38 protein-coding genes and 5 pseudogenes are annotated in these 43,259 nt (G+C 71.0%); 12 read left to right on the top strand and 31 right to left on the bottom strand.

What is annotated here, in order from left to right; genetic code table 11:
* Positions 1 to 85 precede the first annotated feature (85 nt).
* Together ABZ656_RS27890 and ABZ656_RS27885 are read right to left on the bottom strand one after the other, a co-directional pair.
* A complete protein-coding gene (locus ABZ656_RS27890) occupies positions 86 to 778 on the bottom strand; it encodes an alpha/beta fold hydrolase (RefSeq protein WP_360271185.1) in 693 nt (230 codons plus the stop codon).
* A 62-nt stretch (positions 779 to 840) separates the two neighbouring features.
* Entirely contained in the window at positions 841 to 1,179 is a 339-nt protein-coding gene (locus tag ABZ656_RS27885) for a hypothetical protein (protein WP_360271188.1), read from the bottom strand.
* Between the two features lie 12 nt (positions 1,180 to 1,191).
* Here ABZ656_RS27885 and ABZ656_RS27880 point away from each other — a divergent pair.
* Positions 1,192 to 1,652: pseudogene (locus ABZ656_RS27880) on the top strand (SDR family oxidoreductase); the annotation flags it as partial.
* 35 nt (positions 1,653 to 1,687) lie between these two features.
* Here the strand turns inward: ABZ656_RS27880 and ABZ656_RS27875 are convergent.
* From ABZ656_RS27875 to ABZ656_RS27845, 7 genes and pseudogenes are all read right to left on the bottom strand, one after another.
* The gene (locus tag ABZ656_RS27875) at positions 1,688 to 2,947 is read right to left on the bottom strand and encodes an RNA polymerase sigma factor (RefSeq protein ID WP_360271183.1); all 1,260 of its coding nucleotides are present in this window, start codon (positions 2,945 to 2,947) and stop codon (positions 1,688 to 1,690) included.
* Positions 2,944 to 3,285, bottom strand: a complete 342-nt coding sequence (locus tag ABZ656_RS27870; RefSeq protein WP_168506197.1) for a YciI family protein — start codon at positions 3,283 to 3,285, stop codon at positions 2,944 to 2,946. Before ABZ656_RS27870 ends, ABZ656_RS27875 begins: the two co-directional genes overlap by 4 nt.
* Positions 3,282 to 4,019 (bottom strand): nuclear transport factor 2 family protein, encoded by a 738-nt coding sequence (locus tag ABZ656_RS27865; RefSeq protein ID WP_101407444.1) that lies wholly within the window; start codon positions 4,017 to 4,019, stop codon positions 3,282 to 3,284. Before ABZ656_RS27865 ends, ABZ656_RS27870 begins: the two co-directional genes overlap by 4 nt.
* Positions 4,020 to 4,141: 122 nt before the next feature.
* Complete coding sequence (locus ABZ656_RS27860; protein WP_360271181.1) at positions 4,142 to 4,399, bottom strand: hypothetical protein; 258 nt, start codon at positions 4,397 to 4,399, stop codon at positions 4,142 to 4,144.
* Positions 4,400 to 4,439: 40 nt separating this feature from the next.
* Positions 4,440 to 4,778: pseudogene (locus tag ABZ656_RS27855) on the bottom strand (VOC family protein); the annotation flags it as partial.
* 97 nt (positions 4,779 to 4,875) lie between these two features.
* Positions 4,876 to 5,720 (bottom strand): annotated as a pseudogene (locus tag ABZ656_RS27850) (SDR family NAD(P)-dependent oxidoreductase).
* Between the two features lie 78 nt (positions 5,721 to 5,798).
* Positions 5,799 to 7,058: a cytochrome P450 gene (locus ABZ656_RS27845; RefSeq protein ID WP_101407446.1), complete on the bottom strand. Its 1,260-nt coding sequence runs from the start codon at positions 7,056 to 7,058 to the stop codon at positions 5,799 to 5,801.
* Positions 7,059 to 7,217: 159 nt separating this feature from the next.
* On the opposite strand from ABZ656_RS27845, the gene ABZ656_RS27840 reads away from it, so the two are divergent.
* The 3 genes and pseudogenes from ABZ656_RS27840 to ABZ656_RS27830 form a co-directional block, all read left to right on the top strand.
* Positions 7,218 to 8,048 carry a class I SAM-dependent methyltransferase gene (locus ABZ656_RS27840; protein ID WP_360271179.1) on the top strand — a complete coding sequence of 277 codons (831 nt, stop codon included), beginning with the start codon at positions 7,218 to 7,220 and terminating at the stop codon, positions 8,046 to 8,048.
* A 285-nt stretch (positions 8,049 to 8,333) separates the two neighbouring features.
* Entirely contained in the window at positions 8,334 to 9,476 is a 1,143-nt protein-coding gene (gene rho / locus ABZ656_RS27835) for a transcription termination factor Rho (RefSeq protein ID WP_360271177.1), read from the top strand.
* Between the two features lie 124 nt (positions 9,477 to 9,600).
* Positions 9,601 to 10,482, top strand: a pseudogene (locus ABZ656_RS27830) (serine hydrolase); the annotation flags it as partial.
* An 11-nt stretch (positions 10,483 to 10,493) separates the two neighbouring features.
* Here the strand turns inward: ABZ656_RS27830 and ABZ656_RS27825 are convergent.
* The 14 genes from ABZ656_RS27825 to ABZ656_RS27760 all read right to left on the bottom strand — a co-directional run bounded on the left by ABZ656_RS27825 (position 10,494) and on the right by ABZ656_RS27760 (position 26,038).
* Positions 10,494 to 11,879: a glycosyltransferase 87 family protein gene (locus ABZ656_RS27825; protein ID WP_360271175.1), complete on the bottom strand. Its 1,386-nt coding sequence runs from the start codon at positions 11,877 to 11,879 to the stop codon at positions 10,494 to 10,496.
* Positions 11,876 to 13,288 (bottom strand): polyprenol phosphomannose-dependent alpha 1,6 mannosyltransferase MptB, encoded by a 1,413-nt coding sequence (gene mptB / locus ABZ656_RS27820; protein WP_101407450.1) that lies wholly within the window; start codon positions 13,286 to 13,288, stop codon positions 11,876 to 11,878. Before mptB ends, ABZ656_RS27825 begins: the two co-directional genes overlap by 4 nt.
* Positions 13,289 to 13,502: 214 nt before the next feature.
* A complete protein-coding gene (locus ABZ656_RS27815) occupies positions 13,503 to 14,450 on the bottom strand; it encodes a glutaminase (RefSeq protein WP_101407451.1) in 948 nt (315 codons plus the stop codon).
* 33 nt (positions 14,451 to 14,483) lie between these two features.
* The gene (gene aspA / locus ABZ656_RS27810) at positions 14,484 to 15,902 is read right to left on the bottom strand and encodes an aspartate ammonia-lyase (protein ID WP_101407452.1); all 1,419 of its coding nucleotides are present in this window, start codon (positions 15,900 to 15,902) and stop codon (positions 14,484 to 14,486) included.
* Positions 15,903 to 16,159: 257 nt separating this feature from the next.
* Positions 16,160 to 17,167, bottom strand: coding sequence for an asparaginase (locus ABZ656_RS27805; protein WP_101408432.1), 1,008 nt, complete (start codon positions 17,165 to 17,167; stop codon positions 16,160 to 16,162).
* 8 nt (positions 17,168 to 17,175) lie between these two features.
* Positions 17,176 to 18,624 carry an amino acid permease gene (locus ABZ656_RS27800; RefSeq protein WP_101407453.1) on the bottom strand — a complete coding sequence of 483 codons (1,449 nt, stop codon included), beginning with the start codon at positions 18,622 to 18,624 and terminating at the stop codon, positions 17,176 to 17,178.
* On the bottom strand, positions 18,621 to 19,298 hold the full coding sequence (locus ABZ656_RS27795; protein ID WP_101407454.1) for a FadR/GntR family transcriptional regulator: 678 nt from the start codon (positions 19,296 to 19,298) through the stop codon (positions 18,621 to 18,623). The genes ABZ656_RS27800 and ABZ656_RS27795 overlap by 4 nt, the downstream gene beginning before the upstream one ends.
* 170 nt (positions 19,299 to 19,468) lie before the next feature.
* A complete protein-coding gene (locus ABZ656_RS27790; protein WP_101407455.1) occupies positions 19,469 to 20,305 on the bottom strand; it encodes an undecaprenyl-diphosphate phosphatase in 837 nt (278 codons plus the stop codon).
* Positions 20,306 to 20,398: 93 nt separating this feature from the next.
* The gene (gene crcB / locus ABZ656_RS27785) at positions 20,399 to 20,773 is read right to left on the bottom strand and encodes a fluoride efflux transporter CrcB (protein ID WP_101407456.1); all 375 of its coding nucleotides are present in this window, start codon (positions 20,771 to 20,773) and stop codon (positions 20,399 to 20,401) included.
* Positions 20,774 to 20,775: 2 nt separating this feature from the next.
* Positions 20,776 to 21,150 (bottom strand): DUF190 domain-containing protein, encoded by a 375-nt coding sequence (locus ABZ656_RS27780; protein ID WP_101407457.1) that lies wholly within the window; start codon positions 21,148 to 21,150, stop codon positions 20,776 to 20,778.
* On the bottom strand, positions 21,147 to 21,623 hold the full coding sequence (crcB, locus tag ABZ656_RS27775) for a fluoride efflux transporter CrcB (RefSeq protein ID WP_360271171.1): 477 nt from the start codon (positions 21,621 to 21,623) through the stop codon (positions 21,147 to 21,149). Before crcB (ABZ656_RS27775) ends, ABZ656_RS27780 begins: the two co-directional genes overlap by 4 nt.
* Positions 21,624 to 21,879: 256 nt before the next feature.
* A complete protein-coding gene (locus tag ABZ656_RS27770) occupies positions 21,880 to 22,134 on the bottom strand; it encodes an ArsR family transcriptional regulator (RefSeq protein ID WP_101407459.1) in 255 nt (84 codons plus the stop codon).
* 166 nt (positions 22,135 to 22,300) lie between these two features.
* Positions 22,301 to 23,863, bottom strand: a complete 1,563-nt coding sequence (locus ABZ656_RS27765) for a glycosyl hydrolase 53 family protein (RefSeq protein WP_360271168.1) — start codon at positions 23,861 to 23,863, stop codon at positions 22,301 to 22,303.
* A gap of 153 nt (positions 23,864 to 24,016) precedes the next feature.
* Positions 24,017 to 26,038 carry a beta-galactosidase gene (locus tag ABZ656_RS27760; RefSeq protein ID WP_101407461.1) on the bottom strand — a complete coding sequence of 674 codons (2,022 nt, stop codon included), beginning with the start codon at positions 26,036 to 26,038 and terminating at the stop codon, positions 24,017 to 24,019.
* Positions 26,039 to 26,224: 186 nt separating this feature from the next.
* On the opposite strand from ABZ656_RS27760, the gene ABZ656_RS27755 reads away from it, so the two are divergent.
* The 6 genes from ABZ656_RS27755 to ABZ656_RS27730 all read left to right on the top strand — a co-directional run bounded on the left by ABZ656_RS27755 (position 26,225) and on the right by ABZ656_RS27730 (position 31,322).
* Positions 26,225 to 27,544 (top strand): extracellular solute-binding protein, encoded by a 1,320-nt coding sequence (locus ABZ656_RS27755; RefSeq protein ID WP_101407462.1) that lies wholly within the window; start codon positions 26,225 to 26,227, stop codon positions 27,542 to 27,544.
* Positions 27,541 to 28,464, top strand: a complete 924-nt coding sequence (locus tag ABZ656_RS27750; RefSeq protein ID WP_101407463.1) for a sugar ABC transporter permease — start codon at positions 27,541 to 27,543, stop codon at positions 28,462 to 28,464. Before ABZ656_RS27755 ends, ABZ656_RS27750 begins: the two co-directional genes overlap by 4 nt.
* Positions 28,461 to 29,366, top strand: coding sequence for a carbohydrate ABC transporter permease (locus ABZ656_RS27745; protein ID WP_360271165.1), 906 nt, complete (start codon positions 28,461 to 28,463; stop codon positions 29,364 to 29,366). Before ABZ656_RS27750 ends, ABZ656_RS27745 begins: the two co-directional genes overlap by 4 nt.
* Positions 29,363 to 30,394, top strand: coding sequence for a LacI family DNA-binding transcriptional regulator (locus ABZ656_RS27740; protein WP_101407465.1), 1,032 nt, complete (start codon positions 29,363 to 29,365; stop codon positions 30,392 to 30,394). The genes ABZ656_RS27745 and ABZ656_RS27740 overlap by 4 nt, the downstream gene beginning before the upstream one ends.
* A 107-nt stretch (positions 30,395 to 30,501) precedes the next feature.
* A complete protein-coding gene (locus ABZ656_RS27735) occupies positions 30,502 to 30,855 on the top strand; it encodes a VOC family protein (RefSeq protein WP_360271162.1) in 354 nt (117 codons plus the stop codon).
* Positions 30,856 to 30,926: 71 nt separating this feature from the next.
* The gene (locus tag ABZ656_RS27730; RefSeq protein WP_101407467.1) at positions 30,927 to 31,322 is read left to right on the top strand and encodes a MarR family transcriptional regulator; all 396 of its coding nucleotides are present in this window, start codon (positions 30,927 to 30,929) and stop codon (positions 31,320 to 31,322) included.
* A 3-nt stretch (positions 31,323 to 31,325) separates the two neighbouring features.
* On the opposite strand, the gene pqqB is transcribed toward ABZ656_RS27730, so the two are convergent.
* The 4 genes and pseudogenes from pqqB to ABZ656_RS27710 all read right to left on the bottom strand — a co-directional run bounded on the left by pqqB (position 31,326) and on the right by ABZ656_RS27710 (position 35,302).
* Entirely contained in the window at positions 31,326 to 32,213 is an 888-nt protein-coding gene (pqqB, locus tag ABZ656_RS27725) for a pyrroloquinoline quinone biosynthesis protein PqqB (protein ID WP_101408433.1), read from the bottom strand.
* 63 nt (positions 32,214 to 32,276) lie between these two features.
* A complete protein-coding gene (locus ABZ656_RS27720) occupies positions 32,277 to 33,389 on the bottom strand; it encodes a hypothetical protein (RefSeq protein WP_180362703.1) in 1,113 nt (370 codons plus the stop codon).
* 88 nt (positions 33,390 to 33,477) lie between these two features.
* A pseudogene (locus tag ABZ656_RS27715) lies at positions 33,478 to 33,900 on the bottom strand (SseB family protein).
* A gap of 160 nt (positions 33,901 to 34,060) precedes the next feature.
* On the bottom strand, positions 34,061 to 35,302 hold the full coding sequence (locus tag ABZ656_RS27710; RefSeq protein ID WP_101407469.1) for an acyl-CoA dehydrogenase family protein: 1,242 nt from the start codon (positions 35,300 to 35,302) through the stop codon (positions 34,061 to 34,063).
* 266 nt (positions 35,303 to 35,568) lie between these two features.
* On the opposite strand from ABZ656_RS27710, the gene ABZ656_RS27705 reads away from it, so the two are divergent.
* Positions 35,569 to 36,831: an alpha-L-fucosidase gene (locus ABZ656_RS27705; RefSeq protein WP_360271159.1), complete on the top strand. Its 1,263-nt coding sequence runs from the start codon at positions 35,569 to 35,571 to the stop codon at positions 36,829 to 36,831.
* Positions 36,832 to 36,844: 13 nt separating this feature from the next.
* On the opposite strand, the gene ABZ656_RS27700 is transcribed toward ABZ656_RS27705, so the two are convergent.
* Together ABZ656_RS27700 and ABZ656_RS27695 are read right to left on the bottom strand one after the other, a co-directional pair.
* Positions 36,845 to 38,842 (bottom strand): glycosyltransferase family 39 protein, encoded by a 1,998-nt coding sequence (locus ABZ656_RS27700; RefSeq protein ID WP_101407471.1) that lies wholly within the window; start codon positions 38,840 to 38,842, stop codon positions 36,845 to 36,847.
* Positions 38,843 to 39,007: 165 nt separating this feature from the next.
* Complete coding sequence (locus tag ABZ656_RS27695; protein WP_054228718.1) at positions 39,008 to 39,205, bottom strand: DUF2180 family protein; 198 nt, start codon at positions 39,203 to 39,205, stop codon at positions 39,008 to 39,010.
* A 173-nt stretch (positions 39,206 to 39,378) separates the two neighbouring features.
* Here ABZ656_RS27695 and ABZ656_RS27690 point away from each other — a divergent pair, with 173 nt between their 5' ends.
* Positions 39,379 to 40,662 carry a SpoIIE family protein phosphatase gene (locus ABZ656_RS27690; protein ID WP_101407473.1) on the top strand — a complete coding sequence of 428 codons (1,284 nt, stop codon included), beginning with the start codon at positions 39,379 to 39,381 and terminating at the stop codon, positions 40,660 to 40,662.
* A 27-nt stretch (positions 40,663 to 40,689) separates the two neighbouring features.
* Here ABZ656_RS27690 and ABZ656_RS27685 read toward each other — a convergent pair whose 3' ends face one another.
* Together ABZ656_RS27685 and lnt are read right to left on the bottom strand one after the other, a co-directional pair.
* Positions 40,690 to 41,163 carry an NUDIX domain-containing protein gene (locus ABZ656_RS27685; RefSeq protein WP_101407474.1) on the bottom strand — a complete coding sequence of 158 codons (474 nt, stop codon included), beginning with the start codon at positions 41,161 to 41,163 and terminating at the stop codon, positions 40,690 to 40,692.
* 40 nt (positions 41,164 to 41,203) lie between these two features.
* Complete coding sequence (lnt, locus tag ABZ656_RS27680) at positions 41,204 to 42,832, bottom strand: apolipoprotein N-acyltransferase (protein WP_101407475.1); 1,629 nt, start codon at positions 42,830 to 42,832, stop codon at positions 41,204 to 41,206.
* Between the last annotated feature and the right edge of the window lie 427 nt (positions 42,833 to 43,259).

The following is a 43,259-nucleotide window of genomic DNA, read 5'->3' as shown; positions in this document are numbered from 1 at the left end:
GGCCTGTGCCCGGCACGCCGAGAGCACGCACCTGACGCCGCAGGGCCCGCCCTCCGGGCGGACGACGGGAATTTGACGACAGGACCTAGGGCCTGCCCTCGTCCAGGAACGCGCACACCGCCTCCGTGAACGCCTCAGGCGCCGCGCTGTGGATGAGGTGTCCGACGGGGATCGTGACCACGCGCCCGCCGGGGACGCGGCGGACGAGCTCGGCGATGCCGCCCTGGGGCACATGGCTGCCCGGTCCGCCGGCCAGCACCAGTGTGTCGGCGGTGATCCTGCTCAGTCCCTCGAGCCACGCCGGGTCGGGCGTGTCGATCTGCCTTCTGATGGCCAACACCATGTCCCAGTCGAAGGTGAGCTCTCCGTCCGGCCTGGTCGGAGTGGCCTTTTCGCGAGGCCGCGGAACCGGCACGTCCTCCAGGACGAGCCGGCTCACCCGCTCCGGTCGCTCCTGCGCGAGCAGGTGGGCCACGACCCCGCCCATGGAGTGTCCGATCAGGTCCACCGTGCCGAGTCCCAGCACGTCGAGGAACCGGAGCACATCGGCGCGCATGAGTTCGAGCGAGTACTCCCCCGGCCAGTCGCTCCGTCCGTGGCCGCGCAGATCGAGGGCGTACACCCGTCGCCCGCGGGCGAGGGCGGGCATCACCTCGGCCCAGTCGGTGCTGTCCTCGCCGAGCGCGTGCAACAGGACGAGCGGCGGAGCGGACTCCTCACCCCGCACCTGGCAGACGAGCCGGACCCCTCCCACATCAACCGTACGACGATCAACCATGCGGGAGAGGATATGCGTCGGTCATCGCCCGCCAGGCCTCGGCCTCGGACGCCCCCGGCTGCTCAGCCGACCGTGAGGACGATCGCGCCGGAGTAGTCGCCGCCTGCCTCGATGGCCGTCGGCGTGCCGTCGACCGTCATGGTCAGGGACTCGCCGCTCGCCGTCCGCACCGCCGCATCGCCGGCGACGGTCAGCATGGTCAGGTACGAGGTGCCGGTCACGGTCCAGGCCGAGCCGCTGTTCAGCTGGACGATCACGCCGTTGTTGACGGCGGGTTGGACGGTGTTGGTGACCTGGCCCAGCTCGTAGAAGTTCGAGGAGTCGATCGTGCTTACGCGGTGCTCGGCCCTCGTGGCCGAGATGACGCCCTGCACGGTCGAGTCCTCGAAGGTGAGGACCATGTTCTTGCCGTCGACTGGAACCGGGCGTTCGCGGTGAAGACCACCGGCCCGATGCTCGGCGTCCAGGCCCTCGCCCCGCTGACGCCCCCCGGGTCCTCGATCGTGAACATCGGCTCGGTGGCCGCTCTCACCGCCCATCACGCGGTCGCGTACACGGCGAGCAAGTGGGCGCTGCGGGGCCTGTCGAAGGTGGCCGCGCTGGAACTGGCGCCGCGCGGCATCCGTACGAACGTCATCCACCCCGGATACATCGAGACCCCCTGATGGCGACGGCCAACCCGGTCTTCACACGGGCGCACCTCTCGATGACTCCGCAGGGCCGCCCGGGCAGCTGCGAGGAGGTCGCTCCGCTGGTCGTGTACCTGCTCTCCGACGAGTCGTCCTACGTGAACGGTGCCGAGATCACCGTGGACGGCGGCTACTCGGCGCACGGCGGCGTGAAGGCGATCGCCAACGCGCTCGACTCGGTGTGACCGCCCGGTCCGGGGACGGTCGCCGCGGACGGGTCCTAGGCCGATCGGCACTCCGCGAGCCGCTTCTCCAGAAAGCGCCGCTCGGCCGCGTTCTCCACGAGCTCCAGCGCCCGGTCGTACGCCTCGGCCGCCTCCGCCGGGCGTCCCATCCGTCGCAGCAGGTCCGCGCGGGTGGCGGCCAGCAGGTGGTAGCCGTCCAGCTCGCCCTCCCGCTCCAGCTCCGCGACGAGCGCCAGCCCCGCTTCCGGGCCCTCGGACATTCCCACCGCCACCGCACGGTTGAGCCGTACCACGGCGGAGGGCACGGAACGCGCCAGTTCCCCGTACAGCGCGGCGATGTCGGCCCAGTCCGTGTCCTCGGCCGTCGCGGCGGTGGTGTGGCAGGCGGCGATGGCGGCCTGGATCTGGTAGGGCCCCGGGCGTCCGCGGCGCAGGGCGGTCTCCAGGAGGGCGGCGCCCTCGTCGACGGCGGCCCTGTCCCAGGCCGTACGGTCCTGGTCCTCCAGCGTCACCAGCTCGCCGGCCGTGTCCACCCGGGTGGCGCGCCGGGCGTCGTGCAGCAGCAGGAGGGCGAGCAGACCGAGGACCTCGGGTTCGTCGGGCATCAGGCGGGCCAGGACACGGGCGAGCCGGATGGCCTCCGCGCAGAGGTTCGTACGCACCAGATCGGCGCCGGACGTGGCGGCGTATCCCTCGTTGAAGAGCAGGTAGACCACGCCGAGGACGCCGGTGGTGCGTTCGGGCAGCAGATGCGCGGGCGGTACGCGGTAGGGGATGCCGGCGTTGCGGATCTTCCGTTTGGCGCGTACCAGGCGCTGCGCCATGGTTGCCTCGGGCACCAGGAAGGCGCGCGCGATCTCGGGGGTGGTGAGCCCGGCGAGGGTGCGCAGGGTCAGTGCCACCCGGGCCTCGATGGGGAGTGCCGGGTGGCAGCAGGCGAAGATCAGACGCAGACGGTCGTCGCGGACGCCGCTGTCGTCGCCGTCGTATTCCGGGTCGCAGGGCCCGTCGTCCCGCGCCAGCACGGCCACCTCCCGCAGTTTCTGGGCCCCCACCGCCTCGCGGCGCAGCACGTCCAGGGCCCGGTGGCGCGCGGTCGTGGTCAGCCAGGCGCCGGGGCGGCTCGGCACTCCGTCGCGCCGCCACCGGTCCAGGGCCTGCGCGAAGGCGTCCTGCGCGCACTCCTCGGCGAGGTCCCAGTCGCCGGTCACCCGGATCAGGGTGGCGACGACCTGGCCCCATTCCTCGCGGAAGGCGGCGGCGACCGCCGCCTCCACGTCACCGATGTCGCTCACTCCCAGACCGGCCGCACCTCGACCGAGCCGCCGCCCAGCGCCGCCGGATGCCGGGACGCGAGCGCGATGGCCTCGTCGAGGTCGGCGACCTCGATGAGGTCGAAGCCGGCCACGTACTCCTTGGACTCCACGAACGGCCCGTCGCTGAGCAGGACTTCGTCGCCCTGGACGCGGACGGTGGTGGCGTCGGTGGACGGCCGCAGCCGCGCGCCGCCCTTGACGATGTCGCGGCTTCGGACCTCGTCGATGTACGAGGTGAAGCGGGGGTCGTCGGCGATCTCGGCGGGGCTCAGCTCCTCGCCGCCGACGGGGGTGCAGATGAACAGGACGTACTTCATGACCGGACCTCCTCGATGCCCGCGTCGAACGGGACCGACGCGTGCTCGTGGGCGATCAGCCAACGGTCTCCCACGGCACGGTAGCCGGTCGTCACGCGCATTGTGCTGTCCAGCGGCTCGCCCGTGGTGAACGTGCCCCGGATCCGGACGAGCCCGTGGCTGAAGGCGACGCTCTCGTCGACGCGGAGACGGAAGGCGAGCACCTCGCGGCGCACGGGCCCGGTCACCGTGGAGTAGAACCACTCCTGGGCTTTGCGGAGGGCGTCGGTTCCGCTTTCCTCCAGGCCGCTCATCGGGTGGAACACCTCCGTGTCCGGCGTGTAGCAGGCCAGCCACCGGTCGACGTCCCGCTCACGGAAGGCCGCCGTCAGCTCGTCGTCGAGTCGGCGGATCTCCCCCTCGGCGTCCTCGTCCTCCCAGAACGCGCGCACCTCCATGGCCCCCACGGATGCCACGGGGTGCTCGGCGGCCGCCTCGACGGCCTCTTCCATACTGTCGCACTCGAGGATGTCGTATCCGGCGACGTACTCCTTCGTCTCCGCGAACGGCCCGTCGGTGCGCAGCACCTCGCCGCCGCGAACCCGTACGGTGACGGCGTCGGCGGGATCGCTGAGGCGGTGGCCGTGCAGCCGCACGCCCCGTTCGGCGCCGAGCTCCTCGACCCAGGGTTCGACGGGTGCCATGCCGGAGGCGTCGGCCGTGTCGTCGCCGCAGACCAGCAGCATGTACTTCATGGTTCCTCCCGGTGCTCATGAACTTCCTACACCCCACCGACGAACGGGACCGCGCCGAATCGACACCCCGGGCACACGAAGAGGCCGGGGCCCGGGTCCCGGCCCCTTCGTGAAGATCCGCGCTACGCGGTAGCCGTCCGCGCCGACGGCTCACCGCTGGCGCCGACCGCCGCTCGGGCGGTGTTCTTGCGCACCACCAGCAGCAGGGTGACCAGCGCACCGAGCAGGGAGGCGCAGCCGCAGATCACCACGCCGAGGGCCATGCCGTGGCCGAGCGCGGTCTGCGCGGCGGCCCTGGCGCTGTCGCTGCCCGCGTTGACGACGGCGAGCGGGCCCGCGGCGGCCTCCATGCCGGCGTCCGCGCCGTTGAGCTTGCCCACCAGGGGCGCAGGACGCGGCGCTCATCGCGATTTCGATGAGATTTCCCTCGGGGTCGGTGACCCATGCCATGCGAATACCGGATTCAGGGGAAGGACCCGGTTTCATGGCCTCGCCCGCTCCGTGCGCCACCAAGGCCGCGTAGACGGGGTCGAGTTCGGGGGTGGTGACCGCGAAGTGTCTGTATCCCTCGGTGAGGGCGGCGGTCAGCGGGTCCGGGGCCCGCAGCCCCGGCGCGGATCCGGGCCTGGCGAGGAGTTCGACGCGCCAGCCGTGCGGATGCTCCAGGACGACGGCGCTCAGACCGGGTCCTCCGAGGGTGAACCCGAAGACGGTCCTGAGCCCGAACGCCCCCTGGTACCAGATGGTTTGGGCGGGCAGATCGCGTACGCCCGAACGCCCCCTGGTACCAGATGGTTTGGGCGGGCAGATCGCGTACGTTGACGCCCACGTGGTCGAGTCGGACGCTCACCGGCGCTCAGCCCGCCATCGCGCTGTCGCCGCCGTCGACCATCAGGTTGGCGCCGTTGACGAACGCCGCCTCGTCGGAGCAGAGGAAGGCGGCGGCGCGCGCGATGTCCTCGGGCTCGCCCACCCGGCCCACCGGGATCCGCGCCTCCAGTTGCGCCTTCGGTCCGGCGGGGTCGTCGAGGAAGGGCGCGGTCGCGGCCGTGCGGGTCATGCCGGGGCGAGGGTGTTGACCCGGACGTGGTGCGGGGCGCCGGCCGCGCACAGGTGCTTGCTCATCGCCAGCGCCCCGCCCTTGGCGGCGCCGTGCGGGACCATCGGCATGAAGGGGGCGCCCCGGACTGCGGCCACCGAGGCGACGTTGAGGACGGCTCCGCCGCCGCGGGCGATCAGGTGCGGCCAGACCGCCTGCGTGCAGAAGTAGGGGATGTCGAGCTCGTTCTTGATGGTGAAGTGCCAGTCCTCGGCCGGCATGGTCGCGAACGGCCCGTTCCGCAGTGCGGAGGCGTTGTTGTGGAGGATGGCGATCCCGCCGAGGGCCTCAATGCCCGCGTCGATCCACTCGCGGGCGCCCTCCTCGGTGGAGAGGTCCACCGGGGCGAGGGACCGCATGACGCCGCCGGCCTTCTCGACGAGTTCCACCGTTTCCGCGGCGGCGTCGGCATCGAGGTCGCAGCCGAATACGTTGGCGCCTTCCGCGGCGAATACCTGGGCCGCGGCCCGCCCCGTTTCCGGCCCCCGTTCCGCTGATGAAAGCGATTTTTCCGGCCAGTCGACCCATGATTGCCATGCCCCTTGTCCACTAACGCCGGTGTGCGGTGCCGGCAGCGTAGGGACGGCCGTTGCCCAGAACAAGAAAAGGGCCGGCGCAGGGGCATCGCGGTGTCGTATGGCTGGTATGCGGCGCGATGTCGTACGGCGGTATGCGCGCGGTCAGCCGTGAGAGGTGCCGAGCCGCACCGGAAGTGCCCGCACGCTGTTGCCGACGAAACTGGAGTGCCGGGAGAGTTCCGCCTCCGTCACGGCGAGGTCGAGGTCGGGGAAGCGGGTGAACAGCCGCTCCAGGGCGATGGTCGCCTCCATGCGCGCCAGCGGGGCACCGAGGCAGTAGTGGGCGCCGTGGCCGAGGGAGAGGTGCCGGGCGGCGCCGGGCCTGCCGGGCCGGGTGACGTCGAAGCGGTCGGCGTCCGGACCGTGCACGGCCGGGTCGCGCCCCGCCGCCGAGTAACCGGCCAGCACGGGCGTCCCCTTGGGGATCACCGTGCCGTCGACCGTCAGGTCCCGCACCGGATAGCGGAAGGGGAAGTAGCTGACGGGCGCGTCCCAGCGCAGGGTCTCCTCGACCACATCCGCCCAGCCCACCCCGCCCTCGCCCTTCATGACCAGCTCCAGCTGGTCCCGATGGCCGCACAGCGCCCGCACCGCGTTGGTGAGGAGGTTGAGCGTGGTCTCGTGCCCCGCGATGATCATCAGTACCAGGGTGCCGATGAGCTCCTCCTGGCTGAGCCGGTCGCCCTCCTCGTCCCGGGCGGCGATCAGCGCGCTGGTGAGGTCGTCGCCTGGCCGCTCGCCCCGCGCGACGGCCACGGCGGCGAGCACGGCGACGAGTTCACGGTTGGCCGCCAGGGCCTTCTCGGGGCCGATGTCGGTGGCGACCACCTGGTTCGACAGGTGGTGCAGCCGGTCGCGGTGCTCCGCGTCCACTCCGAGCAGTTCCCCGATGACCCCCATGGGCAGCGGCATCGCGAAGTGCCGCCGCAGATCGGCGACTCCGCCGTCCCGCTCGGCCGCGGCCCGGAGGTCGTCGAGCAGTCCCGCCGTCAACTCCTCGATCCGGGGCCGCAGTTCCTCGACCCGGCGCGCGGTGAACGCCTTGCTCACCAGCGACCGCAGCCGACGGTGGTCCTCACCGTCCGCCGTCGTCATCCCGCGTACGGTCGCGAAGGTCGCGAGCGGCCACCCCGGCGCTATCCGCCCCTCCCGCAACTCGGTGAAGTGCTCGGCGCCCTTGGCGACTTCGGGATGCGCGAGGAACTCCTTCAAGGCCTCGTGCCCGAGCACCGCCATCCCCTCCACCTCGCCGGGCAGCACCACCGCCGTGACGGCGCCGCGCTCGAGCAGCCGCGCGTTGTCGGCGTGCGGGCAGCCGCCGGCCGGGTCCATGCGGTGCGGCGTGCCGGGAGAGGTGTCCACCGGAGGTCTCCTTGCGGGGGTGGGGAGTCGGGCGCAGGCGCCGCGAGCCGTTACGACGAAGGATTCTGCCCGCTCGACCGCGTGACCGACAGCGATGGCGTACGCGCCGGTCCGCGGTTCTTGCCCCGGATCCACCTCCGCCCACGGTTGGATGGTTCCATGACCGACGAGCACGAGCGGATGATGCGGGCCAACCAGGCCAACTGGGACGCGCGGACCCCCGTCCATCTCGCCAGCCGGTTCTACGGGCTGGGCGAGAAGCCCGACCCGGCGCGCTGGTTCGCCGCCTTCGAGTGGGAGGACCTCGGAGACCTGGCCGGCCTCGACGTGCTCCATCTCCAGTGCCATCTCGGCACCGAGACGATCGCCTTCGCCGAGCGGGGCGCGCGCACCGTCGGCCTGGACATCTCCGAGGCGTCCGTGACGGCCGCGGCCGACATCGCGGCACGGGCGGGCGCCGACGTGACGTACGTACGAGCCAATGTGTACGACGCCGTCGAGGCCCTGGACGGGCGGCGGTTCGACGTGATCTACACCGGCAAGGGCGCCCTGTGCTATCTGCCCGACCTGGACGGCTGGGCCGCTGTCGTCGCTCGACTGCTGCGCCCGGGAGGGCGGTTGTACATCGCCGAGTTCCATCCGCTGCTCAACGCGCTGGGCCCCAAGCCCGCCGAGGGCGAGGGCACCGAACTGCTGCTGCGCCACGACTACCTGGGCGGCCGGGGCGCCGTGCACAGGAACGCGACCCACACGTACACCGACGGACCGGCCGTCGAGGGCGCGACCGACAGTTACGAGTGGATGCACGGAATGGACGAGGTCGTCAACGCGTTGACGGGAGCGGGACTGGGTATTCGCCGCCTCCGGGAGAGCGCGGAGCTTCCCTGGCCGCGCTGGCCGCAGATGGTCCGTACACCGTCCGGCTGGTGGCGCCTGCCGGAGGACGAGCCGCGCATTCCGCTGCTGTACGGCCTCCTGGCGAGCCGCTGAGAGACGGATCACAACCACTGCGCCACAAGCCGTGGTAGTCTGCGGTGAGCACTTGTGTACGCCCCGTCTCGGGCGCCGGTGCCGAGTCTCTTTCTTTCGCTGAAACGCCCGTAGCTTTTCGGACCGGGCGACCAGCTTCTTCGCATCACCTTCCGAGCACGGTCACCCGTAGCTCCTTCAGGTGATCTTCCCCGCCGCACGGAGGCGTGAGCACGCCGTCTCCCCCGGCACATCCCCTCCCTTCCTCATGGCCTCATGAATCCGTCCTCGAAAGGACCCTCTCTCATGACCACCACACTCGAACACCCTCCCGTACAGAAGCAGCTCCCGGCCCACGCCACCGGTGTCCTCGACATCGCGCACAACGGGCAGGGGTACCTGCGCGCCGCCGAGAGCTGCCTGCCCACGCCGACCGACGTCCAGGTCTCCGCCGCGCTGATCCGCCGTCACGGCCTGCGCAAGGGCGACACCGTCGAAGGCGTACGCGGCGGACCCCGCGCACTCGCCGAGGTCGAGCGGATCAACGGCCGCACCCCCGAAGAGCTACGCCGCCGCCCGCACTTCCGCGACCTCACCCCGCTGCACCCACGCGACCGGCTCCGCCTGGAGCACCCGGCGAGCGGCATGGCCGGGCGCGTCGTCGACCTGGCCTCCCCCGTCGGAAAGGGTCAGCGCGGTCTGATCGTCGCTCCGCCAAAGACCGGCAAGACGGTACTGCTCCAGCAGCTCGCCGCCGCCGTCGCGGGCAACCACCCCGAATGCCATCTGATCGTGCTGCTCCTCGACGAGCGGCCCGAAGAGGTCACCGACATGCGGCGCTCCGTCCGCGGCGAGGTCTACGCCTCGACCTTCGACAAGACGCCGAAGCAGCACATCGCCCTCGCCGAGCTCGTCGTCGAGCGCGCCAAGCGGCTCGTCGAACAGGGCGAGGACGTCGTCATCCTGATGGACTCGCTCACCCGGCTGTGCCGCGCGCACAACAACGCGGCCGCCTCCGGTGGCCGCACCCTCAGCGGCGGCGTCGACGCCGCCGCGGTGCACGGCCCCAAGCGGTTCTTCGGCGCCGCGCGCCTCGCCGAGGAGGGCGGCTCGCTCACCATCCTCGCCACCGCCCTGGTCGAGACCGGCTCCCGCGCCGACGACTACTTCTTCGAGGAGCTCAAGAGCACCGGCAACATGGAGCTCCGCCTCGACCGGACCCTCGCCTCACGGCGTGTGTTCCCGGCCGTGGACATCACCCCGTCCGGCACCCGCCGCGAGGAACTGCTGCTGCCCGGGGCCGAGTTGACAGCCGTCCGTGGCCTGCGACGCGCCCTGCAGACCCGGGACGCCCAGGCCGCGCTGGAAACCCTCCTGGAGCGGCTGCGCGCCACGCCGGACAACGCGACCTTCCTGCGTCAGGTCCAGCCGACCCTGCCCACCGCCTGATCCGACCCCGAATCCACCGCGCGGGACCTCCCGGACCTCTCCCGCGTGTGGCATCCGGGTACTGCATCCCCTCGCTCGGGCCTGGCACCATGGCGCAACGCGACTCCGTTCCTACGTTTGCGGTATGACAATCGGATTCCCATCCCGCATGGTCGTCTCGCTGACCGCCTTCTCCTGCTCCGCCCTCTGTGTGGCCGGAGCACTGGCCCTCGCGCCGAGTCCGGCTCTCGCCCGCCTCGGTACGGGCCTGCCGAGACCCATGGCCTCCCAGACGCCCTACCTCCAGCGGGCCGGGACACAGGTACGCACACGGTCCGACGCTCCCGCGCTGCCGGACATCTCGGCGCTGTCGTGGGTGGTGGCCGACTCAGGTAGCGGCGAGGTGCTCGCCGCGCACGACGCGCACCTCAAGCTGCCGCCCGCCAGCACCCTCAAGACCCTCTTCGCGCTCACCGTGCTCCCGTCGCTGCCCGCCGGCACCCAGCACACCGTCAGGGAGGAGGAACTGGAGGGCATCGGCGACGGCAGCAGCCTGGTGGGCGTGGCCGCGGGCCACACCTACCGCGTGTCCGACCTGTGGCGCGGGGTCTTCCTCAACTCCGGCAACGACGCCGTGCACGTACTGGCCGCGATGAACGGCGGCTGGCACCGGACGGCGGCCCGGATGCAGGCCAAGGCCCGCTCGCTGGGCGCCCTCGACACCCATGTCGAGTCACCCGACGGCTACGACACCCCCGGCCAGGTCTCGTCGGCGTACGACCTCGCTGTCTTCGGACGGGCCGGCCTGCGCAACCCGGAGTTCGCGCGCTACTGCTCCACCGCCGAGGCCACCTTCCCCGGCGACGGATACCCGTACGAGATCCAGAACACCAACCGGCTGCTGACCGGCGCCGACGGGGTGGCGCCCTATCCGGGCCTCATCGGCGTCAAGAACGGCTACACCACCAACGCGGGCAACACGCTCGTCGCCGCCGCGCACCGGGGCGGTCGCACCCTCGTCGTCACGGTGATGAACCCTCAGGCGGGAGGCGGCACCACGGTGTACGAGGAGGCCCGCTCGCTGCTCGACTGGGGCTTCGCGGCCGCCGGACACGTCGAACCCGTCGGATCGCTCCCCGACACCCGGTCCGTCCCGGCGGCGGGCGCCTCGCCCGTACAGGCGAGGACCGGGTCCGCGGACGGCCCCGACGGCGGCTGGCCGGAGACGGCCGGGATCCTGGGCGCCGCGGGTCTGGGCGCGGGCGGCGTGGCCCACGCCCTGCGTCTCAAGGGCGTGCGGGCCACCCGCGACTGACCGGCCGGCAGCCACAGCAGCAGCCCCAGCGTGATCCACGTGTACGTGTTGCTGCCGAGGAATCCGTCGAGGCCGGAGGAGTCGTCGAACCAGAGCCACACCACGCTGCTGCACAGCACCGCGTACAGGGCCGCCGCGACCCGAGCACGGTGCCGGTGCAGCAGTACGGCGAAGGACGGCAGCAGCCAGACGAGGTGGTGCACCCAGGTGATCGGGCTGAGGAGACAGGCGGCGAGACCGGTGAGGGCGAACGCGGCCGTCCAGTCCTCGTCGGCCAGCGCCCACGAGGTCCGCCACGCCCACACGCACAGGATCAGCAGGGCGGCCGCCGCCCACACGGCCCGACTCGGTTCGCCCGGTGCGGCGAGCCGGGCCAGAACGCCCTGCAACGACTGGTTGGAGACATAGGCGAGACGTCCGATGCGGTTGGTGTCCCACAGCGCCTCGGACCAGTAGAAACGCGAGGCGTCCGGCGCAGCCCAGGACGCAAGACCGGTGGCCGCCGCGGCGACGGCCGTCGCGACCCCGGCGGCGCGCCAGCGGCGGCCGAGCAGCAGCAGGCCGATGAAGAGCGCGGGGGTGAGCTTGATCGCGGCGGCCAGCCCGATGCCGACGCCCGCCCGGCGTCCCCGGCCGGTGGACAGCAGCCAGGCGTCGCTCAGGACGAGGGCCAGCAGCAGGAGGTTGACCTGCCCGAAGCTGAAGGTGTCGCGGACCGGTTCGAGCAGGGCCAGCAGACAGGCCGCGAGGGCGCAGCCGTACCAGCCGTAGCGGCGCAGCGCGGGCCCGACCAGGATCCACACCACGACCGCCAGCGCCGCGAGATTGAGCACCACGGAGACGGCGATCGCCGTGCGCAGCCCGATCAGCGCCATCGGCAGCATGGTCAGGGCCGCGAACGGCGGATAGGTGAATCCGTACGTGGTTCCCGGCACCCAGTAGTCGTAGATCCGGCCGCCGTGGTGGACCCAGGCGTCGACGGTGCCGTAGTACACGCGCAGATCGAACCAGTCGCGCAGCAGCGGCACGGTCGCGGTGAACACGCCCACCGCGACGACGAGTGAGAGCAGGCCGAGCAGCCGTCGGCCGTCGGTGTCCAGATGTCTCATGCCGTCCGCCCCAGCACCGGCGGTCGCGCCGGCTCCTCGGCCCGGGCGGTCTGATGGGCCTGCCAGAGCACGACGAGGGCGAGCGCACCGCCGGAGACGGCCAGCACCACCTGATCGACGTCCGGCGGGCCACCGCTCGGCAGTACGGCGAGCGCGAGTACCGCACTGGCCGCCGCGACCCGGTGGCGCACCGAGCCGTTGGGCGCCGCGGCGGCGATGAGGAACAGGCCCCACAGCGCGTACCAGGGCCGGATCGCGGGGCCGAACACGGCGACCGCGCCCAGGCTCAGGCCCAGCGCGTAGATGGGGCCCGGCCGCAGACGCAGCCATATGAACAGGACGACCAGGACGGTCACCACCAGCCCGGTCGCGTGCCAGACGGGCATCGCCAGCGGGGCGAGGCCGCTGCCGAGATCCTTCAGCAACGCGCCGGTGGCGCCGCCGAGCACGCTGGTGGGCGACCAGTTGTGCGGGGAGACGGGGGTCTTCAGGGCCGCGATCCAGCCGTACCCCGTGCCCGCCACGGCGGTCACCACGGCCGTGGTGGCGAGCGCGACCCCGGTCGTGGTCAAGGCCGTGCGCAGTACTCCGCGACGCCCGCGCAGCGCCACCACCGCCAGCAGGCCGAGCACGGCCGGCGCCTTGACCAGTGCGGCGAGGGTGATGAGGACGACGCCCAGGAGGTGCCATCTGCCGCGCGCGGCGACCAGGCCGACGCCGAGCAGCCCCAGCATGATGGCGTCGTTGTGCGCACCGGCCACCAGGTGCAGCAGCACGAGCGGGTTGAGCGCGCCGAGCCACAGCGCGGCGGCCGGATCGGCACCGCTGTGCCGGGCGAGGCGGGGCAGCGCCGCCGCCATCAGGCCGACGCCGAGCAGCGCGACCAGCCGCATGCCGAGGAGCCCCGCCGGTATCTCGCCGCGGGTGAGGCCGGACAGCGCGGAGGCGACGGCGAGGAAGACAGGACCGTACGGTGTCGCGGTCTGCTGCCACACCGGTGCCACCTCGTCGGCGAGCGGTCCGCCGAGCTGCGCGGGCCCGTTGGAGTACACGTCGATGTGCGCGTCGACCATGGCGCCCTGCGCGAGGTAGCTGTACACGTCCCTGCTGAACAGCGGCGGCGCGAGCAGCAGCGGCGCCGCCCACGCGGCGAGCACCAGCAGCAGTGCGCGCGGCGTCGGCGGCTGCGGACCGCGTACGACCTTGCCGAGCAGTACCCATGCGGCGATCAGCAGGACGACGCCGAAGTAGACCCCGACCACGCCGAGTACGGCACGCGCGGAGCCGGGGTCGAGGAAGTCCCGCGTGGGCAGGGCGCCGGCCGTCTCACCGCCGAGCGCGAGGAAGGCGGTACCGGTCAGGCCCAGGGCCTGACAGCGGTGGAGATCGAGGGGAGCCTTGGCCAACACTTGGCAAGCGTGTCAAGGGTGGGTGGCCGGATGGCGACGTCGTGCCTTCCCGGCGGGGTCCGTAGCGTTACCTCCGTGTGGTGGGTCGCCGGGTGCGGGTGCGTTGTGGCTGATCGCGCCCACGCGGCGGAGCCGCATATCGTCACAGCCCCGCGCCCCTGACGGGGCGCCCCCGTACCGCCCCTGGCAAAGCACCGCAGACGACGTGGCCCTCCTAGAACACCGAAACCCCTGTCAGCGTGGTGAAGCGGTCCAGGGCCGCCACGCCCGCCACCGAGTTGCCCCGCTCGTCCAGACCTGGGCTCCACACGCACAGGGTGCAGCGGCCGGGGACCACCGCGATGATGCCGCCGCCGACGCCACTCTTGCCGGGGAGGCCGACGCGGTAGGCGAAGTCGCCCGCCGCGTCGTACGTGCCGCACGTCAGCATGACCGCGTTGACCTGCTTGGCCTGGCTCTGGGTGAGCAGTCGGGAACCGTCGGCGCGGATGCCGTGCCGGGCCAGGAAACTCGTGGCGAGGGCGAGGTCGGCGCAGGACGCCTCGATCGAGCACTGGCGGAAGTACTGGTCGAGCAGGGCCGGCACCGGGTTGTCGATGTTGCCGTACGAGGCCATGAAGTGGGCGAGGGCCGCGTTGCGGTCGCCGTGGGTGGCCTCGGAGGCGGCCACCTCCTTGTCGAAGGTGAGGTCGGCGTTGCCGCTCTCCGCACGCAGGAAGGCCAGCAGGGTGCCGGCCGCGTCGCCGGTACGGGTCTGGAGCCGGTCGGTCACGACCAGGGCGCCCGCGTTGATGAAGGGATTGCGCGGGATGCCGTTCTCGTACTCCAGCTGCACCAGCGAGTTGAAGGGGTTGCCGGAGGGCTCGCGGCCGACGTGCTCCCACAGTTCGTCGCCCTCACGGGCCAGGTCGAGGGCGAGCGTGAAGACCTTGGTGATGGACTGCGTGGAGAACGGCTGTCGCCAGTCCCCCACGCCGTACACCGTGCCGTCGAGCTCGGCCACGGCCATGCCGAAGCGCCGGGGGTCGCAGGCGGCCAGCGCCGGAATGTAGTCGGCGGGCCGCCCGCGGCCGGGTGTCTGCCCGATCTCGGTGGCGATGCGCTCCAGGACCGGCTGGAAGGTCGGGGAGGACGGATACGACGAAGCAGCCATGATCACCATTGTGCCGCCGGGCCGGTCCGGGTGCGCACCGGGTCACACCGCCTGCGGGGTGCCGCTGCCCGCGATCACCTCGGGCCGCAGCAGCGCCGCCAGCCGCTCGGCGGGCAACAGGCCCTTCTCCAGGACGAGTTCGGCGACGCCGCGGCCGGTGGCGAGGGCCTCCTTGGCGATGTCCGTGGCCGCCGTGTACCCGATGTGCGGGTTCAGGGCGGTCACCAGGCCGATGGAGTTCTCGACCGCGGCGCGCAGCACCTCCGTGTTGGCGGTGATCCCAATGACGCAGCGCTCGGCGAGGGTCAGGCAGGCGGTGCGCAGGTGGGTGATGCTCTCGGACAGGGAGTGCAGGATGATCGGCTCGAAGGCGTTGAGCTGGAGCTGCCCCGCTTCCGCGGCCATCGTGATGGTGACGTCGTTGCCGATCACCTCGAAGGCGACCTGGTTGACGACCTCGGGGATCACCGGGTTGACCTTGCCGGGCATGATGCTCGAACCCGCCTGCACCGGCGGCAGGTTGATCTCGTTGAGGCCCGCCCGCGGCCCGGAGGACAGCAGCCGCAGGTCGTTGCAGCTCTTCGAGAGCTTCACGGCGATCCGCTTGAGTACGCCGGACATCTGGACGAAGGCGCCGCAGTCCTGGGTGGCCTCGACCAGGTTGGCCGCGGTGACCAGGGGCAGCCCGGTGATCGCGGAGAGGTGGCGGCGGGCGGATTCGGCGTATCCGGCGGGCGCGTTGAGGCCGGTGCCGATGGCCGTGGCGCCGAGGTTGATCTCGTGGATCAACTCGACGGCCTCGGCGAGCCTGCTGCGGTCCTCGTCGAGCATCACCGCATAAGCCGAGAACTCCTGCCCGAGGGTCATCGGCACCGCGTCCTGAAGCTGGGTACGCCCCATCTTCAGCACGTCACGGAACTCGAATGCCTTGGCGGCGAACGCGTCCTGGAGCACGGTCATCGCCTTGAGCAGCTCGCGCACCGCGAAGACGGTGGCGACCTTGACGGCGGTGGGGTAGACGTCGTTGGTCGACTGGCCGAGGTTGACGTCCTCGTTGGGGTGCAGGTACTGGTATTCGCCCTTGGCACGGCCGAGGAGCTCCAACGCCCGGTTGGCGACGACCTCGTTGGCGTTCATGTTCGTCGAGGTGCCGGCGCCGCCCTGGATGACGTCGACCACGAACTGGTCGTGCAGCTTGCCGGCGCGGATCTCCCGGCAGGCCGCGACGATGGCCATGGCCTTCTCCGGTTCGAGCAGGCCGAGTTCCTCGTTGGCACGGGCGGCGGCCTCCTTGACTGCGGCCAGGGCCTCGATCAGATGCGGGTAGGCGGAGATCGACGTTCCCGTGATGGGGAAGTTCTCGGTGGCGCGCAGGGAGTGGATGCCCCAGTACGCCTCGGCCGGGACGTCACGGTCCCCGAGCAGATCGTGTTCACTGCGGTGCGCTGCGGCGACGGTCATGACTGAACGGTCCTCTTTCGGAGGGGTGAGGGTGGATTGGGTGAGACGTAGAGGCGGGCCGGTCGGGGGTGAGCCACTGATCCGGCTCTGAGGCGCACGGACGCAAGGGGCGCGGGGAACTGCGCGACCAGCCGCAACCGCCCCGCACCCGCTGCAAGAGGCCGGTCCCCACGAATCCGAGGGGCGCGAGGAACTGCGCGACCAGCAACGACAGACCCGCACCCGGCGACGCACACCCACGACTGGTCGCAGGCCGCTCAGCCCGTGAGCGGATCAAGCACCCGGGCGGGGCGAAGCCCGCCCACAACGGCGCCGCCCCCGAGCAGCGGCACGGATCCGAACTCCGCGAGCAACGCCGGGGCAACCCCCGCGCGCGCCAGCGCCGCCGCGGCCACCGGCCCCCGCGCCCGGTCCGCACCGTCGGCGATCTTCACGGCGACGGCCCGGCCGTCCGGCAGCGCGGCCATCTGGACGCCTTCGAAGCCGTCCTTCGTGAGCAGCCCCGGCACGGCCCGCATCAGCGCCGCGACATCGCGGCCGGAGCCGGACGCCATCTCGGCGTGCTCACGCATCGCGTCGGCGACCCGCGCCTCCGGGGTGCCGGCCGGTGCGGTGGTGATCCGGGCGGCGGCGCGGGCGAGCCCGTGCAGCGAGACGGAGAAGAGGGGCGCGCCGCAACCGTCGACGGTGACCTGGGCGATCGCCTGCCCGGTGAGATCCTCGACGATCTCCGCGACGGCCTGCTGGAGGGGGTGGCCCGGGTCGAGGTAGTCGTCGAGGGACCAGCCGTTGAGCCGGGCGGTCATCAGCATGGCGGCGTGCTTGCCGGAGCAGTTCTGCGCGAGCCGGGACGGCAGCCGCCCCTCGCGGATCCAGGCGTCCCGCACGACCGGGTCGTACGGCAGGTCGGGCACGTTGCGCAGGTCGTCCTCGGTGACGCCGGCCAGTTCCAGGATCCGCCGGGTCCCGGCGAGGTGCCGTTCCTCGCCGGAGTGACTGGCCGCGGCCAGCGAGAGCAGCTCGCCGTCCAGCGGCAGTCCCGCCCGCAGCATCGCCACCGCCTGGACGGGCTTGAGCGCCGAGCGCGGGTGGAACGCGGCCTCGATGTCCCCGATCTGGAGATCGACGCCGCCGTCGGCGGCCAGCACGACCACCGAGCCGTAGTGGACGCCTTCGACGACTCCGCCGCGGACGAGCTGGGCGACGGGAGCGTGCAGGGGTTCGCGGATCACCGGGGCGGCGGCGATCGAAGCGGCGTACGTCATGCTCGTGCTCACGCGTCCACTCCGTCACGGATGCCGGAGACCCGGCGGCGCACCCCGTACCACCCGGCGACGAGCGCCACGGCGATCAGCGGCAGACACAGCACGGTGGTGCGCCCCGCTCCCCCGTCGGCGTACATCAGGACGAGGACGGAGACGAGGAAGCCGATCGTCACGATCTCGGTCCACGGGGAGCCGGGCAGGCGGTAGCTCGGCCTGGTCAGCTCGCCGCGCTGGGTCTTCCGCCAGAACAGCACATGGCAGAGCATGATCATGCCCCAGGTGGCGAGGATGCCGATGGCGGCGAAGTTCAGGACGATCTCGAAGGCGTCGGCGGGAACCACGAAGTTGAGGCCGACACCGAGGACGCAGATCCCGCTGGTGAGCAGGATGCCGCCGTACGGGACCTGGCTGCGGCTCATCACGCCGGTGAACCTGGGCGCGGAACCCGACATCGCCATGGAGCGCAGGATGCGGCCGGTGGAGTAGAGGCCGGAGTTGAGGGACGACATGGCCGCGGTGAGCACGACCAGGTTCATCACGCCGCCCGCCGCCGGGATGCCGATGTTCGACAGGACGGTCACGAAGGGGCTCTGGCCCGCGCTGTACTTGTTCCAGGGCAGCAGCATCGAGAGCAGGACGACCGATCCGACGTAGAACAGACCGACGCGCCACATGATCGAGTTGATCGCCTTCGGCATGATCTTCTCGGGGTTCTCCGTCTCGCCCGCCGCGACACCGACCAGCTCGACGGAGGCGTAGGCGAAGACGACGCCCTGGATGATCAGCAGCATCGGCAGCAGGCCGTTGGGGAAGATTCCGCCGTTGTCGGTGATCAGGGACGGGCCGGGGGTGGTGCCGTCGACCGGGTGCTGGGTGACCAGCAGGAAGATGCCGATGAGCATGAAGACGACGAGCGCGCTCACCTTGATGATCGCGAACCAGAACTCCAGTTCGCCGAACATGCGTACGGATATCAGGTTCACCGTGAGGACGACGGCGAGCGCGATGAGCGCGATCACCCACTGCGGGATGTCGGAGAACATGCCCCAGTAGTGGGTGTAGACGGCCACGGCGGTGATGTCGGCGATCCCGGTGGTGGCCCAGTTCAGGAAGTACATCCAGCCGGCGACGTACGCGCCCTTCTCCCCCAGGAACTCCCGGGCGTACGACACGAAGGCGCCGGAGGACGGCCGGTACAGGACGAGTTCGCCGAGCGCGCGCACGACGAGGAAGGCGAAGACGCCGCACACCGCGTACGCGACGAAGAGGGAGGGGCCGGCGTCGGCGAGCCGGCCGCCCGCGCCGAGGAAGAGTCCGGTGCCGATGGCACCGCCGATGGCGATCATGTTGACATGCCGGGACTTCAGCGACTTGCTGTAACCCGCGTCTCCGGCGTCGACGTGCGCGGCCGGTTCGCCGGCCGATGTGGCCTCGTCTTTGAGGGACTGCTCGCTCACGCCTCGGGTCCGCCTTCCGTGGGGATGTCCGTACGCGCGGGGCGCACGATGTCGGTGAGGGTGGTCTCCACGCGGTCGAGGTGATGGGACATCGCCTCCACCGCGTCGTGTTCACTGCCGTCGATCAGCGCTTCGACGATCGCCCGGTGCTCGCGGTTGGACTGTTCGCGCCGCCCGCCGAGCTCGTTGAGGAAGGCGGACTGGCGGGCCAGCGCGTCCCGGATCTCTTCGATCACCCTGCGGAAGACCGGGTTCTGCGAGGCCTCGGCGACCGCGATGTGGAAGATCGTGTCCATCGCGACCCACGCCGTGGTGTCGGTCTCCCGCTCCATCCGGTCCAGCAGATGGGCCAGGTGGTCGAGGTTCTCAGGGGTGCGGCGCACCGCCGCGTAACCGGCGACCGGGATCTCGACGTGGCGGCGCACCTCGAGCAGGTCACTCGCCGCGTAGTCGCCGAAAGTGGGGTCCTCGACCGTGTTGGCGACCACGAAGGTGCCCTTGCCCGTACGGGACACGGTCAGGCCCATCACCTGCAGGGCCCGCAGCGCCTCCCGGAGCACCGGCCGGCTGACCTCCAGGCGGCGGCACAGCTCGGCTTCGGAGGGGAGTTTGTCACCGATGGCGTATTCGCCGCGCTCGATGGCGCCGCGAAGGTGGGTGAGCACCGCTTCCATGGCGCTGACGCGCCGCGGTACCGATCCACCTGTCTGGCTGTCTGACAGGTTCACGGGGGTGATCCTGCGGGTGACAAGAGGGGGCTGTCAAGGGGAGTGAAAAGAAACATTCAGGGGGTGGGAAGCCTGTAAACCGGCTTCGCACCCCCTGTGAGCTGCCGTTTCCGCGATCAGCCGGCGAGGGTCCCGCTCGCCAGCAGCCCGAACAGTGCCAGACCGATCACGATCCGGTAGATCACGAAGGCATTGAAGGAGTGCTTGGCGACGAACTTCAGCAGCCAGGCGATCGACCCGTAGGCGACGACGAAGGAGACGATCGTGCCGACGGCGAGCGGCGCGGCGCCCACCCCCGTACCCAGGGCGTCCTTCAGCTCGTACAGACCGGCGCCGGTGAGGGCGGGGATGCCGAGGAAGAAGGAGAGCCGGGTGGCGGCGACCCGGTCCAGGTCCAGGATCAGCGCGGTGGACATCGTGGCGCCGGAGCGCGAGAAGCCCGGGAAGAGCAGCGCGAGGATCTGCGAACAACCGACCAGCATCGCGTCCTTGAAGGACGTGTCGTCCTCACCGCGCTTGTGCCGGCCCATCTGGTCCGCCGCCCACATCACACCACTGCCGACGATCAGCGAGCCCGCGACCACCCACAGGGAGGCGAGCGGTCCGTCGATGAGCGGCTTGGCGGCGAGGCCCACGATCACGATCGGGATGGTGGCGTAGATGACCCACCAGGCGAACTTGTAGTCGTGGTGCTGCCGCTCCTCGCGGTCGCGCAGCCCCCGGCCCCACGCGGAGACGATCCGCACGATGTCCTTGAAGAAGTACACCAGTACGGCGGCGATCGCGCCGACCTGGATGACCGCTGAGAACCCGACGACGGCCTTGTCGTCGACCGGGATGTTCATCAGCCCCTCGGTGATCTTGAGGTGGCCGGTGGAGGAGACGGGGAGGAACTCGGTCACTCCCTCGACGACTCCGAGGACGACGGCCTGACCGACGTTGATGACGCTCATGGGATCCAGTTCTAGGTCTGAGGGGCTGGTGGTGAGGAGGATTGGTCGACAGTGCTGTAGACAGTCTTACTATGCGCGGGTGACGTCCGGTGCCTACGCCCACAACGCCTGGGCGAACGAGACACCCGCGAACGCCGCGCCGAGCCCGGCCGTCACGCTCACGAGCACGCTGGCCGCAGCGTAGAACCCCGCGCCGGTCTCGGTCAGCCGTAGTGTCTCGTACGAGAACGTCGAGTACGTGGTCAGCGCCCCGCACAGGCCGGTCCCGAGGAACAGCTGAAGATGGGATCCCGCGGCCCCCGCGGCGACCGCGCCGGTCAGCAGACCGAGGATCAGACAGCCGACGACGTTGACCGCGAAGGTGCCCCAGGGGAAGACGGTGTCATGTCTGGTCTGCACCGCACGGTCGGTCAGATAGCGCAGCGGTGCGCCGACCATTCCGCCGACGATCACCAGCAGCCAGTTCACAACTATCTCTTACCTTTCTTGCCCGTTTTGCCGGATTCGGCGTCTCGGCCTGCGTATCTGATGACCTCGCAGTCGTCGAGGATCACCAGCCCCTCCCCGACGAGTTCGTCGAGCTGGGGCAGGAAGGCACGGACGCGGTCCTCGGTGTCCACGATGACGATCGCCACCGGCAGGTCTTCGCTCAGTGACAACAGCCGTGAGGTGTGGATCAGGGAGGAGGCGCCGAAGCCCTCGATACCGCGGAAGACGCTCGCGCCTGCCAGGCCCGCCGCGTGGGCGCGGTGCACGATCTCCGTGTAGAGCGGCTTGTGGTGCCAGATGTCGTTCTCGCCGATGAAGATCGTCACCCGTAGTGCGCTGCCCGTCAGCCGTGTCATCGCCGCCTCCGTACCAGGGCGCGGCGGGTCGCGGTCACCGCGAGCCACACCGCCGTGAGCGCCGCGCACAGAGTCGCGACGAGATAGGCGAGGCCGGTTCCGGGGTGGCCCGAGTCGACCAGTTTCTGGATGTCCACGGCGTACGTCGAAAAGGTGGTGAACCCGCCCAGCACACCGGTGCCGAAGAAGGGCCGCACGAGTCGGTGGGCCGCCCACACGTCCGTGATGACGACCATGAAGACGCCGATCACCGCGCAGCCGATGACGTTGACCCAGAACGTGGTCCAGGGGAACCCGCCCGTCTCCACCGGCCACAGCCGCGCGGCCCCGTACCGGGCGGTGGCGCCGATGGCTCCGCCGAGCGAGACCATCGCCACGACCGGGGCCTGGCCGTGCCAGGGGGACGTGGGGCGCGGGGCCGGCCGTGCGGCGGCACCCGGCTCGCCGACGCGCTCGGGATGCGGGACTGTCATGACGTACTTCTCCTACTCGCCTGGCCCGGGCCCCCGGGCACACCTCATCGCAAGTAGGGACCGTTGGCGGCATCAGCGCCGCGGTTCGGGTACGGCGGGCCCCACCGCCGCGCCGCGACACATGATCGCGGCCGCTGAACAGGGTAACGCCGACCCCATCGTCCTCGCACACTCGACCGGGGAGCGCGGCGGCCCCGCTGCCCCTCCCCCGCTTCCCCTCCCCGACCTACCAGCCCTTCTCGAACAGGGTGCGGACCTAGGCGATGCGGTACTCGTCGCGGCGGCAGAGCGTGCGCCGCCCGACCCTTCTCGCGCGCAGCAGCCCGACCCCGACGAGGAGGTCGAGGTGGGTGCGGGCGACGGCGTGGCTCACGCCGAGCTTGGTGGCGAGGGTGGCCGCGTCGACGCCGTCGACGAGACAGCCGTGGCGCTCGGGCGGGAAGTGCGCGGCGGGGTCCCGCAGCCACTCCAGGATGTCCAGGCGTCGCCCGCCGACGGGAACCCTCAGCATCTCGTCCCCCTGCTCTTCGTGATGGTGGCGCTGTGTCACCGCTGTCCCGCAGCCCGGGGCGGCACGCACGGGACTTCCGGGTCTTCGCACGGCCCGGAAGTCCCTGGACAGCACAAGGGCCCAGCCGCCTCGGCAGCCGGGTCCTCATGTCATCGGCGGTGGCTGATCAGCGGTGGCCGAACTGCGACATGGCGGGCAGCGCCTTGTCGTCGAAGCCGAACAGCGCCTGGTTCTCCCAGCCGTTGCCGGACGCGGCATCGGTCGGGTCCCAGCCGTTGCCCGTGACGGCGGTCCAGGTGGCCTCCCAGTAGAAGACACCGAGGCCGCGGCCGTTCGGGACGGCCTCCACGACGTTCATCACGTCCCGCAGCCACGCGGACTGTCCGGCGGTGGTGGCCGGGTAGCCGGAGACCAGCTCACCGGTCGTGTCGATCTGGTTGACGAGCGAGTCGTCGCTGTCGAGACGGAAGGGGTAGGCCGTCTCGGCCAGGAACACCGGCTTGCCGTAGCGCGCGGCCGCGTCGTCCAGGGTCGTCTGGAAGTCGGAGAGCGGGCCGTGCCAGTAGCCGTAGTAGGACAGGCCGATGGCGTCGAACTTCACGCCGTTGGAGACCGCGTTGTCGAACCACCAGCGGGTGCCGGCCAGGTCGCCGCCCTTGGCGAGGTGCAGCGCGACGGTCGTCGACGAGCTGACGGCCTTGACGGCGTCGTAGCCGGAGTTGAGGAGCCCGGCGAGCTGCGACCAGTTGTCGGTGGAGCCCTCGGACCACAGCATGCCGCCGTTGATCTCGTTGCCGACCTGGACCATGTCGGCGGTGGTGCCCTGCGCCTTCAGCGCGTTGAGGACGTCGTACGTGTGGTTGTAGACGTCCGTCTTCAGCTGGCTGTAGGAGTGGCCCGCCCAGGCGGCCGGCTTGGTCTGGGCGCCGGGGTCGGCCCAGGTGTCCGAGTAGTGGAAGTCGACCAGGAGCTTCATGCCCTGCGCCTTGATGCGCTTGGCCATCGCCAGGACGCGCGTCTTGTTGTTGTAGCCGTCGGCGGGGTTCACCCAGACCTTCAGGCGCGCGTAGTTCATACCGGAGGACTTGAGGATGGCGAGCGCGTCACCGGTGGTGCCGGAGCTGGTCTTGTAGACGCCGCCGAGCGCCTCGCTCTTGGCGAGGGAGGAGATGTCGGAGCCCTTGACCGACAGCCCGGTGGCGCTGCCGGAGGCGAACGTCAGATCGTCGACGTTGATCCAGTTGCCCGCGTTGGCATCGGAGTTGATGCTGATCGTGCACTGGTTGCCGGTCACCGCGACGGGGACGACGAGGTGTATCCATCCGCTGCTGGAGACCGGCAGGTCGGTGCGCTGCTCGGTGCCGCCGCAGTTCTTCAGCGCGAGATAGGCGGAGTTCTGGCCGCCGCCCGAGCGCACCCAGGCGGTGAGCCGGTAGTTCCCGTTGGTCAGTCCGGAGAGGTACTGGTACGTCTCCACCTTGTAGGCGGCGGAGGAGTACTGCGTGAGGCGGTAACCACCGCCGTGGCCCCCGGCCTCCACGTAGGAGGCGCCGGTGTCGCCGTACTCCGACCAGCCGGCGGGCGTGGCCGTGCCGGCGCCGTCGGCCTCGAATCCGGCGTTGGTGAGGGTGCTCGCCGCCTGTGCCGTCTGCGCGGGCAGGGCGGTGAGGGCCAGCCCGGCCGCGAGCGGCAGCAACAGGGCCCTGAGGGTGCGTCTGGGATGGAACATCTTCGTCCGTCGTCCCTTCGACGTGATGGGAATGGGGGTGCCCCCGGAGTGGCTCTGGGGGGGCGCCCCCTCCGCCCGCGGCTCTCGTGGCACTCACGGGCGGAGGGGAGTTCGGCTCGGCCGCCGGGTCCTGAGGCCCGGACGGCCGTCGGCTCAGCCGTCGAGTCGTACGACCCGGACGGCCCCCGCGGGCAGCGCGAGGCGGCCCGCGGCGCGTTCGCCCGTCAGCAGCTCGGTGCCGGCCGCGTCCAGGGGCACCTTGGCGTCCGACGAGGAGTGGTTGATCGCGAACAGGAAGGTGCCCGACTCACCGCTGCGGCGCACCACTTCGACATCGCGGGGCAGGTCGGCGCGCGGCGCGATCCGCGCGTCGTCGGACGCCCAGCCGATCAGGGCGTCCAGGCCCTGCGCGCCGAGGCGGGTGGAGACGTACCAGGCGGAGCCCGCGCCGAGGCGGTGGCGGGTGACCGCCGGGTGACCCGCGGTGAGTCCGTCGGCGTACGTCCACACGGGCTCGGCGCCGCGCGGCACCACGAACTCGGTCCAGACGTCGCCGGTGAGCTCGGAGCCGTCGGGGCCGGTGATCCGGACCCGGTCGTCCTTCAGGAGCGGTGAGAACTCCTCGACGGTCAGGCCGAGCACGTCCCGCAGCGCGCCGGGGTAGGCACCCTCGTGCACGGCGTCGTGCTCGTCGACGATGCCGGAGAAATACGAGACGACGAGGGTGCCGCCGTTCTCGACGTACTCCCTGAGGTTGTTCCCGGCGGCCTCGGTCATCAGGTAGAGGGCGGGGACGACGACAAGGGGATAGGCCGACAAGTCGGCTTCCGGGTGAGCGAAGTCCACCGTGAGGTGGCGGTCGTAGAGCGCCTCGTAGAACGCGTCGGCGCGCTCGCGCGGGTCGTGGTCCTCGCTGGGGCGCCAGTCGAGAGCCTGCGCCCACCAGGAATGCCAGTCCCACAGCACGGCCGCGTCGGCGACGGTGCGGCTGCCCTTGACCGAGGTCAGCGAGTCGATGGACGCGCCGAGTTCGACGACCTCGCGCCAGACCCGGGAGTCGGTGCCGGCGTGCGGCACCATCGCCGAGTGGAACTTCTCGGCGCCGCGCCGGGACTGCCGCCACTGGAAGAACATGGCACCCTCGGAGCCGCGCGCCACGTGCGCGAGGGAGTTGCGGGCCATCTGGCCCGGGGCCTTCGCGGGGTTGCGGGGCTGCCAGTTGACGCCGGACGTGGAGTGTTCGAGCAGCAGCCAGGGGGCGCCGCCCGCGACGGAGCGGGTGAGGTCGGCGGCCATCGCGAGGTTGACGTGGGTGCGGCGGCCGTCGGTGATCAGGTAGTGGTCGTTGGTGACGAGGTCGACCTCGCGGCCCCAGGCCCAGTAGTCGACGGAGTCGCACTGGCTGAGGGCGGTCATGAAGTTCGTGGTGACCGGGATGCCGGGGGCGAGGCGGTGCAGGATGTCCCGCTCGGCGACGAAGTTCTCGCGCATGGTCTCGTCGGCGAAGCGCTTGTAGTCGAGGGCCTGGGCCGGGTTGCCGACCGTGGGGGTCACGCGCGGCGGGTTGATCTGCTCGAAGTCCGCGTAGCGCTGGCCCCAGAAGGCGGTGCCCCAGGCCTCGTTGACCGTGTTCACGCTCCCGTACGTGCGGGCCAGCCAGCGCCGGAAGTGGGCGGCGCAGGACGCGCAGTAGCAGGCCGAGACGGGGACGCCGTACTCGTTGTGGACGTGCCACAGGGCGAGCGCGGGGTGGCCGGCGTACCGGGTGGCGAGTGCGGTGGTGATGCTCGCCGCGGCGGCGCGGTAGTCGCTGTTGCTGTGGCAGATGGCGCCGCGCGAGCCGAACTCGTAGCGGGTGCCGTCGGCGGCCACCGGCAGCGCCTCGGGGTGCTCGCGGTAGAACCAGGCGGGCGGCGCGACGGTCGGGGTGCCGAGGTCGGCGCGGATGCCGTTCTCGTGCAGCAGGTCGAGCAGTCGGTCCAGCCAGCCGAAGTCGTGAGTCCCCCGGGCGGGTTCGAGCAGCGCCCAGGAGAAGATCCCGACGCTCACCATCGTGACCCCCGCCTCGCGCATCAGCCGGACGTCCTCGCGCCAGACGCTTTCCGGCCACTGCTCGGGGTTGTAGTCCCCACCGAAGGCGAGCCTGGTGAGGCCCTTGGGTGTGGTCTCCGGCATGGATCTTCTCCCGTTTAATCGATCATTTGGGAACGTGCACACACTCGATCAGCGGCGCGATCCCAACATAACCGCACAGCAACAACCATTGACAAGTGTCCGGGATGTTTCTCTACTGTGAACGCTCACAGAAGCATGGCACGGTCGCCGCAGCAGGCGGGGACCCAGGTCAGGGGAGAAAGATCCATGCCAAACACGAAGCTGCGTCGCCTCGTGGCCACCTCCATCGCCGTCACGCTCGGCGGCACCGCACTCGCCGCCTGCGGCTCGTCGGACGACAAGAGCTCGTCCGAATCCGGTCCGGCGTCCCTGACGTACTGGTCCTGGACTCCGGGCATGGACAAGGTGGCCGACCTCTGGAACAAGGGGCCGGGCAAGCAGCAGAAGATCACGGTCACGGTGAAGAAGCAGGCGTCGGGCGACACGCTGGTCACCAAGATCCTCACCGCGCACAAGGCGAAGAAGGCCCCGGACCTGGTCCAGGCCGAGTACCAGGCGCTGCCGACCCTGGTCAGCAATGACGCGCTCGCCGACATAGCGGGCGAGTCGAAGGACGCGAAGACCAAGTTCGCCGACGGTGTCTGGCAGCAGACGACCCTGGGCTCGGACGCCGTGTACGCGATCCCGCAGGACATCGGCCCGATGATGTTCTACTACCGCCAGGACCTCTTCAAGAAGTACGGCCTGACGGTTCCCACGACCTGGGAGCAGTTCGCCGAGACCGCCCGCGCGCTGAAGAAGAAGGCCCCGGACAAGGACCTGACCACCTTCTCCGCCAACGACTCCGGCCTCTTCGCCGGTCTCGCCCAGCAGGCGGGCGCCAAGTGGTGGACCGCCTCGGGCGACAAGTGGAAGGTCGGCATCGACGACGCGGCCTCGCAGAAGGTCGCCGACTTCTGGGGCGGTCTCGTCAAGGAGGGCGCGATCGACAACCAGCCGATGTACACGCCGTCCTGGAACAAGGCGCTGGACACCGGCAAGCAGATCGCCTGGGTCAGCGCGGTCTGGGCGCCCGGCACCCTCACCACCGCGGCCCCCGACACCAAGGGCAAGTGGGCGATGGCCCCGCTGCCTCAGTGGGACAACAGCACGGACGTCACCGGCAGCTGGGGCGGCTCCTCGACGGCCGTCACCACGGACTCGCAGCACAAGGCGGCCGCCGCGAAGTTCGCCACCTGGCTGAACACGGACCCGCAGGCGGTGGCCGCGCTGGCGAAGGAGGGTGGCATCTACCCGGCCGCCACCACCGCGCAGACCAGTGACGCCTTCTCCGAGCCGCCGGCGTTCTTCTCCAACCAGCCGGACTTCTACACGAAGGCCGCGGAGATCGCCAAGACCACCGCGCCCTCCGCCTGGGGCCCGAACGTGAACGTCGCCTACACGACCTTCAAGGACGCGTTCGGCGCCGCCGCCAAGGACAAGTCGGACTTCACCGCCGCTCTGAAGAAGATGCAGGACGACACGGTCGCCGACCTCAAGAAGCAGGGCTTCGGGGTCGCTCAGTGACCACGGCACGTCGGAAGTCGTACGGGGTCAAGGGGGCCCCGTACGCTTTCCTCCTCCCCGCGACGATCCTCTTCTCCCTCTTCTTCGCGCTGCCCATCGGCTACGCGCTCTGGCTGAGCCTGCACAAGGTGCAGGTCAAGGGCCTGGGCCTGGGCTCGGGCGCCCGCAACGAAGTCTGGGCGGGGCTGGAGAACTACAAGGACGCCCTCTCCGACTCCGAGCTGCTGAGCGGCGCGGTGCGCGTGGTGGGCTACGGCGCCATCGTGATCCCGGTGATGCTCGGCCTCGCGCTGCTGTTCGCGCTGATGCTCGACACGGACAAGGTACGCCTGGCACCCTTCACCCGGCTCGCGATCTTCCTGCCGTACGCCATTCCCGGCGTCGTCGCCGCGCTGCTGTGGGGCTTCCTGTACCTCCCGGACGTCAGCCCCTTCTACTTCGTCCTCGACAAACTGGGGATGCCGCAGCCGAACCTGCTGGACGGCGGCCCGCTGTATCTCGCCCTGTCCAACATCGCGGTCTGGGGCGGCACCGGCTTCAACATGATCGTCATCTACACCTCGCTGCAGGCCATCCCGGCCGAGGTGTACGAGGCGGCGAAGCTGGACGGCGCCACGCCCCTGCAGATCGCGCTGAAGATCAAGATCCCGATGGTGGCGCCCTCACTGGTGCTCACCTTCTTCTTCTCGATCATCGCGACGCTCCAGGTGTTCAGCGAGCCGACCACCCTCAAACCCCTCACCAACTCCGTCTCCACGACCTGGAGTCCGCTCATGAAGGTGTACCAGGACGCCTTCGGCAGGGGCGACATCTACTCGGCCGCCGCGGAGGCGGCGATCATCGCCGTCGTCACCCTCGTCCTGTCCTTCGGCTTCCTGCGGGCCGCGAACTCCCGTAACAAGCAGGAGGAAGCACGATGAGTTCTCTTGCCGTACGCAAGGCGGCACCGGCCGCGGGTACCACCCCCGGCACCGCCCAGGGCCCGCCGCTGCGCCGCCGTATCGCCTTCGTACCCACCCTGACGCTGCTGCTCGGCGCGCTCTACTGTCTGCTGCCCGTCGCGTGGGTGCTGATCGCGGCCACCAAGTCGGGCCGTGAGCTGTTCTCGACCTTCACGTTCCTGCCGGGCTCCGGCTTCACGCAGAACGTCAAGGACCTCAACGCCTACCGCGACGGGATCTACTGGAAGTGGATGGGCAACTCCGCCCTCTACGCGGGCCTCGGCGCCCTCCTGTCGACGGCCGTCTCGGCGCTCAGCGGCTACGCGCTCGCGATCTACCGCTTCCGGGGCCGCGAGACCGTCTTCAGCGTCCTGATGGCGGGCGTGCTCATGCCCCCGGTGATCCTGGCGATCCCGCAGTACCTGCTGCTGGCCAAGGCGGACCTCACGGACTCCTACGCGTCCGTCCTGCTGCCCCTCGTCCTCTCCCCGTACGGCGTCTACCTCGCCCGGATCTACTCCTCCGCGGCCGTGCCCGGTGACGTGGTCGAGGCCGGACGGATGGACGGGGCCAGCGAGTGGCGGATCTTCACCCGGATCGCGCTGCCGATGATGGTGCCCGGACTGGTGACGGTGTTCCTCTTCCAGTTCGTCGCCGTGTGGAACAACTTCCTGCTGCCGTACATCATGCTCAGCGACGACGAGAAGTTCCCGATCACGCTGGGTCTGTTCACGCTGCTCGAACAGGGCGCCAACACCCCGGCGCTGTACACGCTCGTGATCACCGGCGCACTGCTCGCGATCATTCCGCTCATCGCCCTCTTCCTGGTCATCCAGCGATTCTGGAGCCTCGATCTGCTCTCGGGAGCCGTAAAGTCGTGACCATGACCAACGCGGGGGGCAGGCGCAGACCGCCGACGATCCATGACGTCGCGCGCGAGGCCGGCGTGTCCCGGGGCACGGTGTCGCGGGTGCTCAACGGCGGGCACTACGTGAGCCCGGCGGCACAGGAGGCGGTCAACGCCGCCATCCGCAGAACGGGCTACGTCGTGAACCGGCACGCCCGCTCGCTGATCACCGGCCGCTCCGACTCCATCGGCTTCCTGCTCACCGAACCGCAGGAGAGGTTCTTCGAGGACCCGAACTTCAACGTCCTGCTGCGTGGCTGCACCCAGGCGCTGGCCGGGCACGACATCCCCCTCCTGCTGATGCTCGCGGGCACCGAGGACGAACGGCGGCGCATTACGCGGTACATCACCGCGGGCCACGTCGACGGAGTGCTGCTGGTCTCCAGCCACTCGGGCGACCCGGTCGCCGAGCAGCTGCGTGAGGCGGGCGTGCCGCTGGTCGCCTGCGGCAAGCCCATCGGGCTCGGCTCCAAGGTGAGTTACGTCGCCGCGGACGACCGCGACGGCGCCCGGGACATGGTCAAGCACCTGGTCTCCCTGGGCCGTCGCCGCATCGGCATGGTCACGGGTCCGCTCGACACCCCGGGCGGTGTCGAGCGGCTCGCGGGCTACCGGGAGGTGCTCGCCGAGGCGGGCATCGAGGCCGACGACCGCCTCGTCGCCTCCGGCGACTACAGCCGGGCCAGCGGTGAGGCGGGCGCCGAGCGGCTCCTCGACCGTGCTCCGGACATGGACGCGGTGTTCGTCGCCTCCGACCTGATGGCCCAGGGCGTGCTGGCCGCGCTGCACAAGACCGGCCGCCGGGTCCCGGAGGACGTCGCCGTCGGCGGCTTCGACGACTCCCCCGCCGCCACCGCGGTCACCCCCGCCCTCACCACCATCCGCCAGCCCTGGGACCGCATCAGCAACGAGATGGTGCGGGTGCTGCTCGCGCAGATAGGGGGCGACGACCCGGCGGCGGTGATCCTGCCGACGGAACTGGTACGACGCGACTCGACCTGAGCCGCACCCCGACGTCGAGTGACTGGGACCGGTCAGGATTCGAGAAGCCTCCGGGCACTCCCCCGCCCTACCGTGAAAGCACCGGAACACACCACGGAGGAGTCACCATGACCGCAGGGCTGAAGACCATCATCTATCCCGTCAAGGACCTCGCGCGGGCGAAGGCCCTGTTCGGCGCGCTGCTCGGAACGGAGCCCTACGCGGACACCGCGTACTACGTCGGATTCAAGGACTCCGGACAGGACGTCGGCCTCGACCCCAACGGTCACGCCAAGGGCATGACCGGACCGGTCCCGTACTGGCACGTCGACGACATCCGGGCGACGCTGGCCGGCCTGCTGGAAGCCGGTGCCGAGACGCTCCAGGACGTCCAGGACGTGGGTGGCGGCAGGCTGATCGCCTCGGTCAAGGACACGGACGGGAACCTCGTCGGGCTCCTCCAGGACAGTTCCGGCGAGTAGCCCCGCCGGGTTGTTGCAACCGCACTAGTTGCACACTCAATAAAACCCCGGACCTCTGTTACCGTGCACATATGGCAGTGAACACGGCGAGCGAGGCCCCGCTCGAGGACCGGTGGCGGGACATCCTGTCGGTGCACGCGCGCACGATGTGCGAGATCGACCGCGCGCTGCACCCGCACGGTCTCGGGGCCAGCGACTTCGAGGTGCTGGACATCCTCGTCTCGAGCGAGCTCGCGCACGAGGGCGAGCACTGCCGGGTGCAGAACATCGCCGACCGTGTCCATCTGAGCCAGAGCGCCCTGTCCCGCCTGATCGGGCGGCTGGAGAAGGACGGCCTGGTGGAACGCACCGTCTGCCTGGAGGACCGGCGCGGCGTGTGGGTCGCGCTCACCCGCAAGGGACGCGACCTGCACACCGAGGTACGCCCCCTGCAACGCGCCGTGCTGACGCGCATGCTGAACGCCTAGCCTCTACACCACGAGCTCCGCCCCGTCCGGCAGCACTTCGACCCCCGCCTCGCTCACCCGCGCACGGGCGTCCGAGTCCGGGTCGAGCAGCGGGTTCGTGTTGTTGAGGTGGGTGTAGATCCGCCGGGGGCCGGGATGGTGGGCGAGGGCCGCGAGGCTGCCGCGCGCGCCCGCCACCGGAAGGTGCCCCATCGCGGCCTGCCGCCCGCCCCGCGAGCGCACGGCCGTGCCCATCTCGTCGGCCGCGTAGAACGTGCCGTCGAGCAGTGCGCAGTCCGCCGAGGCGAGCAGGTCGTCCAGCCCCGGGGTCCAGGCGCCCAGACAGGGCGCGTACAGAAGCACTCCGCCGCCCGCCAGGTCCTCGATCCGGTACGCGGTCACCCAGCGGTCGTCCGGGGCGGGGCCGGCGACGTACTTCGGGGCCTTGCGACCGACAGGGTGCGCGGTGACGACCAGACCGCCGGACAGCACGAACCCGCCCTCGGTCAGGCTGTCCGCCCACTCCCAGGGGGCGTAGCGGTCGAGCAGGTCACGCAGTGGGGCCAGGGTGGCGAGGACGGGCCGTGCGGCGTAGACCTTGAGTCCGGCGCCGCCGCGCAGCACGGTCAGCCCGGCGACATGGTCGGCCTCCGCGTCGGTCAGGAGCACGCCCCGTACGGGTGTGTCCCGGGGCCCCGGTCCGGGTGCGAGCGCGGGCGTGGTGGTCAGCTGCGTACGGATGTCGGGCGAGGCGTTGAGCAGCCACCAGTCACGGGAGTTGCCGCTCAGGGCGACGGACTCCTGGGTCCGCGCGGGCAGTCTTCCGTCGCGGGCGGCCGCGCAGAGCGCGCACGCGCAGTTCCACTGTGGGAAGCCGCCACCGGCGGCCGTACCCAGCAGGACGACTTTCAAGGGGACCCCCATCCCTCCGCACCGAACCGTACCCGGGGGATCTTCCCCACTCGGCGGCCAGAACTACGCGGCAGCCGGGGGCAGTTCGGGACGATCTTCGCCTGGGCGCCGGTCCGCGGGGCGCGCGGGCGGGATCGGTGTCGAGGGGAAGTCCCGCGTCCCGGTCCACAGCGCCGGGACCGCGTCGCCGCGGCGGCACAACTCGTGGGCGATCGTCTCGTAGTTGACCCGCCAGCCGCGGAAGTGCGGCCACGCCTGTCCGGACGTCCGCTCGGCGGGGAAACCGGCCGCCTCCACCATCGCGACGGCGGCGTCGAACTCCAGGTAGGTGAGCTGGATCGAGGTGTCGGGTGCGGGGTCGGTGTCGTAAGGGAAACGCAGGGAGCGGGCGATGTCGCGCAGTGCGGTGAATCCCGCGCGCAGCATCAGGCGGGCCTCGGGCGGAGCGCTGCTCGGGGTGAGGGCGAGCTGCATGGCGGCCGCGTCCATGACGGCGACGAGGGCGACGATCCAGCTGCGATAGGGCCGCGGTGAGCGGAACGCGAGCAGGACGGGGTACGTGGAGTGGCTCTCGCCGATGTCGGAGGCGAGCCGTTCCCAGGAGCGGTACAGCTCGGGCAGCGCGGTCTCGGTGTCGACCAGCCACTGCCGGGCGAGGATCTCCGGTCCCCAGGCGGGTTCGCCCGCGCGCGACTGGAGCAGGGTCACCTCCAGCTCGCGACGGCTGTAGGCGGCGTACAGCGTGGGCAGGTAGGCGATCTGGAGGGCGATCACGACCGGCCCGGTGGCGGCCGCGACGAAGTCCACCACGGACAGGTGCAGTCGGTCGCCGCTGGCGAAACCGAGGGTGAACAGGCTGGAACCCGCCTCCCGGACCGACTGGGTCCAGGTCAGCGAGGAGATGGCGTGCAGCAGCAGTCCGAAGCCGATCAGCACGCCGCCGAGCCAGCTCACGAGCATGCCCATCAGCATGAGCGGGGCGAGCCAGGTCTGCGCGCGGTCGATGGCACTGTAGCCGCCGCCGGGGGCGGCGAGGCGCAGCAGGAAGCGCAGGGTGCGCCACCAGCGGATCACCATCGAGGAGTACAGCCCGCGGGGCACGACGAGGGTGCGCAGGATGCTGGCGAACACCAGCACCAGGAGCAGGCCGCCGGCCACGCCCGAGATCCATTTCATGCGGTCATTCTCACGCCCGGCACGGACGTCTTCAGCGCAACGGATCTCGTACAGCGCGAACGGGGCCCGCGACCCGCACGTCGAACGGTCAGGTCCGCGGCCGGACCAACAGGGTACGAACGCCCTCGGAGGTGAGGGTCAGGCCGTTCGGCGACCTCGGGTCGATGGTGAGCGACAGATCACCGGTCGGCCATTAGGAGGCGAGCGCGCCCAGCGGAACCAGGCGGTAGCGGGAGACGAACGGCAGCAGTTCGGCCATCGCCGGCTCCGAGGTGAACACCGGCACCACCTGCTCCCCGCCCGGCTGCTCCAGCACGGGCAGCGCCACGGCGGCGGGATCGCGCATGTCTTCCTCGCTCGCGTCGTCCGGCACGGGGACCAGTACCTCGCTGCCGGCCAGGGTGTCCAGCGCCAGCGGGTTCTCGGTGTTCTCCGCGAGTGCGCTCAGTGCCTCCTGGGCCGGTGTCGTGGCCGTCGGCAGGTAGTGGTGGTTGTTCGAGGGTGTATCCATTGGCAGATCCCAGGTAGTGACGGACAGGCCACCCAGGGCGGGACTCGCCCCGGGCGCGGCTCCTGTCGCGCGTACCCACTCGCCGCCGGAGCATTCCCCGCAGCCGCCCGCCGGCGCTCAAGAGATCAGGAGACGCAGGAGATCAGCCGGATCAGCGGGATCAGGAGATCAGCGGGATGTCGTCCGACGGCAGGCCCAGGCGGTCGCGGCCGACGCGGCGGGCCAGCGGTTCGGCCATCGTGGGGCCGAGGTGCGACCAGATCGTGGCGGCGTCCCGGAAGTAGCGCTGCATCCGCGCGCCGTCGCGGGCGTGCCGGGAGCCCGCCGTGCGGAAGAGGATGCCCTGGAGCGCGTCCCAGGCCAGGCGTCCGGCGGTGACGAAGACGAGCGCGAGCCGGTTGTCGACGGCGGTGGTGAAGGGGGCGCGACCCGACACGTTGTCGCAGCAGGCCTCCATCCAGTCGTCGGCGGTGGCTCGCAGCGCCGCGTCCGCCGTGCGGATCGCGGCCAGCGCCTCCCCCAGGTGGCGCTGGTAGTCGTGGAGGTCGGCGCGGGTGCGGCCGGGGTCCAGGACCAGCGGCCGTTCGGCGACGATCCGGGCGTACTCGTCGGCGGCCGCGTACGCGGTACCGATCATGAGGGCGGCCAGCTCGCCGTGGAAGAAGCTCGCCGCGCGCCCCGCGTACATGGGATGGCCGTGCAGCTTCGAGCCGAGGGAGCCGCCCTCGACGGGCAGGTCGAGCAGGCTCGCCTCCCGGGTGAAGTGCGCGGGGATGCGCGCCTCGTCGAAACGGATGCTGTGGGAACCGCTGCCGCGAAGACCGAGGACGCCCTGCCAGTCGTCGAGCAGGGTCCAGGCGGAGCGCGGCGCCACGAACAGTACGAGCGGCCCCGGCGGGTCCTCCGGCTCGTCGGGGGCGCGCAGGGTCTGACCGACATAGTGGGTGGAGTACGGGGAGCCGGAGGAGTACGACCAGGTGCCGTCGAGGACCACGTGACCGTCACCGTCGGGCCGCGCCACCCCGACGGGGGTCGCGGTGGAGGCGGCCCGGAAGTCGCCCTCGTCACCGAAGAGTTCGTCCTGTGTCTTCTCCTCGAAGACCGAGGCGACCTGGAGGACATGGGCGGCGGTGAGAGACAGGGCCCAGCCGGTGGAGGGGCAGCCGCGCGCGACCTCGGTCACGACGCGGTAGAAGGTCGGCAGGCCGAAGGCGTACCCCCCGTACCTGCGCGGTTGCAGCATTCGGTAGAAACCGGCACGCAGGAAGTCCTCGTGGGTGTCCTTGGGGTAGATCGTCAGCCGCTCGGTCTCCGGCTGCCGTTCGAGCAGCGCGGGCCGCATCGCCACGGCCCGCTCGATCACTTCGCGTTCGGTGAGTTCCGGTTCGGGAACGGCGATCACGGGGCCTCCTGACGGGCGGGACTGTCCGTACGTGTGGCAATACCAGTGATTGAACACGCAGATCCGCCACGGTGTACCACCGGATAACGCCAAGTACGCCGATCCGCCCGCCGATTGAAGCGCTTGCCTGCCCGCCCGGGGGCGCGAAGGGAGCGCCCTTCTCGCCCGTCGGCCAGTGCTTCAAGGCGAAGACCAGGGTGAAAACGAACCAGTGATGGTGACCCGAGCCCACGCGCCCCGCGAGCTCCGCCGCCTACCGTGGGCGCATGCCGATGCAACCCTGGTTTCCCGACGCCAAGCTGGGCGTCTTCATCCACTACGGCGTCTACGCCGTGGGCGGAGCGGCCGAGTCCTGGTCGTTCTACACGGGCGAGATGACCCACGAGCAGTACATGAAACAGCTCGAAGGCTTCACCGCGTCGAAGTACGATCCGAACGCCTGGGCCGAGCTGTTCGCCCGCATCGGCGCCCGGTACGCGGTCCTCACCACCAAACACCACGACGGCGTCGCCCTCTGGGACACCGACCACCGCAGTCTCGACGTCGTCCGGGACACCCCGGCCGGCCGGGATCTGGTCACGGGTTTCGTCGACGCGCTGCGCGAACGGGGGCTGAAGGTCGGGCTCTACTACTCGCACTCCGACTGGAACCACCCCGACTACCCCAGCATCCGGCACGTGAGGCCGGGCGAACCGCCGAGCCTCTACTCGCACGCCGAGCCCGGCAAGGAGGACCCGGCCGCCTGGGAGCGCTACCTCGCCTACCGCGACGGCCAGGTCGGCGAGCTGATGGACCGCTTCCGCCCCGACCTGCTCTGGTTCGACGGCGAGTGGGAGCGCACAGAGGAACAGTGGCGGATGGACGAGCTCGCCGAGCTGATCCTCGCGGGCAACCCCGACGCCGTCCTCAACGCGCGGATGCTCAGCCACGGCGACTACGCCACTCCTGAGCAGGGCACCCCGCTCCAGGCCCCGGAGGGCCCGTGGGAGCTGTGCCTGACGATCAACGACTCGTGGAGCTACCGGCCGCAGGACCGCGACTTCAAATCGGTGCGCCAGCTGGTGCGCTACTTCACGGAGACGATCGGCATGGGCGGCAATCTGCTGCTCGGAGCCGGGCCCCGCGAGGACGGGACCATCCCCGAGGAGCAGATCGAGCGCCTGGAGGGGCTCGGCGCCTGGATCGGACGGCACACGGACGCGGTGTACGGGACGGTCGCCGGGCTGCCCGCCGGGCACCACTACGGTCCCAGTACCCTCTCCGCCGACCGGCGCACGCTGTACCTGATCTGCTTCGACGCACCCCGTGACAACGTCTCGCTGCGCGGCCTGCGCAACGAGGTCAAGCGCGTCACGGTCCTGGGCACCGGCACCGAACTGGGCCACCACGTCACCGGCGGCCTCGACACCGTCCCGGGCGTGACCTGGATCGACGCGCCCGCCGCGGCCGACCTCGACGAGTACGCCACCGTCCTCGCCGTCGAACTGGAGGGCGAGCTGGACCTCTACCGGGGCACCGGCCGCGACTGACGACGGGAACGTGTCAAGGGAGTACGGCAGCAGAACCGGGCGAGCAACGGTAGAGGCGTGACATCGGGAGCGGTACGCGTGCGCAATGGGCGCGCACCCAGCGGGCGTTGGTCCGGCCGGGGACGGTCACCGCGCCGCCGAGGACGACGTAGTGCAGACGGCCGGTGGCGACGAGGTGACGGAACTGGGCTCCGGTGGGCGTGGGCGCGGCCCCGGTGAATCCGCCCATGGGAAGCACCTTGGCGCCCGCGTAGAGGATGTACGCGGCGGCGGACCGCCAACTGGTCGTCGCGAAGAGGTAGGTGGCTCCGTCCTGGTGGGCCCGGGTGTAGGCCAGCAGCCGCTGCTGGTCCTCGTCGAGTCCGTCGGTGGACTCGGGGGCTATATCACCCGCGTTCCGGGCGGCGGGCGGTGCGGAGAAGGTCCGCTGCCGCGCGTTGTGGTGGTGCCACGTGGACACCGGCCCGGCGGAGCCCATGCCGGAGTGCCCGTACGCGGGGTCCAGGACCGAGGAGGCCCAGGCCGCGGAGGGCCCCAGCATGGCCGCGACGGCCAGGCCGAGGCCCAGCACGGCGATGCGCCGTCTCGCCCCTTCGGCGCCATCGGTACGGGACAGTGCCAGCAGCGCCAGCGCGCCCGCCGCGAGGATGATCGCGGCCGGGGCCAGCCACGGCAGGAACGTCGGGTACTGTCCCGCGACCACCGCCGACCAGGCCACCGTGGTCACCACGGCGACGGGCAGCGCCCACGTCCGCGCCCCGCTCCCCTTGCGCCAGGCACGCCAGAACTGCACCGTCCCGGCGCCGAAGAGCGCCGCCAGCGGTACGGCCACGACACCCATGTAGTACGTATGGCCGCCGACCGCTCCGGCGCTGAACACCAGGAAGTACGTGGCCAGCCAGACCGCCCAGAGCAGGAAGCCCGCCCGCAGCGGGTCCGTACGCGGCCTGCCGCGCAGCCACACCAGACCGCACACCGCGGCGAGCGCGGCCGCCGGGTACAGCCAGCCGACCTGCGAGGCCAGCGACGGTCCGACCATCTTGGCCCACTGCGTGGCGGCGTGTCCGTGTCCGGGCTCCGTTGGGGCGGTGCCCGCCATGGTCTGCGCCGCCACGCTTCCGGTGTCCTTGGCGTCGATGCCGAGGCTGGAGAAGCGGGTGAGGAAGTTGTATCCGACGACCTGGCTGACGGCCGAGTTGTTCGTCGTCCCGTCCACGTACGGACGGTCCTTGGCCGGGGTCAGCGTCACCAGCAGCACCCACGAGGCCGAGACCGCCACGCAGACCGCGCCGGCAGCGGCCAGGTGCACCAGGCGGCGGCGCAGCACCGCCGGTGCCGAGACCACGTACAGCAGGCCGAGCGCCGGGAGTACCGCCCAGGCCTCCAGCATCTTGGCCTGGAAGCCCAGGCCGACCCATATCCCGGCCGCGAGCAGCGGGCGCAGCCGGGCCTCGCGGGCCGCGCGCAGCGTGGCGTCGGCGGCCAGCAGGACGAGCAGGGTGAACGCGGGGTCCTCGGCCTGCGTGCGGAAGAGCCCCGCGACCGCCGGAGTGAGCGCGAACGCGCCCGCCGCGAGCAGGCCCGCGCTCTCCCCGGCCCAGCGACGCACCGCGCGGTACAGGACGGCGACGCTGAGCACGCCCTCGATGGCCTGGGGCAGGGTGAGCGCCCACGGATGGAATCCGAAGATCCGCGCGGACAGCGCCTGGGGCCACAGGAAGCCGGGCAGTTTGTCGATCGTGATCGAGTTGCCGGGGTCGAAGGAGCCGAACAGGAAGCCCTTCCAGCTCTCGGACATGCTGCGTGCTGTCTGCGCGTAGAACGCGTGGTAGCCACTGTGCTGGATGTCCCAGGTGAACAGCAGGGCTGCCACCGTGAGGATCGCGAGCAGCGCGGGTCTGGCATGGGCCGGTCCCCCCACCGGGCTGCGGCCGGACGTCCCGGGACGCGCTAGCAGCCGCCCGCCCGTCCGCTGGGCCGACGCGAGGATCGCTGCGGTGGTGCTGACCATGGACGTACCTTCCCGGTGTGCTCGCCGTTCGCTCAGAAAGAGGGCGGAACGGTCCACCGGGATGCCTGGGGGCGGTGGCTGTTCAGGTGACGTTCAGGTGACGTTCAGGTCGTGGGACGGACGCCGCGGCTCACACCATGGGTCGCGGCCGGTGCGCTGCCGGACTCAGCTCGTCTCCGCCGCGCGGCAGGAGCCGCAGGTGATGTGGCGGGCCGGCTTCTCGTGGGTGGCCCGGCCGGTTCCGGTGATGTCCTGGGTCGGCGGGTGGCTTTCGTGCACATGCGTGCGGCAGAGCGCCGCGCCGCAGCGGATGCACACGGCGACCGCGGGACCGGGGGTGCCGAGGCAGTCGTAACAGTTCATGTCCTCACCTCGTTCTTTGGTGAGCACGGCCCTGTTGGGGGCTGCGACCTTTCCTCCATCATCCTTCCGAACATCGCACTCTGCCAGAAGGCCCGGCCACGAGCCGTGCGCTCGGTCGGGAGGGAAACGGTCACCGTGTCGCATCGGACGAGGGGGCGGAGTAGACATGGGACATGAGTGACAGTGATGCGCCGGCCGGAAGACGCGGCAGGGGCATCGACATCGACTACGCGGAGGTCTTCCAGGCCCTGCCCAGTCCCGTGCTGCTGCTCACGCCGGACATGGTGTCGGTCGACGCCAATCGGGCCTATGTGAGGGTCTCCGGACGGAGCCTCGCGGAACTGCTCGGCCGGTGCGTCTTCGATGTGTTCCCCGACAACCCCTCCGACCCCCGGGCCAGTGGTCCCCAGGCGGTGCGCGCCTCGCTGGAGCGGGTGCTGGCCACCGGCGGGCCGGACACCATGGCCCTGCAGAAGTACTCCGTGGAGGTGCCCGACCGGCCCGGCGTGTTCGAGGAGCGTTACTGGAGCCCCGTCAACATCCCTCTCCTCGACGCCGAGGGCCGGGTGTCACTCATCGTCCACCGCGTCGAGGAGGTCACCGCGCTGATACGCGCACGGCGGGCGCTCGGCGCCGCACCGGAACTGCCCCTCACCGCCGAGGACGCGATGACCGCCGATCTGCTGAACCGCTCCCTGGAACTGCAGGAACTCAATGAGGAGTTGCGCAAGGCCCACGCCCGCGCGCATGAGGTCGCCGTCACCCTGCAGCGCGCGATGCTGCCGAGTACGGCACTGCCGGACCGACCCGGGGTGGCCGTGCGCTACCGGCCCGCGACCAGCTTCCTCAACGTATGCGGCGACTGGTACGACCTGATCGACCTCGACGCGCGACGGCTGGCCGTGGCGGTCGGTGACGTGGTGGGGCACGGCCTGGAGGCAGCCGGGACCATGGGGCAGCTGCGCAGCGCCCTGAGCGCGGCGATCCGCGCCACCGGGCGGCCCGCCACCGCCCTCACCACCCTCGCGGCGCACGCCCACACCGTCGACGGCGCGCTCGCGACGACCGCCGTGCAGACCGTCATCGACCGCACCGCCCTGACCGTCACCTACAGTCGCGCCGGCCACCCGCCGCCTCTGCTGGCCCATGGCGACGGCGCCGTCGAGGTGCTGGACTCGGCCACCGACCCGCCCCTGGGAGCGGGCGACGACTCCCTTCCTCGCTGCGAGGCGACGGTGGGCTACGGTCCCGGCAGCACCCTCGTCCTCTACACCGACGGTCTGATCGAGCGCCGGGGCGAGGACATCTACGCCGGTCTGGACCGCCTCGCCCACAGCGTCGAACACCATCATCTGCTCGGCCCCGAGCCTCTCGCCGACGCCGTGCTCGCCGATCTCGTCCCCGCACCTCAGCGCGGCCCCGACGACGACACCGCGCTCGTCGTCATCCGCCTGTGAGCCGTCCGGTCCCCGGTGCGTCCGTGCTCAGGCCGTGGGGTCGAACCACGTGGGCGCGTCCGACAGGGCCTGCTTGATCCGGAACATCCCGAACTCGTTCAGCTCGGGCAGGGCGTCGACCGCGAACCAGCCGACGTCCAGCGACTCGTCGTCGTTGACCCTCGCCTCGCCGCCGACGGCCCGGCACCGGAACGTGGTGTCCATGTACTGGCAGGTGTCGCCGTTCTCGTAGGTGACCCGCTCCAGGGCCTGGACCAGCACCACGCGCTCGACGACGCAGTGCACGTTGGTCTCCTCGAAGACCTCCCGCACGGCGCAGGCCGCGGGCTGCTCGCCCGGGTCCGGAATGCCGCCGATGATCGACCACTTCCGGGTGTCGGTGCGCCGGCCCAGGAGCACTCTGCCCTCGTCGTCGAAGACGACGGCGCTGACTCCGGGAAGCCAGAGCAGCTGGTGGCCGGCCGAGGCCCGGATGGTGCGGATGAAGTCAGGGGTAGCCATGGACCGACCCTAACGGCCGGATTCCGCCACCCGGCCGGGGTCAGGCAAGATCGCCCGGAACGGCGCCGTTCCGGCGCCCGCGGACCATCGTCGTACCCGCCCAGCCGAGACCGCCCACCGCGACCGCCACCAGCAGCATCTCCGGCAGGATGCCGAGCCGCGTGGCGGGGGTCTCGGAGGAGCGCAGCGGCACCTTCTGGACCAGCGAGTCCGCCACGAACATCCCGGTCCGCTGGGTGATCCTCCCGTCCGGCATGATCACGGCGCTGACGCCGCTGGTCACCGGCACCGTGACGGTCCGGCTGTGCTCGACGGCGCGCACGCGGGACATGGCGAGCTGCTGGTAGGTCATCTCACTGCGGTCGAAGGTCGCGTTGTTGCTCGGCACCGAGATCAGCTGCGCGCCGTCGGTCACGGTGCTGCGCACGGCCCAGTCGAAGGCGGCCTCGTAGCACGTGACGAGTCCGACCCTGGAGCCGTCCATGGTGAACACGCCCGGCTTGTGGCCCCGGCTGAAGTCCTGACGGACCATCGAGGTCCAGTTCTTGTTGATCGCGCCGAGCAGGGAACGCAGCGGAAGGTACTCGCCGAAGGGCTGGACCTGTCGCTTGTCGTACGTGTCGAGGGGGCCCTTGACCGGGTCCCACAGGATCTGCTCGTTGTAGAGCTTGCCGTCACGCTCGACGACGCCGCCGACCGAAATGGGCGCGCCGATGGCCTTGGCGGCGTCGTCGATCACGAGGCGGGCGTCGGCGCTGGTGAAGGGGTCGACGTCGGAGGAGTTCTCCGGCCACAGCACGAAGTCGGGCCGGGCGACCTTGCCCGCCTTGACCTCGGCGGCCAGCCGCTCGGTCTCCCGTGCGTGGTAGTCGAGCACGGCGCGCCGCTGGGAGTTGAAGTCGAGCCCCGCACGCGGCACATTGCCCTGGATGACGGCGACGGTCGCCGTGCCGTTCTCGGCCTTGTCGCTCACCAGCGACCGCGCGGCGAGCGCCCCGCCCACGGGGACGGCCACGCTGAGCAGCGCCGCCGCGGCGGCCCCTCGGCGTACGGCACCGGTGCGCCGGCCCTCGACGACCTGGCGTACGACCTCGTACAGCCCGAAGCCGCAGAGCACGACCGCGAAGCCGAGCACCGGAGTGCCGCCCACCGCGGCCAGCGGAAGGAAGAGGCCGTCCGCCTGGCCGAAGGCGATCTTGCCCCAGGGGAAGCCGCCGAACGGCGCACGCGCGCGTGCCGCCTCGCCCGCGATCCAGACCGCCGCCGCCCACAGCGGCCAGCCGGGCAGCCGGGAGACGAGGGTGATGCCCGCGCCGACGAGCGCCACATACACCGCTTCTACGGCCACGAGTGCCAGCCACGGGCCTGGGCCGACCTCGACACCGGTCCACACGAGCAGCGGCAGCAGGAAGCCGAGGCCGAACAGATAGCCGAGCCCGAGGCCCGCCTTCCAGGAGCGACCGCGCAGGAGCCAACCGAGGACCGCGAAGGCCGGCAGGGCCAGCCACGAGACGGTGCGCGGCGGGAAACTGACGTAGAGCAGCACTCCGGAGAGCGCCGCGGCGGCGGCCGGAGCGTATCGCCGAGCCAGTCTGGCCCCGCGCGATGCGGGCGCGGCCTGGGGTTCGAGCTGATCCGGCTCGTCTACGGAAGTTGCGGTGACGGTCACTCGGGGAGTGTACGGCGCGTGACCTGGCCGCCGACAGCACGGTCCGCACCATGAATCTCCCGGCGCTCGGGAGTGGTCCGTCCGCTCCACAGACCGCCGCATGCCCGCCTGATGCACCGTTCCTGCGCAACTCATCCACAAACCGGCGCAACAGCCGTTACGGTGTGCCCGAGCCTCTGACGTGCGGCCGGATCCGGCCGTGGCGGTCGGGGTCCGGCACAGGTCGGGGGGCGACGGGGTGGGGTCCACGGGGATGAGGTCCGCGGCCGGTTCGGCGGCCGAAGGCGAGAGACGAAACGTTTCGGACGCCACGGGAGTGATCGTGCTCGGGGCACAACGCCCGCAACGCAGACCGCCCACTCGCCCTGCTCGGGCTCAAGTGATTACGAAACGGACGCCCGCCGACTACGCCGAAGCCCTGGGACCG

This window comes from Streptomyces sp. NPDC007095, assembly GCF_040634475.1.
GTDB lineage: Bacteria > Actinomycetota > Actinomycetes > Streptomycetales > Streptomycetaceae > Streptomyces.
Note: the sequence above shows the minus strand (reverse complement) of the source record. Positions and strands in the feature narration are given on the sequence as shown.

Excerpts from the sequence above, each read along its gene's own strand:
- ABZ656_RS27805 (WP_101408432.1), bottom strand. The coding sequence starts at position 17,167 with ATGACGTACGCCGCTTCGATCGCCGCCGCCCCGGTGATCCGCGAACCC.
- ABZ656_RS27745 (WP_360271165.1), top strand. The coding sequence starts at position 28,461 with ATGAGTTCTCTTGCCGTACGCAAGGCGGCACCGGCCGCGGGTACCACC.
- ABZ656_RS27795 (WP_101407454.1), bottom strand. The coding sequence starts at position 19,298 with ATGGAAGCGGTGCTCACCCACCTTCGCGGCGCCATCGAGCGCGGCGAA.
- ABZ656_RS27735 (WP_360271162.1), top strand. The coding sequence starts at position 30,502 with ATGACCGCAGGGCTGAAGACCATCATCTATCCCGTCAAGGACCTCGCG.
- ABZ656_RS27685 (WP_101407474.1), bottom strand. The coding sequence starts at position 41,163 with ATGGCTACCCCTGACTTCATCCGCACCATCCGGGCCTCGGCCGGCCAC.
- ABZ656_RS27705 (WP_360271159.1), top strand. The coding sequence starts at position 35,569 with ATGCCGATGCAACCCTGGTTTCCCGACGCCAAGCTGGGCGTCTTCATC.
- ABZ656_RS27765 (WP_360271168.1), bottom strand. The coding sequence starts at position 23,863 with ATGTTCCATCCCAGACGCACCCTCAGGGCCCTGTTGCTGCCGCTCGCG.
- ABZ656_RS27720 (WP_180362703.1), bottom strand. The coding sequence starts at position 33,389 with ATGAAATGGATCTCGGGCGTGGCCGGCGGCCTGCTCCTGGTGCTGGTG.
- ABZ656_RS27780 (WP_101407457.1), bottom strand. The coding sequence starts at position 21,150 with ATGACACGGCTGACGGGCAGCGCACTACGGGTGACGATCTTCATCGGC.
- ABZ656_RS27770 (WP_101407459.1), bottom strand. The coding sequence starts at position 22,134 with ATGCTGAGGGTTCCCGTCGGCGGGCGACGCCTGGACATCCTGGAGTGG.
- ABZ656_RS27865 (WP_101407444.1), bottom strand. The coding sequence starts at position 4,019 with ATGAAGTACATGCTGCTGGTCTGCGGCGACGACACGGCCGACGCCTCC.
- ABZ656_RS27700 (WP_101407471.1), bottom strand. The coding sequence starts at position 38,842 with ATGGTCAGCACCACCGCAGCGATCCTCGCGTCGGCCCAGCGGACGGGC.
- ABZ656_RS27755 (WP_101407462.1), top strand. The coding sequence starts at position 26,225 with ATGCCAAACACGAAGCTGCGTCGCCTCGTGGCCACCTCCATCGCCGTC.
- ABZ656_RS27730 (WP_101407467.1), top strand. The coding sequence starts at position 30,927 with ATGGCAGTGAACACGGCGAGCGAGGCCCCGCTCGAGGACCGGTGGCGG.
- ABZ656_RS27890 (WP_360271185.1), bottom strand. The coding sequence starts at position 778 with ATGGTTGATCGTCGTACGGTTGATGTGGGAGGGGTCCGGCTCGTCTGC.
- ABZ656_RS27695 (WP_054228718.1), bottom strand. The coding sequence starts at position 39,205 with ATGAACTGTTACGACTGCCTCGGCACCCCCGGTCCCGCGGTCGCCGTG.
- crcB (WP_360271171.1), bottom strand. The coding sequence starts at position 21,623 with ATGACAGTCCCGCATCCCGAGCGCGTCGGCGAGCCGGGTGCCGCCGCA.
- ABZ656_RS27815 (WP_101407451.1), bottom strand. The coding sequence starts at position 14,450 with ATGGTGATCATGGCTGCTTCGTCGTATCCGTCCTCCCCGACCTTCCAG.
- ABZ656_RS27825 (WP_360271175.1), bottom strand. The coding sequence starts at position 11,879 with ATGAGACATCTGGACACCGACGGCCGACGGCTGCTCGGCCTGCTCTCA.
- ABZ656_RS27885 (WP_360271188.1), bottom strand. The coding sequence starts at position 1,179 with ATGGTCCTCACCTTCGAGGACTCGACCGTGCAGGGCGTCATCTCGGCC.
- ABZ656_RS27840 (WP_360271179.1), top strand. The coding sequence starts at position 7,218 with ATGACCGACGAGCACGAGCGGATGATGCGGGCCAACCAGGCCAACTGG.
- rho (WP_360271177.1), top strand. The coding sequence starts at position 8,334 with ATGACCACCACACTCGAACACCCTCCCGTACAGAAGCAGCTCCCGGCC.
- ABZ656_RS27870 (WP_168506197.1), bottom strand. The coding sequence starts at position 3,285 with ATGAAGTACGTCCTGTTCATCTGCACCCCCGTCGGCGGCGAGGAGCTG.
- ABZ656_RS27690 (WP_101407473.1), top strand. The coding sequence starts at position 39,379 with ATGAGTGACAGTGATGCGCCGGCCGGAAGACGCGGCAGGGGCATCGAC.
- ABZ656_RS27790 (WP_101407455.1), bottom strand. The coding sequence starts at position 20,305 with ATGAGCGTCATCAACGTCGGTCAGGCCGTCGTCCTCGGAGTCGTCGAG.
- aspA (WP_101407452.1), bottom strand. The coding sequence starts at position 15,902 with ATGACCGTCGCCGCAGCGCACCGCAGTGAACACGATCTGCTCGGGGAC.
- ABZ656_RS27760 (WP_101407461.1), bottom strand. The coding sequence starts at position 26,038 with ATGCCGGAGACCACACCCAAGGGCCTCACCAGGCTCGCCTTCGGTGGG.